The organism is Alphaproteobacteria bacterium LSUCC0396, from assembly GCA_041228345.1.
In the GTDB taxonomy this organism is placed as follows: domain Bacteria; phylum Pseudomonadota; class Alphaproteobacteria; order Puniceispirillales; family Puniceispirillaceae; genus UBA3439.
Map to the genome: position 1 here is coordinate 747,645 of CP166131.1, position 57,671 is coordinate 805,315.

The 57,671-nt window shown below is 52.3% G+C and carries 60 protein-coding genes and 1 pseudogene (2 of these 61 cut by a window edge); 18 read left to right on the top strand and 43 right to left on the bottom strand.

Going from position 1 to position 57,671, the window contains the following annotated elements:
- From AB8881_03790 to AB8881_03825, 8 genes are all read right to left on the bottom strand, one after another.
- Window positions 1-297 carry the 5' portion of a cytochrome c1 gene (locus tag AB8881_03790; protein ID XDZ64015.1) on the bottom strand. The gene continues 459 nt to the left of window position 1, outside the view, so only the first 297 of its 756 coding nucleotides appear in the window; it begins with the start codon at window positions 295-297; its stop codon lies off the left edge, out of view.
- Window positions 297-1,523 (bottom strand): cytochrome bc complex cytochrome b subunit, encoded by a 1,227-nt coding sequence (locus AB8881_03795; protein XDZ64016.1) that lies wholly within the window; start codon window positions 1,521-1,523, stop codon window positions 297-299. The genes AB8881_03790 and AB8881_03795 overlap by 1 nt, the downstream gene beginning before the upstream one ends.
- A 32-nt stretch (window positions 1,524-1,555) precedes the next feature.
- Window positions 1,556-2,116, bottom strand: a complete 561-nt coding sequence (gene petA / locus AB8881_03800; protein ID XDZ64017.1) for a ubiquinol-cytochrome c reductase iron-sulfur subunit — start codon at window positions 2,114-2,116, stop codon at window positions 1,556-1,558.
- A 208-nt stretch (window positions 2,117-2,324) separates the two neighbouring features.
- A complete protein-coding gene (hemF, locus tag AB8881_03805) occupies window positions 2,325-3,191 on the bottom strand; it encodes an oxygen-dependent coproporphyrinogen oxidase (protein XDZ64018.1) in 867 nt (288 codons plus the stop codon).
- A 12-nt stretch (window positions 3,192-3,203) separates the two neighbouring features.
- Window positions 3,204-4,487: a CCA tRNA nucleotidyltransferase gene (locus AB8881_03810; GenBank protein ID XDZ64019.1), complete on the bottom strand. Its 1,284-nt coding sequence runs from the start codon at window positions 4,485-4,487 to the stop codon at window positions 3,204-3,206.
- The gene (locus AB8881_03815) at window positions 4,462-4,746 is read right to left on the bottom strand and encodes a hypothetical protein (GenBank protein XDZ64020.1); all 285 of its coding nucleotides are present in this window, start codon (window positions 4,744-4,746) and stop codon (window positions 4,462-4,464) included. The genes AB8881_03810 and AB8881_03815 overlap by 26 nt, the downstream gene beginning before the upstream one ends.
- A gap of 101 nt (window positions 4,747-4,847) precedes the next feature.
- Window positions 4,848-5,567 (bottom strand): CoA pyrophosphatase, encoded by a 720-nt coding sequence (locus AB8881_03820; GenBank protein XDZ64021.1) that lies wholly within the window; start codon window positions 5,565-5,567, stop codon window positions 4,848-4,850.
- Window positions 5,567-6,082 (bottom strand): DUF1285 domain-containing protein, encoded by a 516-nt coding sequence (locus tag AB8881_03825; GenBank protein ID XDZ64022.1) that lies wholly within the window; start codon window positions 6,080-6,082, stop codon window positions 5,567-5,569. The genes AB8881_03820 and AB8881_03825 overlap by 1 nt, the downstream gene beginning before the upstream one ends.
- A 241-nt stretch (window positions 6,083-6,323) precedes the next feature.
- Between AB8881_03825 and AB8881_03830 the strand changes: the two genes are divergently transcribed.
- The 6 genes from AB8881_03830 (at window position 6,324) to AB8881_03855 (ending at window position 10,562) form a co-directional block, all read left to right on the top strand.
- A complete protein-coding gene (locus AB8881_03830) occupies window positions 6,324-7,100 on the top strand; it encodes a hypothetical protein (GenBank protein XDZ64023.1) in 777 nt (258 codons plus the stop codon).
- 175 nt (window positions 7,101-7,275) lie between these two features.
- Window positions 7,276-7,605: an ArsR/SmtB family transcription factor gene (locus AB8881_03835; GenBank protein ID XDZ64024.1), complete on the top strand. Its 330-nt coding sequence runs from the start codon at window positions 7,276-7,278 to the stop codon at window positions 7,603-7,605.
- 208 nt (window positions 7,606-7,813) lie between these two features.
- A complete protein-coding gene (locus AB8881_03840; protein XDZ64025.1) occupies window positions 7,814-8,728 on the top strand; it encodes a sulfite exporter TauE/SafE family protein in 915 nt (304 codons plus the stop codon).
- Window positions 8,725-9,495, top strand: a complete 771-nt coding sequence (locus tag AB8881_03845) for a TIGR02186 family protein (protein ID XDZ64026.1) — start codon at window positions 8,725-8,727, stop codon at window positions 9,493-9,495. Before AB8881_03840 ends, AB8881_03845 begins: the two co-directional genes overlap by 4 nt.
- A 37-nt stretch (window positions 9,496-9,532) precedes the next feature.
- Window positions 9,533-10,018 (top strand): universal stress protein, encoded by a 486-nt coding sequence (locus AB8881_03850; GenBank protein ID XDZ64027.1) that lies wholly within the window; start codon window positions 9,533-9,535, stop codon window positions 10,016-10,018.
- Between the two features lie 73 nt (window positions 10,019-10,091).
- Window positions 10,092-10,562, top strand: coding sequence for a peptidylprolyl isomerase (locus AB8881_03855; GenBank protein ID XDZ64028.1), 471 nt, complete (start codon window positions 10,092-10,094; stop codon window positions 10,560-10,562).
- 133 nt (window positions 10,563-10,695) lie between these two features.
- Here the strand turns inward: AB8881_03855 and rarD are convergent, their stop codons facing one another.
- Window positions 10,696-11,598, bottom strand: coding sequence for an EamA family transporter RarD (gene rarD, locus AB8881_03860; GenBank protein XDZ64029.1), 903 nt, complete (start codon window positions 11,596-11,598; stop codon window positions 10,696-10,698).
- Window positions 11,599-11,899: 301 nt separating this feature from the next.
- Between rarD and AB8881_03865 the strand changes: the two genes are divergently transcribed.
- Window positions 11,900-12,109 carry a cold-shock protein gene (locus tag AB8881_03865; protein ID XDZ64030.1) on the top strand — a complete coding sequence of 70 codons (210 nt, stop codon included), beginning with the start codon at window positions 11,900-11,902 and terminating at the stop codon, window positions 12,107-12,109.
- A gap of 146 nt (window positions 12,110-12,255) precedes the next feature.
- Here the strand turns inward: AB8881_03865 and AB8881_03870 are convergent, their stop codons facing one another.
- The 12 genes from AB8881_03870 to AB8881_03925 all read right to left on the bottom strand — a co-directional run bounded on the left by AB8881_03870 (window position 12,256) and on the right by AB8881_03925 (window position 27,877).
- Window positions 12,256-13,416, bottom strand: a complete 1,161-nt coding sequence (locus AB8881_03870; protein ID XDZ64031.1) for a cation:proton antiporter — start codon at window positions 13,414-13,416, stop codon at window positions 12,256-12,258.
- An 88-nt stretch (window positions 13,417-13,504) separates the two neighbouring features.
- The gene (locus AB8881_03875) at window positions 13,505-14,614 is read right to left on the bottom strand and encodes a glycine cleavage T C-terminal barrel domain-containing protein (GenBank protein ID XDZ64032.1); all 1,110 of its coding nucleotides are present in this window, start codon (window positions 14,612-14,614) and stop codon (window positions 13,505-13,507) included.
- Window positions 14,615-14,734: 120 nt separating this feature from the next.
- Window positions 14,735-15,787, bottom strand: coding sequence for a low-specificity L-threonine aldolase (gene ltaE, locus AB8881_03880; protein XDZ64033.1), 1,053 nt, complete (start codon window positions 15,785-15,787; stop codon window positions 14,735-14,737).
- A complete protein-coding gene (locus tag AB8881_03885) occupies window positions 15,784-17,016 on the bottom strand; it encodes an NAD(P)/FAD-dependent oxidoreductase (GenBank protein ID XDZ64034.1) in 1,233 nt (410 codons plus the stop codon). The genes ltaE and AB8881_03885 overlap by 4 nt, the downstream gene beginning before the upstream one ends.
- Before the next feature lie 26 nt (window positions 17,017-17,042).
- The gene (locus AB8881_03890; GenBank protein XDZ64035.1) at window positions 17,043-17,786 is read right to left on the bottom strand and encodes an HAD family hydrolase; all 744 of its coding nucleotides are present in this window, start codon (window positions 17,784-17,786) and stop codon (window positions 17,043-17,045) included.
- A 110-nt stretch (window positions 17,787-17,896) separates the two neighbouring features.
- Entirely contained in the window at window positions 17,897-18,787 is an 891-nt protein-coding gene (locus tag AB8881_03895) for a UPF0280 family protein (protein XDZ64504.1), read from the bottom strand.
- A gap of 120 nt (window positions 18,788-18,907) precedes the next feature.
- Window positions 18,908-20,407 carry a 6-hydroxynicotinate reductase gene (locus AB8881_03900; protein XDZ64036.1) on the bottom strand — a complete coding sequence of 500 codons (1,500 nt, stop codon included), beginning with the start codon at window positions 20,405-20,407 and terminating at the stop codon, window positions 18,908-18,910.
- The gene (locus tag AB8881_03905; protein ID XDZ64037.1) at window positions 20,404-23,163 is read right to left on the bottom strand and encodes a molybdopterin-dependent oxidoreductase; all 2,760 of its coding nucleotides are present in this window, start codon (window positions 23,161-23,163) and stop codon (window positions 20,404-20,406) included. The genes AB8881_03900 and AB8881_03905 overlap by 4 nt, the downstream gene beginning before the upstream one ends.
- Window positions 23,160-24,047 (bottom strand): xanthine dehydrogenase family protein subunit M, encoded by an 888-nt coding sequence (locus AB8881_03910; protein ID XDZ64038.1) that lies wholly within the window; start codon window positions 24,045-24,047, stop codon window positions 23,160-23,162. Before AB8881_03910 ends, AB8881_03905 begins: the two co-directional genes overlap by 4 nt.
- 59 nt (window positions 24,048-24,106) lie before the next feature.
- Entirely contained in the window at window positions 24,107-25,828 is a 1,722-nt protein-coding gene (locus AB8881_03915) for an aldehyde ferredoxin oxidoreductase C-terminal domain-containing protein (GenBank protein ID XDZ64039.1), read from the bottom strand.
- Window positions 25,829-26,048: 220 nt separating this feature from the next.
- Window positions 26,049-27,218, bottom strand: coding sequence for an amidohydrolase family protein (locus AB8881_03920; protein XDZ64040.1), 1,170 nt, complete (start codon window positions 27,216-27,218; stop codon window positions 26,049-26,051).
- A 203-nt stretch (window positions 27,219-27,421) separates the two neighbouring features.
- The gene (locus tag AB8881_03925; protein ID XDZ64041.1) at window positions 27,422-27,877 is read right to left on the bottom strand and encodes a MarR family winged helix-turn-helix transcriptional regulator; all 456 of its coding nucleotides are present in this window, start codon (window positions 27,875-27,877) and stop codon (window positions 27,422-27,424) included.
- 303 nt (window positions 27,878-28,180) lie between these two features.
- Here AB8881_03925 and AB8881_03930 point away from each other — a divergent pair, with 303 nt between their 5' ends.
- Entirely contained in the window at window positions 28,181-28,768 is a 588-nt protein-coding gene (locus AB8881_03930) for an amino acid synthesis family protein (GenBank protein XDZ64042.1), read from the top strand.
- A gap of 28 nt (window positions 28,769-28,796) precedes the next feature.
- Here the strand turns inward: AB8881_03930 and AB8881_03935 are convergent, their stop codons facing one another.
- From AB8881_03935 to AB8881_03970, 8 genes are all read right to left on the bottom strand, one after another.
- Window positions 28,797-29,258, bottom strand: a complete 462-nt coding sequence (locus AB8881_03935) for a DMT family transporter (protein XDZ64043.1) — start codon at window positions 29,256-29,258, stop codon at window positions 28,797-28,799.
- Window positions 29,259-29,311: 53 nt separating this feature from the next.
- Window positions 29,312-29,635 (bottom strand): NIPSNAP family protein, encoded by a 324-nt coding sequence (locus AB8881_03940; GenBank protein XDZ64044.1) that lies wholly within the window; start codon window positions 29,633-29,635, stop codon window positions 29,312-29,314.
- A gap of 75 nt (window positions 29,636-29,710) precedes the next feature.
- Entirely contained in the window at window positions 29,711-30,637 is a 927-nt protein-coding gene (locus tag AB8881_03945; protein ID XDZ64045.1) for a dihydrodipicolinate synthase family protein, read from the bottom strand.
- 16 nt (window positions 30,638-30,653) lie between these two features.
- Entirely contained in the window at window positions 30,654-31,298 is a 645-nt protein-coding gene (locus AB8881_03950; protein XDZ64046.1) for an ABC transporter ATP-binding protein, read from the bottom strand.
- A gap of 20 nt (window positions 31,299-31,318) precedes the next feature.
- Window positions 31,319-32,077, bottom strand: a complete 759-nt coding sequence (locus AB8881_03955) for an ABC transporter ATP-binding protein (GenBank protein XDZ64047.1) — start codon at window positions 32,075-32,077, stop codon at window positions 31,319-31,321.
- Window positions 32,074-33,009, bottom strand: a complete 936-nt coding sequence (locus tag AB8881_03960; protein ID XDZ64048.1) for a branched-chain amino acid ABC transporter permease — start codon at window positions 33,007-33,009, stop codon at window positions 32,074-32,076. Before AB8881_03960 ends, AB8881_03955 begins: the two co-directional genes overlap by 4 nt.
- A 1-nt stretch (window position 33,010) precedes the next feature.
- Complete coding sequence (locus tag AB8881_03965) at window positions 33,011-33,907, bottom strand: branched-chain amino acid ABC transporter permease (protein XDZ64049.1); 897 nt, start codon at window positions 33,905-33,907, stop codon at window positions 33,011-33,013.
- A 93-nt stretch (window positions 33,908-34,000) separates the two neighbouring features.
- Window positions 34,001-35,293, bottom strand: a complete 1,293-nt coding sequence (locus tag AB8881_03970; GenBank protein XDZ64050.1) for an ABC transporter substrate-binding protein — start codon at window positions 35,291-35,293, stop codon at window positions 34,001-34,003.
- Window positions 35,294-35,757: 464 nt separating this feature from the next.
- Here AB8881_03970 and AB8881_03975 point away from each other — a divergent pair, with 464 nt between their 5' ends.
- Complete coding sequence (locus tag AB8881_03975) at window positions 35,758-37,491, top strand: flavin-containing monooxygenase (protein ID XDZ64505.1); 1,734 nt, start codon at window positions 35,758-35,760, stop codon at window positions 37,489-37,491.
- A 43-nt stretch (window positions 37,492-37,534) separates the two neighbouring features.
- A complete protein-coding gene (gene pcaD, locus AB8881_03980) occupies window positions 37,535-38,323 on the top strand; it encodes a 3-oxoadipate enol-lactonase (protein XDZ64051.1) in 789 nt (262 codons plus the stop codon).
- An 84-nt stretch (window positions 38,324-38,407) separates the two neighbouring features.
- Here the strand turns inward: pcaD and AB8881_03985 are convergent, their stop codons facing one another.
- Window positions 38,408-39,031, bottom strand: coding sequence for a glutathione S-transferase family protein (locus tag AB8881_03985; GenBank protein XDZ64052.1), 624 nt, complete (start codon window positions 39,029-39,031; stop codon window positions 38,408-38,410).
- Window positions 39,032-39,177: 146 nt separating this feature from the next.
- Between AB8881_03985 and AB8881_03990 the strand changes: the two genes are divergently transcribed.
- Window positions 39,178-40,344, top strand: coding sequence for an aminotransferase (locus tag AB8881_03990; GenBank protein XDZ64053.1), 1,167 nt, complete (start codon window positions 39,178-39,180; stop codon window positions 40,342-40,344).
- Between the two features lie 17 nt (window positions 40,345-40,361).
- Here the strand turns inward: AB8881_03990 and AB8881_03995 are convergent, their stop codons facing one another.
- A complete protein-coding gene (locus AB8881_03995; GenBank protein XDZ64054.1) occupies window positions 40,362-41,543 on the bottom strand; it encodes a beta-N-acetylglucosaminidase domain-containing protein in 1,182 nt (393 codons plus the stop codon).
- Between the two features lie 247 nt (window positions 41,544-41,790).
- Between AB8881_03995 and AB8881_04000 the strand changes: the two genes are divergently transcribed.
- Window positions 41,791-42,480 (top strand): PIG-L deacetylase family protein, encoded by a 690-nt coding sequence (locus tag AB8881_04000; GenBank protein ID XDZ64055.1) that lies wholly within the window; start codon window positions 41,791-41,793, stop codon window positions 42,478-42,480.
- 24 nt (window positions 42,481-42,504) lie between these two features.
- Here the strand turns inward: AB8881_04000 and AB8881_04005 are convergent, their stop codons facing one another.
- On the bottom strand, window positions 42,505-43,656 hold the full coding sequence (locus AB8881_04005) for an anhydro-N-acetylmuramic acid kinase (protein XDZ64056.1): 1,152 nt from the start codon (window positions 43,654-43,656) through the stop codon (window positions 42,505-42,507).
- A gap of 42 nt (window positions 43,657-43,698) precedes the next feature.
- On the opposite strand from AB8881_04005, the gene AB8881_04010 reads away from it, so the two are divergent.
- Entirely contained in the window at window positions 43,699-44,463 is a 765-nt protein-coding gene (locus AB8881_04010) for an N-acetylmuramic acid 6-phosphate etherase (GenBank protein ID XDZ64057.1), read from the top strand.
- Here the strand turns inward: AB8881_04010 and AB8881_04015 are convergent.
- Complete coding sequence (locus tag AB8881_04015; GenBank protein ID XDZ64058.1) at window positions 44,452-44,985, bottom strand: L,D-transpeptidase; 534 nt, start codon at window positions 44,983-44,985, stop codon at window positions 44,452-44,454. The two genes, AB8881_04010 and AB8881_04015, sit on opposite strands and share 12 nt — an antisense overlap.
- Before the next feature lie 114 nt (window positions 44,986-45,099).
- Between AB8881_04015 and AB8881_04020 the strand changes: the two genes are divergently transcribed.
- Complete coding sequence (locus tag AB8881_04020; protein XDZ64059.1) at window positions 45,100-46,461, top strand: MFS transporter; 1,362 nt, start codon at window positions 45,100-45,102, stop codon at window positions 46,459-46,461.
- Between the two features lie 67 nt (window positions 46,462-46,528).
- On the opposite strand, the gene AB8881_04025 is transcribed toward AB8881_04020, so the two are convergent.
- Entirely contained in the window at window positions 46,529-47,326 is a 798-nt protein-coding gene (locus AB8881_04025) for an NlpC/P60 family protein (protein ID XDZ64060.1), read from the bottom strand.
- Between the two features lie 5 nt (window positions 47,327-47,331).
- Window positions 47,332-47,736, bottom strand: coding sequence for an N-acetylmuramoyl-L-alanine amidase (locus tag AB8881_04030; GenBank protein XDZ64061.1), 405 nt, complete (start codon window positions 47,734-47,736; stop codon window positions 47,332-47,334).
- 206 nt (window positions 47,737-47,942) lie between these two features.
- On the opposite strand from AB8881_04030, the gene AB8881_04035 reads away from it, so the two are divergent.
- The 3 genes from AB8881_04035 to gloB all read left to right on the top strand — a co-directional run bounded on the left by AB8881_04035 (window position 47,943) and on the right by gloB (window position 50,058).
- A complete protein-coding gene (locus AB8881_04035; GenBank protein ID XDZ64062.1) occupies window positions 47,943-48,638 on the top strand; it encodes an HAD family hydrolase in 696 nt (231 codons plus the stop codon).
- A gap of 178 nt (window positions 48,639-48,816) precedes the next feature.
- Window positions 48,817-49,257 carry a VOC family protein gene (locus AB8881_04040; protein XDZ64506.1) on the top strand — a complete coding sequence of 147 codons (441 nt, stop codon included), beginning with the start codon at window positions 48,817-48,819 and terminating at the stop codon, window positions 49,255-49,257.
- Between the two features lie 33 nt (window positions 49,258-49,290).
- On the top strand, window positions 49,291-50,058 hold the full coding sequence (gene gloB, locus AB8881_04045; protein ID XDZ64063.1) for a hydroxyacylglutathione hydrolase: 768 nt from the start codon (window positions 49,291-49,293) through the stop codon (window positions 50,056-50,058).
- Window positions 50,059-50,164: 106 nt separating this feature from the next.
- Here gloB and AB8881_04050 read toward each other — a convergent pair.
- From AB8881_04050 to AB8881_04080, 7 genes and pseudogenes are all read right to left on the bottom strand, one after another.
- Window positions 50,165-50,398 (bottom strand): annotated as a pseudogene (locus tag AB8881_04050) (Rap1a/Tai family immunity protein).
- Between the two features lie 15 nt (window positions 50,399-50,413).
- Window positions 50,414-50,551, bottom strand: coding sequence for a hypothetical protein (locus tag AB8881_04055; GenBank protein XDZ64064.1), 138 nt, complete (start codon window positions 50,549-50,551; stop codon window positions 50,414-50,416).
- Window positions 50,548-51,564, bottom strand: coding sequence for an alcohol dehydrogenase catalytic domain-containing protein (locus tag AB8881_04060; protein ID XDZ64065.1), 1,017 nt, complete (start codon window positions 51,562-51,564; stop codon window positions 50,548-50,550). The genes AB8881_04055 and AB8881_04060 overlap by 4 nt, the downstream gene beginning before the upstream one ends.
- On the bottom strand, window positions 51,561-52,319 hold the full coding sequence (locus AB8881_04065; GenBank protein ID XDZ64066.1) for an SDR family NAD(P)-dependent oxidoreductase: 759 nt from the start codon (window positions 52,317-52,319) through the stop codon (window positions 51,561-51,563). Before AB8881_04065 ends, AB8881_04060 begins: the two co-directional genes overlap by 4 nt.
- Window positions 52,312-53,604, bottom strand: a complete 1,293-nt coding sequence (gene hisD, locus AB8881_04070; GenBank protein XDZ64067.1) for a histidinol dehydrogenase — start codon at window positions 53,602-53,604, stop codon at window positions 52,312-52,314. Before hisD ends, AB8881_04065 begins: the two co-directional genes overlap by 8 nt.
- Before the next feature lie 276 nt (window positions 53,605-53,880).
- Window positions 53,881-54,540: a YjbE family putative metal transport protein gene (locus AB8881_04075; GenBank protein XDZ64068.1), complete on the bottom strand. Its 660-nt coding sequence runs from the start codon at window positions 54,538-54,540 to the stop codon at window positions 53,881-53,883.
- Window positions 54,537-56,132, bottom strand: coding sequence for a GMC family oxidoreductase (locus AB8881_04080; GenBank protein ID XDZ64069.1), 1,596 nt, complete (start codon window positions 56,130-56,132; stop codon window positions 54,537-54,539). Before AB8881_04080 ends, AB8881_04075 begins: the two co-directional genes overlap by 4 nt.
- Before the next feature lie 153 nt (window positions 56,133-56,285).
- Here AB8881_04080 and AB8881_04085 point away from each other — a divergent pair, with 153 nt between their 5' ends.
- Complete coding sequence (locus AB8881_04085) at window positions 56,286-57,035, top strand: IclR family transcriptional regulator (GenBank protein XDZ64070.1); 750 nt, start codon at window positions 56,286-56,288, stop codon at window positions 57,033-57,035.
- Window positions 57,036-57,089: 54 nt separating this feature from the next.
- Here AB8881_04085 and tcuB read toward each other — a convergent pair whose 3' ends face one another.
- On the bottom strand, window positions 57,090-57,671 hold the 3' portion of the coding sequence (gene tcuB / locus AB8881_04090; protein XDZ64507.1) for a tricarballylate utilization 4Fe-4S protein TcuB. The gene runs 528 nt beyond the window's last position; the window shows 582 of its 1,110 coding nt (coding positions 529-1,110); the start codon falls outside the window, past its right edge; its stop codon occupies window positions 57,090-57,092.

The window sequence follows — 57,671 nt, forward strand, 5'->3', positions numbered from 1 at the left end:
CTCGCCATCGTCGTTCGGGCCATCCTGCACCTCATATTGTGCGGCAATCGCCTTGATCTCGGCATCATTATAGCCAAGGTCGGCAAAATTGCGGAACGCAATCAGCTCGAGTGAATGGCACCCAGCACACACTTCACGATAGGCCTGAAACCCACGCTGCATAGCGGCTTTGTCAAAGGTTCCAAACGGCCCTGAAAAGCTCCAATCGCGTTGCTGAAGCTCAACATTACCACCGGCTGCCATTGCTGGGCCTGCCAATGTGCAGGCAAGGATTGCTGCAAAGATACGTTTCAACATTACGCTGACCTCCCCGATGATCCAAGTACCGGTTCCGAAATGGATTTTGGCAAAGGTTTCGTTGTTTCGAACATGCTCAACAACGGCAGGATGACGAGGAAATGCAGGAAGTACCACGCCGTCGCAATCCGTGACAATGTGACATAAATTCCCTCAGCCGGCTTGCCACCAAGATAGCCCAGCAAAATAGCATCAATCAGGAACAGCCAGAAGAAGATACGGAATAACGGACGGAACCGCGCCGAGCGAACTGGTGATTTATCCAGCCACGGCAGGATGAACAGCACCGCAATCGCACCAAACATCAACAACACGCCGCCCAGCTTGTCAGGCACTGCCCGCAAGATCGCATAGAAAGGCAGGAAGTACCATTCAGGCACGATGTGCGCTGGTGTCTGCATCGCATTGGCTGGAATGTAATTATCCGGGTGACCCATTGCGTTCGGGAAGAAGAACACGGTCATTGCAAGCAGCAGCAAGAAAACCGCAATACCGACCATATCCTTCATTGTATAGTAAGGATGGAACGAGATTGTATCTTGCGGGCCGCTGGCATCAATACCAATCGGGTTGTTCGATCCAAACCGGTGCAGCGCCACAATATGCAGAACGACCACGCCAGAAATCACGAATGGCAGCAGATAATGCAGCGAGAAGAACCGGTTCAAGGTTGCGTTATCAACCGAAAACCCGCCCCAAAGCAGCGTCACAATGCTGTCACCAACAACCGGAATTGCCGAGAATAGGTTGGTAATCACTGTCGCACCCCAAAAGCTCATCTGGCCCCAAGGCAGCACATAGCCCATGAAGGCAGTCGCCATCATCAGCAAGAAAATCACCACGCCCAAAATCCACAGCAATTCACGCGGGGCTTTGTACGACCCATAGTAGAGGCCGCGTAGAATGTGGATATAGACAACGATAAAGAAGAAGCTCGCTGTATTCATGTGAATATAACGGATCAGCCAGCCATGGTTCACGTCACGCATGATCCGCTCGACTGATTCAAACGCATAATCAACATGCGCAGTATAGCTCATCGCCAACACAATGCCGGTGACGATCATGATGGCCAGCGCCATACCGGCCAGCACACCAAAATTCCACATATAGTTCAGGTTCTTTGGAACCGGATAATCATACTTTTCATGATCAAGCATGGAAAAGACCGGCAACCGATGGTCAATCCATCGCACAACCGGATTTTGAAACTTCTCAGCAGACATAGCTTTTCATATCCTCCAGAAGGGAAAACGGATTAGCCGATACGGATAACCGAGTCGGACAGGAAATTATAAGGCGGGACTTCTAGGTTAGTCGGGGCTGGCCCTTTACGGATCCGGCCTGACGTATCGTAATGTGAGCCATGACATGGGCAGAACCAGCCGTCATAGTCACCGCGTACCTCACCAGTTTTCTGGCCAAGCGGCACACAACCAAGATGCGTGCAAACACCAACGAGAACCAGATATTCAGGCTTTTCAGCGCGCGTCACATCGTCTTGAGGATCACGAAGATCGGCAATGTCAGTCGTATTGGCCCTGGCAATCTCATCAGCTGTACGATGCCGGATGAAAACCGGCTTGCCGCGCCATTTCACGGTGATTGACTGTCCAACGGCAATTTTCGAGACATCGACCTCGATATTCGCCAGCGCCAATGTATCGGCGGCAGGGTTCAACTGATCAATCAGTGGCCATGCAACCGCAGCAGCACCAAGACCTGCCATCGCATAGGTCGCCACAACAAAAAAATCGCGACGTCCGGGTTCCTGAACATCACCTTTGGCGGGGTTTTGGTTTTTATCCGATTTAGCCATATTGTCCTCTTTAACGCTGTTTTCCGCACATGATTTTCGACATGATATAAAGTCGCTTCGGTCTTGGCAGACCGACCATGACGGCCGGCAAAATTTATCGTTGATTTCCTAGCATGGTCAAAGCCTGTTTTCCTACCCTAATTTTGCATGATTTTGCCAAAAATTTACCAAAAGCGGCTCGACAGATTGTTTCGACATGGCAAAACCACTAAGGCCAACGAACTTCGGGCGGTAGGCTCATCAGAATTGCCTCGATATTACCGCCTGTTTTCAGGCCGAATAACGTACCCCGATCATAAAGCAGGTTAAATTCAACATACCGGCCGCGCCGAACCAGCTGGGCGTGGCGGTCGTCATCGGTCCATGGCAAACCCATCCTCGCCTTGACGATTTCGGCATAGCCATTTTTGAATGCAGTGCCAACATCGCGGGTAAAGGCAAAATCCTTTTCCCAGTCACCGCTGTTCAGATTATCATAGAAGATCCCGCCCGCACCCCGTGGTTCGTCGCGATGCGGCAAATAGAAATATTCATCACACCATTTTTTATATTTCGGGTAATAGTCAGTGTCATGGCTGTCACAGGCCGCCTTTAGCGCCGCATGAAATTCTTCGCCAGCCGCCGCATCCGGCAATAGCGGGGTCAGATCACCGCCGCCGCCAAACCAGTTCTTCGAGGTCACGATAAAACGGGTGTTCATGTGCGCGGCGGGCACATGGGGATTGCGCATATGGGCAACCAGCGAGATTCCCGACGCCCAAAACTGGCCATCATCCTCAGCACCACTGATCTGGCCCTTGAAATCATCAGAAAAAGTGCCGAAAACAGTCGAGATATTCACCCCTACCTTTTCAAACACACGGCCATGCATAAGGCTAATTTCGCCGCCACCGCCACCATCACGCTGCCAGGGTTTGCGATTGAAACGGCCGGCGGCACCATCGCGGTCGTCGCCAGCATCCTCGATGACTTCAAAAACACCACAAATCTCGTCACGAAGGGCTTTGAACCAGTCGCTTGCAGCATTCTTTTTTTGCTCAATTGACGACATGGTCTGGCGCGCCGTATCGGCCATGATTACCCTCACCTAATTTCCAAATAGCCATTCCAGTAATGCCGGTTTCGCAAGCGTGAAATTTGATCTGACCCACCGCGCCTCTGCATCCTTCAACATCTGACCCAGACCCGGGCCATTGTCAACGCCGTGCGACAATAAGTCTGCACCGCAAAGTGGGTTTTCCGGCGCCTGCCAACGACCAATTTCGGCAAGCCGTGCGCCCGACACTGGCGTTTTGTTGCGCCATGATTGCACCGCATAAAGCATCGCTGCCATATCGCCAAGATAATAAGCCGCCTGCCGCCACCTGGCCCCAGCCAGCATCGTCATATTTTCGTCATCAAGACCCTGATCCAGTCGGGCCAGCCATCTAGTTTCAGCCCGGCTTAACCGCAACCGATCAGATAATGCCGCCGCTGACCCGGCTGGCATCACCGCTGCCAGACCACCAAGCCACCCATGACCAACGGCCCTGTCCAATTCAGCAATAGCCACCTCGGCCGCCGCATCGAAAGCCAGCCCCGCCGCATCAAGAGGGACGCCAAGCGCGGCCTGATCAATCGCCGTGTCATTCATCATCGCGATCCCAAGGGCAAAGCTGTTGCCACGCAAGATGCGCCGCAGCTCATGACCAACACGCTCGCCCGACAGCGCCGCGCAAAGATGCGCGTTTTGGCGCAATGCGTCCCGCGCGTCAGGGTCAATGCCAGCAATGCCAAAGCGCGGCAAAAACCGGCAATAGCGCATCATCCGCAACGCATCTTCCTGCACCCGCTGACCGGCATCACCGGCAAAGCGCAAGCGGCCGGCTTGTAAATCTGCCTGCCCCCCAAGCGGATCAAAAATTGCACCATCAGCATCCAGATAAATCGCATTAATGGTGAAATCGCGCCGCGCCGCATCACGCGTCCAGTCGCGATCATGCGCAACAATTGCATGACGGCCGTCGGTTTCAAGATCTACGCGCGTTTGGGTCAGCTCGATTTGATCATCACCATCAAACAGCGTAATCGTGCCATGCTTTAGGCCGGTTTCAACCACCCGTATCTGGTGCGCGCGCATATGGCTTGCAACGGTTTCAATGGGCAGGTTAATCGCCATATCAATATCGCCAACCGGATAGCCAGCCAGCCAATCACGCACGGCGCCACCAACAATGCGCGCCTCACCGCCAAGCGCACGCGCCCCATCAAATATCTGCCGGACAAGAGGACGTTGCGCCCAATCGGGAAGACCGTCTTTGGCCAGACTGATTTGATTTGATCTATTTTGCGCATGATCAAGGTGATCAGGGTTTTTCTGATTGTCGTTCAAAACTGCCCCCGGTTACGTTTCCGTTTTCAATCCTTGCCGGAGAATAGGTCGAATCCGGAGGCACGCTGTTAGACTCCAGCCACCACGCACCGCCCGCAAAGACCAGCCCAGCGACAACCAGACCAACGAAATAATTATTGTGAACTGCCTCTGGCGGCTGACCCGTTTTAAGGGCTTTGCGAGACTGCCAGCTGCGGACAAGCCCCATCACCAGAACCGCCGCACCTAGGGCAGACAAAATTACCAATAAGGCTCGCATCTCTTATCCACTCCATTGTTGTTTGCGATTTCCATGACCTGAACATCTCGTCAAAAAATACAAATCCTATCATCATTATATGGGGTCAATCTGCGTCAAGATCAAACGGCAGCACCAATCCGGCGATGCAGATCATTTAGCACCCGCGCCGACAGGCCCCAGATCAAATGATCATCATGTTCGACAATCCAATAATCATTGCGGCGGCCATTCGTCTCACGCGGCACCAGCCGAAACTTATTCGGATTAACAATATGCGATAATGGCAGGGTGAAAATAAGATCAACCTCACCCGGGTCAGCGATCAGCCCTGCCAGCCCGTTATCCCCACCAACAATGCCGACAACAGGCTGCACGACAAAGCCTGCCGGACTGCGCACCGGATCAAGCCCGCCAACAATCCGTACCGATTGCGGCACAAGGCGCACCTCTTCAAAGGCTTCGCGCAATGCCGCTGCCACCGGCCCGTCATCCTCCGGCTCGACCTTGCCCCCGGGAAAGCTGATTTGTCCGGCGTGATGCGCCAGATGTGCCGCCCGTTTCGTCATCAGCACATGCCAGTCTCCAGCATCGCGCAGCAATGGCACCAAAATAGCCGCCGGCCGATCCGGCGCTGTTCCAGCGCCCGGCCCAGACGATAGTTTTTGCTCACCCGATCCGCCCGATCCGCCTGATCCGCCCGATCCGCCTAACCCGTCCGATTTTCCTGACCCGTCCGGCAGGCGGTTCAGACAGGCGTCAAGGCGTTGGTGCAAATCAATATAACTGATTTGCCGCGCATCTGTTTGCGATAAGAGTGACCAATCAACAGAGCGGGACATCACGCCTCTAACGGGAAAAACTGGTGATGGCTCCAGACACCAAACCGGCCGTCAGGCCCGGTCTCGGCATATTCGGCCAATTGGTAATAGACCGGCCGCGATAATTTTGCCAACAGCCCGTCACGAACCTCAATATAGGGCCGCATATAATCTGACGCCGCTGCCTTTTGCAATTGCAGGGGATGCGCCTCATCAAGCGGGACGATGTCATCAAGACTTGTTTGAAAGCTGATTTTTTGAGGCGCCATGCCAGCGCCCGCTTCGACGCTCATCTCGCGAATGATAAAGGGGGCGTCATCAACGGCAATCCGGCCCTTTTCAGCTGGCGTCGCCAACCAGTATACCCCGTCGTCATCGCGCAGCAAGATGGAGGCAAATAATTTCACCAATTCAATGCGCCGGATTTCGCCCCCATCATGGTACCACCGGCCATCACTGGCGATCCGAATGTCAAATTGCTGTTCGGCAATAAGACGCAGGCGCTCAAGACTGATTTTTGCTAATTTTGACTTCATTATAATGCCGTTCAGTGTTTTCTTGACCGCCTACCAACCGAGATTTTAACAATCCTATCGGCATTGCAAACTCATCCGCCTCGACGCCATGAATGCTTCCGCCGAAATAACGCCGCCTGTAAACCCTTTGTAAATCTTTTCATGTCATACTAGTGCGCAAAGGCAAAGACAGGACAATTTACTTTACCATAGTCCACATCGTTTTACCTATGACCAACTGGATTTAGGCACTGATAACGATATGCGTGCGAATATTGCGATAAATGACCTGGGCATTGTATTCGCATCATCAAATGCCGCGCCGTCGACCGGCGGTGCTGTTGCTGTACGCGTTAATCAAAGGGTCGCAATCACGCTTGGCAGCGACCCAACGTTTGCGGCATTATTATCATTGATCCGCACCTTGCGCGCTGTCAAAGCCCCGATCACCTTGATTGACGCCAACGATATTGACAGCTCCAGCTACACCCAAAGCAAATTATGTATTCTTCTCGCGCGGATGGCACTTGCGAAACTGGAAAGTGAAAATCAAAAATGCTTTCAAAGTAAAATTGCCCTTGTTACGCCGGATCTCCTGACTTTAGACAACCTTCCCGATGATCTGCTGCGGCTGGCACAAATGTCCTTTGATGCGCCAGATGTGCCAACATCCCTGATCAAGGTCTATGACGCAAAAATCAGGAACCTCACACTTGTGGGCCAGTCACTTTCAATGAAACTATGTTTTGTTGTCGTTCCAAAAGATCTGGTATGGCCAGACCCCGCGCCGCTGCTGGCACAATCCTTTGACCATTGCCTTGATGCGCCATTCAATCAATGGCTTGCTATTATTTATGAAACGGCAATGGCTATTAGCAGCCCATTATATCAGCATGGGACAATCTGCCTGAACGATAATTTGACTTATCAGTTTAAACGCATCATCTACCCCATCATGCCGGCCAATGAACGTGCGAGCAATCACCGCATCTTGTCAGCAGCCCGCCTTTTGGATGATCTAGAAGCACCTATTATCTAGGGCTGACCTTGCTGCAAATTAGCAAATGAGATCGTTGGAAAATTAATAAATCCTTAAAAAGACTGATCTAATGATGAAAAAAGCAATTTAGTAAAAAATATTCCGCATTATTAAAGGTTTTATAACTTTTCTCACATAACCTCTTTTAAAGGCTAAAAGATTCAGGAGAAGCGACATGGCAAGATCACCCGAATTTGGAGGTGAGCCGTCAAAAGTCACCACGGTATTGCGTGCAATTGGCAATACCAAGCGACTGCGCATTCTAAACGAGTTATCGGACGGTCAGGAACGATCTGTATCCGAGTTGGAGAGTATAATTGCAACCCTTAGCCAGTCTGCATTATCGCAGCATCTAGGACGTTTGCGCCGCGCCAACATCGTCCGCACTCAGCGTGCGTCACAAACGATCTATTATTCAATTGATGATCATGACGTGCTGCGTATTCTGCGCTTATTATCGCATATTTATGAAGATGATCCGGTAATGCGTCGCACGCGCCATTAGGCATTTACAAAAACTTTACCAAATACCCGTGACGCGCACGGCTGTTCCTGACCGCTTGTCAAACACCGGCCGCCAAAAGGGTACATTGTCCGAATTGCCCTTGCATCCAATAACGCACTATGCCAAACCAAATTAGGGAAGGGTTTTCCGCAACCGCGCTTGACGTCAAACCCGTTTTCCTCAAATCAAATTCCTGATGCCGGCATCAATGTATATTTACCTACCTATTGCTGAAATTTCGATGCACATCGCCATCATCATCGGCCTTGGTGGGGGTGTTGGCTTTTTATCAGGATTATTCGGCGTTGGCGGCGGCTTTTTGATGACCCCGTTACTGATTTTTCTTGGCGTGCCACCGGCGGTTGCCGTTGCCACCGAGGCTAACCAAATTGTGGCGTCATCCGTATCGGGCGTTTTGGCGCATATGCGGCGCGGCAATGTCGACTTTAAAATGGGTGGCATCCTGCTGATCGGCGGTGTCATCGGATCCTCGCTTGGGGTTATGCTTTTCACCTTTTTGCGTGACGTTGGACAGATCGATCTGGTTATCAAGCTGTCTTATGTTGTGTTTCTTGGCATCATTGGATTTTTGATGCTGCTGGAAAGTGTGCGTGCGATTATGCGCACACGCCAACCAGGCGCGCGTCGGCGCAAATTACACCAGCATAACTGGCTTCACGGTCTGCCCCTAAAAATGCGGTTCCGCCGCTCAAAACTTTACATCAGCGCTTTATTACCGCTGGGCATCGGGGCATTTGTGGGGGTTTTGGCGGCGATCATGGGTGTTGGTGGCGGCTTTATTATGGTGCCCGCGATGATCTATCTTCTTGGCATGCCAACATCGGTTGTCGTTGGCACATCACTTTTCCAGATCATTTTCGTGACGGCAAACGTGACGTTCCTGCAATCGGTGCAAACCCAGACAGTCGATTTTATGCTAGCGGGCTTGTTGCTGTTTGGGGCGGTTATCGGGGCGCAGTTTGGAACACGCGCCAGCGCGCTTCTTCGCGGCGAGCAATTGCGTGGCCTTTTGGCGCTGATGGTTTTGGCGGTCTGTATCAAGCTTGGTTTTGACCTTGTCATTCGCCCTGATGATTTATTTAGTGTGGAATTGTTAAAATGATCCACGCGCATCGTTTCATTCTTGGCCTGATTCTGCTCATTGGCATGACTGGTTTTGCCACTGCCAATTCGGGCCGGATCGTTGCCGATCTTTCCAAATCGAACGTCGCGATCACCAGCGGCTTTCACGGCACTGACCTCCTGTTGTTCGGCGCTGTTGATGGCAATATTGGCGATGATATTCTGGTTGTTGTTAGCGGCCCGCCAACTGATGTTGCCCAACGCCGCAAGGCCAATCGGGCCGGCATATGGATCAATGTCGAAACGAATATCTGGCAGCAAATTCCCAGCCTCTACACGGTGCTTGCCACCAACCCGATTGAAAAGATTGCCAGCCCCGACGTGCTGGCTGAACTTGGCATTGGCACGCAGAATATTGGGCTGAAAATTGTTCCAGAAACCCCGATACCGGGTCAGGCCCCGCCGCTGGCCGCTGACTTTATCGCGGCGCTTCAGGCGAATATGGCTAGCATTGATTTATGGTCGGATGAAACTGGCAAGGTTAAGCTGACCGAAAATGCGCTTTTCCGTGCCGAAGTCTCATTACCGGCAAATATCGTCTCTGGTACTTATGATGTTCGGGTTCTTCAGTTTCGTGATGGTGTTGCAATCAGCGAGGATCGGACTAACCTGTTCATTAAACGGGGCGGCTTGAGTGCCGGCATCTATAATTTCGCGCATGATTATTCGGCGTTATATGGCATTTTTGCAATCCTGTTCGCGGTTGCCTCGGGCTGGCTTGCCGCTGCTGTATTCCGCCGCAAATAATCATTCATTCCCCCGATGAAAGTGGAGTTTTAATATTATGGCAAAAGCAAAGGCACACCAAAAACAGCCAGTCTTTCTTGTTGTCGTTGACGATAGCGAAGAAATGCATCAGGCATTGCAATTTGCCTGTGGGCGCGCACGCTCGGTAAATGGCCGTGTTGCGCTGATGTATTGCATCGTTCCAGCGGAATTTGAATATTGGGCAGGCGTCGGTGAATTAATGCGTGAGGAAGCGCGCGAAGAGGCCGAAGCCAAAATGGCCACGCACGCCGAATATGTAAAAACATTGACCAACGACACACCAATCCTGTATGTGCGTGAAGGCGATATTCGCGACGAGTTGCTTGACCTGATTGACACCGAACATGATATCAGCCTGCTGGTACTTGGTGCCGATACAAAATCGGAAACTGCTGGCCCGCTGATTACCTTTCTGATGGCAAAAGGGGCGTCACGTTGCCGGGTTCCAATTACCGTTGTTCCCGGAAACTTGACCGACGAGCATCTTGACGCATTGTTCTAGTCTCATCGTGTTTTTTAGGGTCTTTCAGATGAAAACTATTTTATTACGCTTATTAGGAGTTGGATTTTTAATTATGAGTGAAGCAAGTGCAGCCGCCACCGGCAAAAGCCTTCTGCTTGAAACCAGTCAGGGACAAGTAGAGATCAAATTACTGCCAGACATTGCCCCAAACCATGTTGCCCGCATTTCCGAGCTGGCAGCTTCGGGCTTTTATGATGGCATCGTCTTTCACCGTGTTATCCCCGGATTTATGGCACAAACTGGCGATCCGACAGGCACCGGCATGGGCGGATCAGGCACCAAGCTAAAGGCCGAATTTAGTGATTATAAATACCGTAATGGTACTGTTGGTATGGCCCGCTCGGTGAGCCCTGACAGTGGCGACAGCCAGTTCTTCATCTGCTTTGATGGTTGCGGCCATCTAACCGGACAATACACTGTCTGGGGACAGGTCGAAAACGGTATGGACGCGGTTGAAAAGCTGGCAGCCGGCGAGCCACCAGCGACGCCTGATCAGATTATCTCGGCAAAGCTAATCGACTAGACTAGTGGCAAATGCTGCCTAGAGGCGATTGAGACTAATAACTATATTGACACCAAAGAATATAAAGCCGGAGATTTCCGGCTTTTTTTCATTACAGGCGGATTTAATAAAGATCGGCATGACGCCATCACCCCTATGGAGCAGGGATTGCGAGGCGAGCCACCCTGGCCCGAGTCGTGAAATAGACTGTTATACCAAGCCAGATCAATCCAAAGACAATTAAATCCTGCGGTAAAAACGCCTCAGAAAACACCACAACCCCAAACAAAAGCTGCATTGTCGGATTGCTGTAAAATAACAAACTGGCCATGGTCATGCTAAGCGCCCGATTGCCTTTTAAAAACAGCACTAGCGGCAACACTGTAATCCCGCCAGCCAGCAATGCCAGCGCAACATTCGCAGCCCCACCGCCAAAAAACGGCACTTGCCCGTTGGCCTGCATCCAGAACAGGAACCCCGCTGCAAATGGCAGCAAAAACAGCGTCTCGATGAACAGACCCTGCAACGGATCAACATCCATGCGTTTGCGCAGCACCGCATAAAGCGAGAAACTACCCGCCAGCGCCAGCGAAATCCACGGCACGCCCATGATCATGATCGCCTTGGCAATTACCCCAAGACATACCAGCCCGATCGCCAGCCACGCCCATTTATCAAGTCGTTCCCCAAGCACAATAATACCCAGAAAAACCGTACAGAGCGGATAGACGAAATAGCCAAGTGCCGCGGCGACCACTTGTTCACTCTGAACCGCATAGACATAAAACCCCCAATTCAGTGACAAAAGGCAAGTTGTGACAAAAAAATTAAATAAATTACGCCGCACCCTTATCAACCGCCAAATATCGCCAAGCTGGCCCACAACCCAGCAAATCATGAATAACAGCACCGCCGACCATAATGACCGATGTGCAATGATCTCATAGGGGTCGTCAGCATCAATATACTTGATATAAAGCGGGACAATTGCCCATAAAAAACCGGCACTTAACGAAAAGCATATGCCGGCTAGACTATTTTGTTTTGGAGTTTCCATCGACCGTGGCTCACCATTAAACTTTTACCGAAAATTGACCTTTTGGCCGGTTAGAAAAGGTAGATTTGATCGCTGTTACCACCCCGCAGAGGCAGTAAATTGACCAGTGAGCGCTCAGGTAAGACCCGGTAAGATTCATTTATCATTTGACATTAACTATTGCTGTTCCCATATGTATTTAGCCGAAAGGGCTTTATGAGACTAGAATCCAACGAAGGTTCGATGCCGCATAGAAGTCGTATTAAGAGACATTGGGCCTTGATCACCGGCAGATCAAGGCTGAAGTTGGAGACTAGAAAATATGGCACAGGGTACTGTGAAATGGTTTAACACCCAAAAAGGGTATGGCTTTATCAATCCAGACGATGATGGCAATGATGTATTTGTACATATCACCGCTGTACAGAATTCAGGCCTGAACGGTTTGAATGAAGGTCAGAAGGTATCTTACGATCTTGAAGAACAGCGCAACGGCAAAATGGCCGCTGTCGGACTGTCTATCGTAGAGTAAGCAATCGCCGTTTGCGATAAAACAAATTGTACTTTGGCCATGCTGACCATGGACTAAATGCAGCTGGGTCGCCCGATCATTTGGGGCGGCCTTTTTTATTCATTATCGGGCACGACAGATGGTTGCGGGTCAGGATCACGGATCCGTTACCGCACCACCAGATAATGCAGCACGCCACTCCAGATCGGTGATATAAACAGGCTTGCAACGATCACTGCCAACAGGAAATCTGCTTCAAATCCGGTAAAGATGCCTGACGCAACGCCGCTCGTTGTCAGCACAAAACTGAACTCGCCAATCTGCGGCGTTACAAGTGATGATACCAGCGCGCGACCAACTGGTTCGCCGCCCAGTGATAAAAGCGCCCACCCAAAAAGCGTCTTGATAAACAGCACGCCGAGCGTAACTGCAGCAATAACCCCCCAATGGCTTTTCACATAATCCAGATCAACTAGCAGGCCGATTGAAACAAAAAACACCACCAGCAATAATGATTGTAACGGCAAAATAGCGTCAAGTACGGCTTTGCGTAAATTGGTATGGCTGAGGGCAAGTCCGGCGCAAAAGGCACCAAAAACTGCCGATAGCCCCATGGTACCGGTCAGGCTGGCCGTCAGCATGCAAGCACCCAGGCTGAACAATATTATTGCCAGCGCGACATTCCCCTCAAGCAGTGTCGCCAGCGGCAGCCTTTGGCGCGCCGTTTTGCCAATCCAAACCAGTAATCCGGCTAGCACCAGCAAGGCGATCACAATCCTGATCAGCAATAACTGCCATTGCTGAAACACATCAGCCCCCGATTGCGCAAAAACCAACATCGGCGCCACCGCAATATCCTGTGCCACCAGCACACCAACCGTCAGCTGGCCTGCATGAGTGCGAAGCTGGCCAAGCCCCTGCAACACCATTAATGCCACCGCAGTCGAGGATAGGGTTAACACAAAACCGATCAACAGAATTTGCGGCAGCGTCCAGCCGAAATAGCTTTTCACCGATATCGCCAAAAGAATACAGCAGGCAATCTGGCCCAGCGTGGCAACGACCGCCGGTTGCAACACGCGCAAAAACGCTTCGACTGATAATTCGATACCGATGATGAACAGCAGCAGGATTACACCAAATTCGGCAAGCGATGAAATTTCATCCGAGTAATCGACAAGCCCGAGGCCAGCTGGCCCCAGGGCCAATCCGGCTAGAATATATCCCACCAGAGGCGGCTGCTTCAGCCAGCGTAGTATCAGACCAAAGCTAACCGCGCTTAGCATCAAAAATGGTGTTGTCAGTAACTCGCTCTCATGCCCGTGCATTTGGTAACGCTAGCGAAATTCAAATTTAAGCGAAATTGGTTTTAAAGATTAGCCACAAGAGGTAATGGCCCGCTAGATGGATGCCCCCCTAGATAAATGGTAACGAAACAATGCGGCCTGATCGCGGCCCCTCTTCCATCATGATTTCTACCGGCTCCAGCGCATCAATCGCCGCTGTTGCAACCATGCCAACGCCAATATTCTCACCAACCCTCGGTGAGTATACACACGCACTGACATAGCCCGCATCGGCGCCATTAAAGGTGATGGTCTGACGATCTTCACTCGTCTGCATGATCCGCGGGCTATCAATAATCAACCCCATAAAGCGGCGCGTGACACCCGCCCTCTTTAGCGCGATCAGCGCGTCTTTGCCAATGAAATCATGTGGCTGATCAAGCGCGATGAATTTATCCATGCCCAGCTCAAACGGGTTGGTCTTTGCGTCAGTATCGGCGCCATAGGAAATCAGGCCGCTTTCAATCCGCTCAATGTAATTGGGCGTGCCCGGCCCGATATTATAGGGCTTGCCAGCCTTGGCAACACGCGCCCACAACTCATCACCGCGATTGCCGTCACGCAGATACAGCTCATAGCCGCCCTGCTTTGACCAGCCCGACCGCGCAACCACTAGCGGAATCCCATCGAGTTCAGTAACACGAAAACCGAAATATTTCAGCTCACGAACCCAGTCACCGAACAGATCTGAGACAACATCAATCGCCTTTGGCCCCTGAATCGCAAGTGGTGAGACATCGGGTTCGAACACATCGACATCCAGCTTTAACGTACCTGCCACCGCACTGGCCCATAATTGAATGTCACTATCGGCGATTGACAGCCAGATTTCATCCTCGGCCACCTGCAGCAGAACCGGATCATTGATAATCACGCCATTGTGATTGCACAGCGGTACATATTTGCCCTGCCCAATGACCAGACCGTCAAGGTTGCGCGGCGTCAATAACCGCGCCAACGCCAGCGCATCCGGCCCCTTTAACGCCACCTGCCGTTCAACTGCAACATCCCACATGGCAACGCCATTAATCAGCCGGTCATATTCGGCCGCCGGATCACCATAGCTGGTTGGCATATACATATGGTTGTAAACACTTGCAGCCACCAGACCTGCGTCACGGCTTGCTTTAAAGAACGGGCTTTTGCGAACCCGCGCACCAATGGATAGATGAACCGCCATAACAGCCCCTATGGAGAAATTATCTAAACGCCAAATTGCGGCCAGATACTGCCATAGTTAAAGCCCCATCGAATGTTCCCTTTGCGTCATCTTATCGGCTGTTTCTTGTGCAAAAACGCCCTATTCAAAAAAATCAGCCAGCTCAGCGGTAAATTGGTCGATCGACGAGACATCAATATCAAGATGCGTGACAAGCCGAATTATCCGGTCGCCGCCGCCAAGCAGTATGCCGCGGCCGGCAAGATGCGCCCGAAGCGGGTCTGCCGCTCCCTCTGGCAACTGCATAAATACCATGTTCGTTTCAACCAGATCGGCATTAACGCTAACCTTGGCAATGCGGCCAAGCTGATCCGCAAGCCGAAGTGCCGCCGCATGGTCATCGGCTAGCCGGTCAATGTGATGCTCCAGCGCATAAAGCCCTGCTGCGGCCAGAATTCCGACCTGCCGCATACCGCCGCCAACCAGCTTTCGCATCCGGCGGGCGCGCGCAATAAATTCAGTTGATCCGACCAGCACTGACCCTGCTGGCGTTCCCAATCCTTTTGACAGGCATAAAGACACGCTATCGACCGGTTCGACTAGCTGGCGTGCAGGCACACCCAGCTTGACCGCTGCATTCATCAGCCTTGCCCCATCAAGATGTACCGCAAGCCCACTATCCCTGCCAGCACTGGCAAGGCCGGTGATGCTTGCCACATCATGCACATGACCCGAGACAGTATTTTCCAGACATAAAAGACGGCTGATCGGGCAATGCGGGTCATCCGGCTTTACCGCCTCAGTAATAGCATCAGGCTGCATCATGCCGCGATGATCAGTGGCAAGCGCCTCCATCATTACCCCACCAAGCACGGACACGCCGCCAGCCTCATAGCGGTGGACATGATAGCAATCACCAACCAGCAATTCATCACCGCGCTGACAATGCGCCAGCAATGCGCATAGGTTGGACTGCGTTCCACTGGCAACAAACAGACCCGCTTCCTTGCCAAGAAGCGCGGCCACCTGCGCCTGCAGTGCGTTAACCGTTGGATCATCGCCATAAACATCATCCCCAACTTCGGCAATTGCCATGGCTGCACGCATCTCTGCAGTTGGTCTGGTTACTGTGTCGCTGCGAAGGTCAATCCGCACCTTTTGATTGGCCTGTGCCGCATCCTGATAATTCATCATTGGGATGCCTCCGCAATAAAGGTTTTCAGGTCAAAATCGGCATTGACGATTTCGTTAGGATCGGGTGACAAGCCTAAATCAAGGCATTTCTTGCCAAGCATATAGCCTGCTGGATCACGAACCGCCTCAACCGCAGCAAGAACGCCCGCCCCATCATAACTCCAGACCGAGAATCCGCCCTCGCGCTTGCCCGGGCGCACCCGATATTGTACCCCGGGCACGGCCAAGGGCACAATCCCGGCAGATTGCAATCGCACATCAAATTGTTCTGACCAGAACCATGGTGCCGCAATTGCCGGTTGCGCCGTGTCGCAAATCGCGGCGGCGGCACGCGCTGCTGTTACTTGTGCATTATCAACAGACTCGATTCGCAACGCCGCCCCATCAATTAACGCCACATCACCAATGGCAAAAATATCATCGATTGAGCTTTGCATCATGGCATTGACAAGAATGCCATTACCGCAAGCAATCCCTGCATCGGCCGCCAGATCAAGGTCTGGCGATACGCCAATACCAACAAGCAATAAGTCAGCCTCAAGCACACCCCCGCTATCAAGCCGCACGCCGGTAAAGCTGCCATCCTTTTGCAAAATTTCATCGCTGCTGGCACCAAGGTGAAGCTGCACATCGTGGCTTTGATGTAACGCGGCAAAAAAATCTGAAATGGGCGGACTTGCTACCCGTGCCAGTAATCTGTCGGCCATTTCGATCACATCAACCTTAACACCAATTTTGGTCAGGCTGGCGGCAACCTCCAGCCCAATGTAACCGCCGCCAATCACCACTGCACGGCGCCGACCACCGATCGCCATGCGCAAACGATGCGCGTCATCTGGATGACGCAGCACAAACACTCCATCAAGCCCACTTGCCGTGGCTAGCTGGCGCGGCACCGCACCAGTGGCAAGCACCAGCTTGTCATAATGGTGCTGGCTGCCATCATCGAGGCTTATTTGCTTTTGCAGCGGGTCGATTGCCGTTGCGATCCGGCTATCAACAAGGTCAATCTGATGCGCGGTAAACCAGTCAGATCGCCGCAATAGAAATTTTGCATCGTCGCTGCCATCGGCCTGCAAAAACGCCTTCGACAATGGTGGGCGTTCAAGCGGCGGGCCCTCAAGCCGGTCGATCATCGTAATTTGGCCGGCGAACCCGTTCATGCGTAATTGTTCGGCGCAGGCAATCCCCGCATGACTGGCTCCGATAATAATGACGTTATCTGACATGATTTTCCTGCTGATTATTCTCTTGGCTAACCGGCCAGCCGCGCCGCCATCAAGGCTGGCAACTGATCGATCCTGCCAATGACCTTAGCATGATCAATATCATGATGCGGCCGATCGTCAACATGATCGGCGACACAGATAAAATCAGCTGCCTTTGCCGCAGTGGCGGTACCATAATCGGCCATTGTATCCCCAACCATAATGCTGGCGGCCGGCGTCACACCGGCAATCTCACAACAGCGAAAAAACCCGTGCGGCCCTGGTTTTGGCCCATAGCCACTATCCGCACCAATGATCGCACAAAAATAATCAAGGACGCCGATATCTTGCATATTCTTTCGCGCACTGTTTTCGGTATCGTTGGTCAGGATCGCCAGCGCATAGCCAGCATCATAGAGCTGGCGAAGCGGTGTCACCACGTCACCTTTCGGCACAGTTTTATTGCGGCCGTGCAGGTTAACCAATTCCCCAACATCATGCGCATAGCCCTTGTCACTATCCAGCCTGATCATATGAGGTGGCAGCATTTTCTGCCACCGATCTCGGATATCGGCAAAAGAACCAGCCGCAAAAATCCCCCGCGGGTCAATGATACCAGCCTCCTCGTTAATACCAATAGAGGCGAGCAATTCTGGCGCACCCACCGATCCATCCCAATCATCGGGGATACGACTTGCAGTATAATGCGCCACCGCCAGCGCCACCGGCAACCAAGTTGCCTCAAGGTCAAGGATCACTCCATCCTTATCAAACACAATTAAATCTATCATGATCTTATCGGAGAGCCTAAATTGGTGAGGTAATTTACGTGCGTTAGCCTGACCGATTTTCGCGCCGTGACCAAGGGGCTTTTGCAAAAAACATTCAGCCTTTCGCCTGATCAGACATTCACCACAATCGAATGCCCCTGCAACCATGCGTGCATACCAGCGATCAGCCCATCATCACACATCTGACGGGCAAGCGCAGAACCATGGCCTAGCGCGCTGTTAATTTCATCTGCCGTCAACACGCCAACTTCAACCGTAACCAGTCGTTCTTTTAAATCACTATCTGGATATAGATCAGTTGCCGGCACCCGCAATATCGCTGGCGACGATATTGTTATCGCATTCGCAATCAGCGTTGCCGCCACATCAGCCGCCGCCGCCGTTTGGGCCAGAACTGTCACCGAATCCGCGATTCCCAATGACTGGCTGCGCCCGCGCCAACCACTTGTTGCAACCCCGCCTATGCGGTCATGCTGATGCAGCCTGATGCGACCATGAAGAGGTAATTTGCCGCGGCCACCCGCCGTTGCAGCCACCGCAAAATCGCTTAGATGCGCATCGCGCTCATCACCGATCCCAATGTCAAAATGCGCCGTCTTGCCAAGATAAAGCGCGATATCACCGCCATTATTTACCGATGCGCGATCAAGGTTACTCCCCATCGCTTGCAAAATCTCATCAGCAACACTTCCGGCAACTGCCGCCATTGGGGTGATAAAATCTGCGTTACTATAACGGGGTAGATGAGGCTGGATAGCCGCCGCCATACGCTGTGCAACCGGCCCGTCAAAAGTGGCAAGCCTGTCTTTTTCTGCAGGCAATCGCAGCATTGACAATTCGCCAACAAGTTCATCCAGCAAGCCGCAAAACCTGTCAGCCGCTCGCGCGTAAGCCAGTGCTGCCGCTGCCGGATCACCCTCTGCCGTCACGATAAGGTCGATGGGCCCATGCTGAAGATGCAGCCGGTGATCAAGCCAGTTTACCATTGCCCCGCTTGGCATTTGCAATGGCTGTCCACCCCTTTTGGGCAGTTTTACTGATATGGCTCGGGGGGTTAGCGCCTTTACAGGCTGGAGCGGCTTTGATAGCTGGGGCGGTTGGGACCGTGAGCCGGACATAGGCTAGCGCCTTATCGGCCACGGGTTTTGCGGCTGTTGAGCAAAGTGTTTTTTGCCACTCAGCTTGTGATCATTCTGCCGCCCAATTTTGCCAGCCAGCACATCGTCAATCGACATCACATGATCGAGATGCCCACCAAGCGCGATATAATCTTCCCTACGCATGGTAAATTCGATTGGTGCAACCAATGCGGGAGTCGGCACATAACCAAACGCATTTTCCGGCAGGCTAGTTACATCAACCATTAGCGTGATGCCGCCACCCGGCCAAATATAAACCGGCGCCCCGCCACACGTAACACGGGTAAGCGCATCCTTTACCGAGCGTGTCAGCATCACCGGATTTTCCGTAACACCCGCTCGCAACGAGCCACCGGCACCGCCCATAAAGCTGACCGAAGTTAGGGCCGGTTCACAATTTTCTTCAATACGCCGGATTGATGGCTGTAATCTTTCTGGCATTTCGGTTTCTATTGGCAGCAGATTTTCATCCAGCTCGTAATAAGCAAACTGCTCGCCGGTCGTCGAGATCATCAGCAATGACTGACCCGGCTTGGCAATTTTGGCGTCAAACGGCCCCAAAATCGTCAACGGATCGGTCAGGTTTGTACCGCCCCATCCGGTGCCCGGTTCGGCAACCTGAAAATAGCGCCCGGGCGTTGATCTGCGGCCGATAATCTTAATCCCACTTGACGGCCAGCCAATAACTTTGCCGGCCTGATGCTCGGACATGACGCCGGTGATGTGATCATCAACAATGACCACTTCGTCAACCAGCCCTTGCCATTGCGCCGCAAACATACCGACCGTCGCCGAGCCGCACCCGACCCGCATCCGCGCCTCGACAACGCCATTAATGACTGGCGGCTTGCCAGCCTGCAACAAAAGGCTTGAGCCGTCATCAATCTGCATATCAACCGCCTCGCCATTGCACAGCGCCAGCAAAGTGGCACAGGTAACACGGCCTTCCTTTTTACCGCCGCCGGTAAGGTGATGCACCCCACCCAAAGACAGCATTTGCGACCCATATTCACCGGTTGTTACATGGCCAACCGGTTCACCATCAACCCGAACCAGCGCGGTTTCAGGGCCAATATGCCGGTCGGTGTCGATTTTAACCTTGGCGCCGCAATAGCTGAAAATCCCTTCAGACACCACCGTGACCATATCCACGCCGTCAACAACACTGCTGACGATAAACGGCGCCGGCTTGTAATCGGGATAGGTCGTCCCCGCACCAACCGCGGTTACAAAGGCGTCCTGTGGGGCGATCAGATCACCATTCCAATCATCCGCATTATCCAGAAACGGCACCAACTGGCCGCCATCATCAATCCGGCGTTGCATCACCAGCAACGGATCAAGCCTTACAAGCTGGCCGCCATCATTTGCATAGCGATCACACGCCCCCGATTTACCATCGGCGATGTAACACATCACCGGACAGGCATCACAGCGGATCTTTTCTTCAACGCGCTTGTCACGGCTGGTTTTCATTGTCATGCCTGATCGCCTCCGGCTGCAGTCAGCGCCGCGATTGCCGCGCGCACCTTATCCGGCGTTGCGGGCAAATCATAGATGGCCGCACCGGTTGCATGGCGGATCGCATTCAAGATTGCCGGCGCGGTCGGGATCAGCACATGCTCGCCCAGCCCCTTGGCACCATAAGGGCCTTCTTCGTCAGCCACCTCGACAATGATATGCTCAAATTCGGGCATATCGCCAATTGTCGGGATCAAATAATCATGCAAATTCTCGGTTCGTCCGGGCTGATAATCTTCCATTAACGCCATGCCAATCCCCTGACCAACGCCGCCCTCTATCTGGCCCTCGACCAAAAGGGGGTTGATCGCACGCCCGACATCATGGGCGGTTGTGATTTTATCCAGCCGCACCCGACCCAGTGCCATATCAACCGACAATTCAACAATCTGTGCACCGTAACCAAACACCGCATAGGGAATGCCCTGCCCCTTTTCATCAAGCGGACTGGTCGGCGGATCATAGGTTTCCTCGGCCATAAAGACATAGCCATATTCATTTACCGGCAGCCCTGCCAATTCAACCCGAACCGCCCCACCAGCGGCATCCTCTAGCCGCAAAGTTGCGCCATCAAGACTGATCTTGGCGTCAGCATCAACATTGCCATGCCGCAGCAATTTCCAGCGCAACGCCATACCCGACAGCATGGCTGCCTTGCCTGACACAAATGTCTGGCGCGACGCCGAGGTTTTGCCGCAATCAGGCGTTAAATCGGTATCGCCCCCAACAATCTTTAGATCATGAACAGCAACACCAAGCGCATCCGCAGCAATTTGGCTAATCACCGTATTCGCGCCCTGCCCGATATCCATTGCCCCTTGATGCAGGACAACCTGTCCATCGCTGGTGATGCCCATGCGCATCGTCGACGGGTTTGGCAATGATGTGTTGCCGCATCCATACCAGCAGCTGGCGATACCGACACCTTTGCGCCATGGGCTGGCATCCTCTAGCGCTGCCGCATTAAATTGATCTGCCGCGCCCAGCGCGTGCTGCCAGCTGTCTTCAAGGGCGGCAAAGCAATCGTCGATACCAACACCGCTGTTAAAGACTTGACCCGTGACGGTTGGCACACCATTTTTCAGCGCGTTCAGCCGCCGAAATGCCAGCCGGTCCATGCCAATTTTTTCCGCCAGCAAATCATAGGCGCATTCCTGTGCCACGGCTGATTGCGGGACACCAAATCCGCGAAACGCACCGGCTGGCGGGGCATTGGTATGAACGGCAACAGAATTGGCGCGGTAATCCTTTGTTTGATAGGGCCCGCTTGCATGAATGGGAACACGGTTCGCCACCGTCGGCCCCCAGCTGGCATAGGCACCCGTGTTAAAGACACCATCAAAAACAAAGCCGCTGATCCGGCCAGTTTCATCACAGCCAACTTGCAACCGGATATCCGACGGATGCCGCTTGGTCGACGCACGCATCGACTCGCCGCGGCTGTAGCAAATTCGCACCGGTCGCCCCAGAACCCACGCTGCCAGCGCGATATAAGGCTGAAACGATATATCCAGTTTTGATCCAAAGCCGCCACCACAGGCTGATGGCACCACCCGAATAGCCTCACGCTCCATCGCCATAATCTCGGCTAGGCTGTCGCGATCCATCTGCGCGGCTTGCGTGCAACCACGAATAACCAGACGATTGCCCTCACGCATCGCATAACCGGCCTCAGGCTCGATATAGGCATGTTCGATAAACGGCGTTGTTGTATGAATTTCTGCAAGATGCGCCGCCGCCCGCAACGCCGCATCTGCGTCGCCAGTTTCGACATAGCCGCGCACCAGAATATTGCCATCACGGCTTTCATGCAGTTTTGGCGCCCCGTCAGCCATCGCCTGTGCCGGTGATAACATGGTGTCATGCGGCGTCCATGTAATCGGGAAATCAGCGTCATCAAAATGCGTAATCACCGCCGCATCACCAACAATGGCTGCCACCGCATCGCCGCGGTAAAGCGCGGTCTTTTCCGCAAACACCGGCTGGTCGGCGAATGGCGGGATCACACCAAAACAATTGCGACCCGGAACATCACTGGCATCAAGAACGGCATGAATACCCGGATGGCGCGCAAGAAATGCGGCCTTATCGCCAATTTCAAAACTACTATAATGATAGGGGCTGCGGATGACCCGCACCAGCAGCGCATCTGACGGCACCGCATCATCACCATAACGCAGGCTGCCATCAACCTTTGGCTGGCCATCAAGATGCCTGATAGCACTGCCAACATTTTGTCCAGCCTGCGGACAAACTGGGGCGACCACATCATGGCCAACCGCCACGATCGCATCAATGATCTTGCTATAGCCCGTACATCGACATAAAACCCCGCCCAGCGCATCCTCGACCGCACGCCTATCTGGTGCCTGATTATCCGCCAGCAACGCCGCCGCAGACACCATCATACCCGGGGTGCAAATACCGCATTGCGCCGCACCATGCGCCAGAAAACTATCCTGCAATTTTGCGATAATACCGGCATCATGCAGGCCTTCAATACTAGTCACGTTGGCGCCGTCAACCTGTGCAACCGCGGTCAGGCAACTGCAAATTGGCGCGCCATCAAGAAGCACACTACACGCCCCGCAATCACCAGCATTACAGCCTACCTTGGTGCCATAAAGCCCCATTTCATCACGAAGAACCTCGCTAAGGCGCGTTCCCGCCGGTAATTCGCTGGCAACAGCGCGGCCATTCAAGGTAAATCGCGTCATGCCTGCGCCTCATTCGCAACAAAGGCCAGCTGATCACGAACCAGCCGCTGTACAATTTCGCATGACGCCTCCAGCCGGTAAGCCGCTGTTGCGCGCACATCATCAATTGGCGAAAGACCAGTGAAAAGATCCGGGATAATCTTGCTGGCGGCCGCGGTTAATGCTGTTCCGCGCAATGCCGCTTCAACACCGCCCATACGCTGGGCGACCTCACTGCAGGCACCGATCGCCAGCGCGACATCTTCAATAACACCAGCATCATCAACCACCAGTCGTAACGCTGCCATACTGATCGAAATCACCAGATAGGAACGTGCGCCAAGCTTTCGAAACCCCGACCGGCCAGCAGCTGACGCGCCGGGAATCCGCAAGGCACTTACCATCTCGCCAGCCCCAAGCGCGGTTTTCCGATTACCCAATATAAACGCCGATAAAGGCAGGTGGCGCATTCCAGCTGCACCGACAATTTCCACCTCTGCATCTAGCGTCAGTAACGGCGGCACACCATCAGCCGCAGGCGACGCGTTACAAAGATTGCCAATAATCGTTGCGCGGTTCTGGATTTGCACCGAGCCGACTTCGCGCGCCGCCGCCTTTAACCCATCAAAGGCCGCTGGCACATCAGCCTTTAGCAATTTGCTCCAGCTTGCCGCCGCACCAATGCGCCAATAGCTGCCGTCAAAGGCAATTGCGCCAAGTGCGGGAATCCCCGATATATCAAGAACAGGGCCGCTTAGCGGGCGATCTTGCAAGCGTGGAAACACATCGGTTCCGCCGGCAAGAATGGTTTTCGGGCCGGTGGACAATGCGGCAATCGCGCTCTCTAGGCTATCTGCCCGCACATAATCACCGATCCCGCCATCAGCAGCTAGCCTATCTTGCATTGATTTCTCCGCACCACAGCCCCAGTTCGTACCCCAGCCTCGACTTGAAAAACCTAACCTTAGTGGCTATGCGCATCCATCAAATTCTGCATCGCAATATTCACTTCACGGCTGTAAAGACGCGCCATTTTACCGGTTGGTGGCAGCGGCTCGTCGCGGAAAAATGATGGCAATTCATCATCGTCCTGATCAAACCCTGCGGCCTTGTTGAACGCCGCCTCAAGCCGCAATGTCTCAAAGCCGATATTACGGATAAAGTCAGGGGTCACACCAGCGTCAAACGAGTCATTAATCGCATCGGCAATCAGCGTCAGATTATCGTCGGTAACCGACCGGCCGAACACGCAAAGACCGAACGAGTCAGCGACCGCGCTGTTAATCTGCATTCGCAAGCTTTCGGCAACCAATTCTTCAATCGTCTTATCATCACATTTGAACGATGGTGCGTTACCAACCGTATGATCAGCACCTTGCGCGGTCAGCATCATTGAAATGCCGGTAACCTCGATGATCCGCGGATCATAGGCGCTGATCGCCTGCTGTTTGATAACCGGCACCCGCGCAACCTTCAGCGCCTTGCCAACCCGCGCCGTACCCGACGCATAAAGCCGCCCACGCTCATTGCCAACCCGAATATCCTCAAGGCAGGATTGCATAAATGCCACATCGCCAAATGCGCCTTCGCCAGCCTCCATTAAAACACCGATTGTCGCGCCAAGCTCGATACTGTCGACGCCAAGATCATTTGCCGTCTCGTTCAACCTTGCCACATCATCCGGATCATCAAGTCCGCAATTGGTACCCAGCAAGCCAATGGTTTCATATTCCAGCGGCGAGACAAGTTCACGCCCAGTATCATCGACATAGACATTGCTGCATTTAATCAGGCATCCAGGCATACAAGCGTGCGATGTCTCACCGCCGCGACCACCATTCAGGTCGCGTATAAAGTCACCACCCATTCGAAGCGGCCCATCATCAGCACCGGTTAATTGCCCAGATGAGAAATTACGCACCGGCAAGGCGCCTAGATGGTTGGTAAGGTCAGCAACCATCGCTGTTCCCGTGGTTTTCAGGCTTTGTACCGCAACAGACTCGCCAAGCTTCTTGCCATAATCCTTGATCGCGCCCATTAATTTTTTACGGTTATTCACCGGCGGCATACGGTCCTTGTCAATAACGACAGCCTTGATTTTCTTGGCACCCATTACCGCGCCAACACCGCCGCGCGCGGCCAAACGTGACGGCCGGTTATCGGTATCGGAAAAGGCCACCCCAGCCATCAGCCCAAGATATTCACCAACCGGCCCACACAGCGCCAACGACGTTTTGTCTCCATAAGCCTCATGCAGCTTTCGCGCACAATCGAAATTACCCAACCCCATATAGGGCGTCGCATCATCAAAGCTAATCACGCCATCCTTGGTGATACGGATCACAACCCATGTATCACTGGCGCCTTGAAACGTAATGCCGGCAATCAGCAACTGCCCCATCGCAAAGCCAAATGTCCCACCACTATTGGCCTCTTTGACGCCGCCAGTTAACGGGCTTTTGCAGCCAACACTGAGCCGGTTTGCATTGGAAAAATTTGTTCCAGCAAATGGCCCAACCGAAAAAATTAACGGGTTTTCCGGTGCCATCGGATCGACTGTAGCTATATTTTGATCGAGCAGCATCCGCGCGATCAGATATCGTCCGGACTTGGCAATCTCACGCCCAGACAAATCACGGCTGGCAGTGGTTTTCTTACCAAGATCTATTGTGATAAATTTGCGCATCTTCATTCCTGTTCGGCAATATCATGCCTCAAAACAATGCCGGATACCCAGCGTTAATTCGTTTGTATACTAACAAAAATACTTCGTCTTGTAAAGACAATCCGGTAGAGCATTTTCATATGAACAGATTTCCGCCAGCGCCATTGTCTGCTGCGCGTCATATACCAATCGGTTTATATTCTGGTTCATCACGAATCGCCGCGAGATGATTATTCGATGATCATTCAAGAACTTCCGGCAAATTAGTCGCTGGCGGGGTATTACGGCTGCGATTGGTGCGCACAATACCGTCGATAATCGTCATTCCAACACCGGGCAAATTACCCTGATGGATACTTTCTAGCATATTACGGCCCGGCGCGTGCTGGGCGGTGTCCATAAGCACAAAATCGGCGCTGCGACCAATTTCGACAATGCCACAATCAAGGTCACGCATCCGCGCAGTATTGCCGGTGGCAAAACAAAAGGCGATTTCCGGCGGGATATCACCGAGGCTCGACAGCATCGCGATCATCCGCAAGATGCCCAGCGGCTGTACACCAGAACCGGCCGGCGCATCAGTGCCAAGGATAACACGTTCCGACTGCTTAATTTCAAAGGCAGTTCGCATCGCCAGCAAACCAGCGCGCTCATTCCCATTATGCACAATCTCGATCCCGCGACTGCAACTTTCGCAAAGGCAGGTGATCTGATCATCGGGGAGCGCGGTATGGCCGCCATTGATATGACCGATGATGTCAGCATCAGCCTCCAGCACAACATCCTTGTCAATCAGACCCGACCCAGGAATCGACGGCCCACCGGTATGAATGGTCGACTGAATACCATATTTACGCGCCCATTTGACCATCTGTGCAGCGGTTTCGCCAGCCTTGACCGAACCAAGCCCAACCTCACCGAGCAGCTTGACGCCAGCATCCGCCAGCTCTTTAAAATCAGACTCAACCATGCCATCCTCGATCACCGGCGCTCCTGCCAGCATCTTAACACCCGAAGGACGGAAATTTTCGTACCAGCGCTGCGAGGCAATCGCCATCGCCTTTAATCCGACAATATCTTTCGGCCGCCCAGGGGCGTGAACCTCACCGGCTGAAATCATCGTTGTGACACCGCCATGCAGGCAGGAGTCAATCCAGTTCAATTGCTGTTGCCGCGGCGTATAATCGCCAATCACCGGATGCACATGGCTGTCGATTAGGCCCGGCGTCAGCGTCACACCATGTGCATGAACCCGCACCGTGGCATTGTCCAAATCCATATCCTTGGCATAGCCGATATCGGTAATCCGGCCATCAACCGCAACCACGCAATCACCATCAAGAATGGGCGCCTCCAGCTTACCCGACAGGATCTGGCCGATATTGGTAATAACAAGCTTTTCTGATGCCATGATTTTGTCCCTCAATATTTTTGCCGAAACCGCTTAACAGTCTGTTCACCCAGATTTATGACCTTTTATTGCTAGCATAAACACCAGTCTTTTAGGCCGCATTGATAACACGCACTCACCTTATTATTAGTCAGCAATCCTGTGGCGCCGGTCAAGATCGTTATTTAACCCTCTTCATCTCAAAAACGTGCTCAGACATCCCGTCATTGCTGAAGCTTATCCAGCAGCGTTAAGAGCTGTGCAACTTCACGCGAGGTCAGTCTTTCGGTGGTTTCTTTGGTGATATCTTTTGCCGTGATTATGGCTGCCTCTACCGCCGCCTGACCGACATCGGTCAGTGAAATCTGGAGGCGGCGCATATCATCCGTATCCTGGCGCGCCCTCAGCAATCCGCGATCCATCAGGCGGGCAATCACCCCCTTGGTCGTTGCTGCATCCATCGCAACAAGGCGGCCAAGCTGATTTTGTGATACTTCCCCAACTTCCCGAAGTCGCACCAAAACAGAGAATTGCGTTGGTGTTATATCCGGCAGCTGCCGCGAAAAAATCTCCAGATGACGCTGGCTAGCCAGCCGCAGCTTGTAACCTACCTGATCATCAAGCTGATAATCATCGGCCAGAGATTTTGCCGAAACACCGCGAGAATCACCAACAGTCATAACAAAACCAGATCCAGTTCAGCCCCGAAAAAACGCCACGATACCGCAACACATTCAAGGTGTAACATTGGCACATCAAAAAAGCCAGACTTGAAAATATAAGTTAATTTCAACAATTAACCGCATCGTAACGGCGCGTTTTCATGCCGCAGATCCACTAAAATATCCTTTGACAGCAAACGATATTTATCTTTTGATCAGGAAAGATAAAATCAAAGATCACCGCAAATGCCCCTAAATAGTCATCGCTAGCTATCAATGGGCATGAGTGGTGGCGACTGGCGAAAATTGGGGATGCAGCTTATGGTATTAGCCAAAATTCGGAAAATTGTGACGATTGTCGAGGACACACACCAAGAGGCAGGACAGGACATCACCCCGCCTACCCGCCGTGCGGCGGCAATTGCCGTGATCGAAAACCCTTATGCGGGCATCTATGAAGAAGACCTTGAGACACTAATGGCCATCGGCGAAGAGCTTGGCGGATTACTTGGCGAGCGGTGCGTTGCCGCGCTTGGCATTGAACCACAGGCGGCAGAGAGCTATGGCAAGGCGGCGATTGTCGGCGAAAATGGCGAGCTTGAGCATGCCGCGGCGATCCTGCATCCACGCCTTGGCAAACCGTTACGCGCGGCAGTGGAAAAAGGTGCTGCACTCGTGCCATCAAATAAAAAACGCGGTGGCATGGGGCATCCGATTGATGTGCCCCTTGGCCATAAGGATGCCGCCTATGTACGGTCACATTTTGACGGTATGGAAGTCAGTGTGAATGATGCGCCGCGCGCCAATGAAATTCTGGTCGCTGTGGCGGTGACAGATTCGGGACGGCCACTACCGCGTGTTGGCGGCCTGACGCATGATCAGGCAGACGGCAAGGATGGCCTGCGCTAGGGCACGGCTTACCAATGATTGCCGCGCTTCATGTCCATTTACCGTTGGCAATCTGAGTGATGACCAGACCGGTCAGCAATAGACTGGCCCCGCCAAGCTGTAGCAAATTCACGGGCCGGATTGGTGCGCCAAACAGGCCAAAATGATCAATCAGCAGCGAAAAGATAATCTGCCCCGATACCGCCATAACAATGAAATTGGCGACGCCAATCTTGCCAGCGAGAACCGTCGCACTAATTACGTAAAAAGCCACAACAAATCCGGCCAGATATTCAACTGGCTGCAAATGCCTGAACTGGCCAATGTCGGGCAGACCGCGGCCAGCCAAAAGCGCCACCATTATGGCAAGAAGGATTGCCACACCAAATAACAAAACACTGGCATGAAGCGGCTCACCAAACGCCCGGGCAACCCGGCCGTTCAAAATTCCAACAACCGGAATGAATGATCCGGCGAGAAGCGCCCAGACAAGATATTTGATATTGATCATTTTGGCATCTCCTCGTTCACCATGCCGTTACCGCATGCGCAATGACTCTAAAATCACGGATGCGGCCCCCAAGGGGCTGCATTCAAAAGCTGGTTTTGCTGACTTATTAGGAGCGGGCGAAGATCACCGGCAAAATTCATGAAGTCATCATTCGCAAACAGGCTATTCCAATGATTGCGGCGATCGGCATCATCATCAAATTTCCACAGATGCACAATCTGATGCAACGGGCCGGTATCAGAGATGAAATAGCCCACCAGCTTTTTATCAAAGCCCCCCTTTTGCAAGGCAGGCCAGCCCTTGTTGGTATAGGCCTCAACCGCATCTTTCATCTTGCCGACAGTTACCTGATAGGTTCGTAATTCGTAAATAGCCATGATCTTTTTCTCACTCAACAGTCTTAAGATTAGTCAAATTAAAACCTGGGCGGGCGCCATAGCGCGTAACCGCCGCTAATTTAGCAAGCCAGCCGCTATCAGCGCCCCTTTAAGACGGGCAATTTCCGCCGCTTCTAGCTTGATCAATGGCGGCCTTACAATTGCTTGATCTAACCTGCCAAGCAGCACCAGACATTCCTTCATCCGGTTGTGCATATCAAGAAACGGTGCGCTATAGAATGCTTGTGCTAGCGGGAAAATCCGGTCATTTACCGCACGCGCTGCCGCCAGATCATCGCGCTGCATCGCAGTAAATAATTCAACCTGCAAATCGGCGATGACGCTTCCTGCCCCCGATAATAATCCGGCAGGCTTCATCGAAAGTGACGCCATCAACCATGATGAATGGGTCGATAGCACATTCACCTTACGCGACAATGACTGAAAAGTGCGGATATGGCGCTCATGCAACATCGGATCGTTACACCAATCCTTGATTGCAACCACGCTTGGCACTTCATCAAAGATGCGCAGCATCGTCTCAACCGAATAGCCAAGGCCGGTACCAGCAGGATATTGGAACAAGATCAGCGGCAGGTCAGTGGCATCGGCAATTGTCTTGAAATGAGCAAGTGCCATATCGGGGCGCAACTGTCCGCCCATGCTCATGCTGTTTGGCGGGAACACCAATAGCGCGCTTGCGCCTTCGCGGGCGGCCATTTTAGCAATTTCAACGGCGGCGTGACTGCCATCGGCATAAACACCATTTACCAGTGGCAGCGCGCCGCCAACCTCATCCAATGATGCAGCCAAGAGACGGCATTGTTCATCACGGCTAAAGGCGTGTATTTCCGATGCGTGACCATTTACCGTGATCGCACTTAGCCCGGCGATATCAGCAACATCTCTTAAATGTTTACGCGACGCCTCAATATCAATTTCAAAATCTTGGTCAAATGCAACAAGAGTTGCCGGAATCACGCCCTGTGCTTGGAATTTCATCTTATAAACAACCTCATTAAGCAGTGACGATAGACCCCCGCTCAATCGTATATGTACGATCTATAACGTCCGACACATGTGCATCGTTTGACTCAGCGATGATAATTGACACACCCTCTCGCTTTAGAGACGCAAGAATTTCACCCATTCTAAGCGCTAGAACTGGCGCTATGCCCTCTGTAGGCTCATCAAGAAGCAAAAGTTTTTGTCCAACCATCAATGCCCGAGCGAGTGCTACCAACTTCTGTTGACCGCCGGATAATGATGTAGCCGCCATCTCTCTAAATCCTTTACACTCAGGAATGATTTCATAAATCCACGACAGCCGCCCCTCATATCCTTGTATATTGGTTGACCATACCGGCACTAAAATATTTTCTTCAGCCGTCATCTCAGGAACCAGACGTCTATCCTCAGGCATGTAACCTATCCCCATATGAGCGCGGCGATATCCAGGAGTGGACTCTAAAGCTTCAGCCTCAAACACAAACTTTCCACCGCGGATCGGCAAAAGACCCATCAGAGACCTAAGAAAAGTTGTCTTACCAGCCCCATTTCGGCCGATTAAACCCACTATCTCACCAGATTCAATTTCTAAACCAATGTCTCGTAATATTGGCGTTCCATTTATATCAACATCAAGACCATCCACTTTCAACATAACTAAATCTGCCTCTTGCTCTAGTGCCGCGTACCAATGACAAACTCTTGAACCTTAGCGTCTGCCAAAGCTTTCTTAGGAGACATGTCAGCTATGATCTCTCCCTGATAGAATGCAAGAACCCGGCTAACGTATCGCTCGACAATTTCCATATCATGTTCAACAAACAAAACCGTCACTTCGTCCTCACGTAGTGCTTCCATAACCACATCCATGAAGCCAAATTTTTCTTCCACTGATATTCCGCTCGTGGGTTCGTCAAGGAGAAGAATACGCGGTTCGCTCACCACAGCCATTGCAATGTCCAGTAACTTTCTAACGCCCTGAGAAAGAACATTAACCGTCATGTCTTTGTAGCTCTCTAGATGATATCGGGTTAAAACATCATCTCTACGCGCGAGCAGGTCGGGACTCTCCATTTCACGGAGCGCGGCAAAACCACGATTCTTAGCAATTGCAAGCGCAATCATCAAATTTTCTGCGACAGTCATCGTATGAAACACTTGAGATACTTGAAATGACCGAGAAATACCCGCGTGCGTTACCTCGCGGGGGCCTTTGCCAACAAGCTGGACTCCATCAAAGGCGATGCTACCACTGGTTGGCTTCAAGTAACCAGTGACCATATTTACAAAACATGTCTTGCCCGCACCATTTGCTCCAATTATTCCAACAATCTCACCTTTATGCACATCAACGTTAATGTCTTTGGCTGCCACAACAGCACCAAAAGTCTTTAGAAGATCACGCACTTCCAAAATCGGTTTTGACTCTGTCATGACTTGTTCCTTCCCAACTTCGAGATAAGGCTCCAAATCCCTCCTGGCAGGAAGAAAATAATTGTTAAGAAAGTTCCACCGACAATCAGCTGCCAAAGATGCGGAGCTAATTCAAAAGCATATGTTCTCAGCACTTCGAATACCAATGACCCAATAAATGGTGCAATCACATTACCCGGACCAGATAATATCGTGATAAAGACCAACTCCCCTGATACGGTCCAGTTGATCATTGAGTCGGGATCCACCTGTCCAAGAGACATAGCCATCAAAGCACCAGCACCACCGGCTAAGATCGCCGACATAGTGTATTTGAGGTGAATTGCATGTGCGACCGAAAAACCTAAATATTCAACCCTAATCTCATTATCTCGTATTGGAGTAGTGAGGCGTCCAATCGTAGTCTTGAGATAAAAGTTGATCAACAATGCACTAACTATTGCCACAGTAGTGATTACAACAAAGAGTGGGTATTTGGTTTCTGGCGCCACCCCAAAAATTGTAGGCAACGAAATGGCAAAGCCGTCAGTTGAGCCAAGAGACTCAGTTTTTACAATTATACCGTAGAGAACCATTGATATTGCTGTATTGAGCATCGCGAAAAAAATGTCGCGATAATTTCTCATTATGAAGCCAACCAAAAATCCAGCCAACCCAGCCAAGCATGCTCCACCCAGCAACCTCACAAACACATCAGTGACGCCTAACTGGATATCCAAGATTGCAACGGTATACGCTCCAAGGCCGAAATAAAATGCATGCCCGAAGGAAACCAACCCTGTCCGCCATAAAACCAAAAGCCCAAGAATAGCCAGAGCCCTAGAAAAGCCAAACATAAGTTGATTAACAATCCAGTTTGGGGCAACGGCGCCGAACAGAATGATTAAAATACCACCAATCAATACAACTTTTGAAGTGTTATCTCTAAGCATATTAGATCTTCCTTGGCTTGGCTGGCGCAAAGAGGCCCTCTGGCCGGAAAACCAAAACCACAGCCATAACAGCGAACACCACAAACAACTCAACTTGCGGTAACTCATGTACTGCAAGGGCCCTCAAGAGTCCAATTATCACAGAGCCAATTGCAGCACCCATTATCGAGCCCATACCACCAACGACGACAACCGCGAATGACAATACAATTACCTCTGTGCCAAGGCCGGGAGCAACGGATATTGTGGGAGCGATGTATGCACCGCCAAGGCCACCAAGGATCGCACCACCAATAAACGTTAACGTGTAAACGAACGGAACATTGATTCCCATGGAAATCCCCATTTCCCGATCAAAGATCACGGCTTTTAGGATCGTCCCCCACTTGGTTTTATTTAAGAGCAACCAACATCCTGCCGCCACTAGGGCCGCAACACCAATAAGGGTGAGTCCATATACGTCTCTGACAATCCCGCCCATTTCGACGGAGTCCAAAAGCGCCATTGGTTGATATGCAAAATAGGGATCAGTTCCAAAGGCAATTAAGATCACGTCTTCCAGAACCAAAAACAACCCAAAGGTCGCCAAGACTATTAGCACTTCATCGCGGTGGTACATATGCTTCAAGATAAGCTGCTCGATTAAAAAACCTAGCACCAACCCCACAATAATTGCTGAAGCCACAATTACGACGAAACCCAAACCGTCAGGCAAGCCCATTTCAGAGAACTTCCCAATAAAAAAGGCTGAGGTGTAAGCGCCCCAAGCGTAAAAACTTCCATGACATACATTAAGTATTTTCATCACGCCAAAGATGATGGTAAGACCGGCGGATACTATGAAGAGATAGGACGAAAACTGAAGCCCGTCCAACAGAATTGTTAGGAAGGTTTCCATATTAGTCGCCCCCAAAAGAAATAAATCAAAGTTCGAGAAAATCTAAAATCGCCAGGGCACAAAGTGGCCCTAGCGATTGCCCTTATTTACGGTTTAGCACTTCGCGCCCTTCATGCCACCATTAATCCATTCAACACTGTCAACACCGTCGGGGGGCAGAACACATGATGCAGGATAAAATTTAACGTCGGTAACTACGTTTTCTCCTGCTTCGCTATCATATTTGGTGATACCATAGCCATTTTCTGTTGCCGCTTGATGCCCACCACCAAGCTTCATTTCAACGGTAGTTGAGAATGACTCGAAGGTTATACCGCGTAAAGCATCAGCAAGCTGCTCGTCGGAGGCATCGCTGCCAGCCTTATCATAAGCAATCTTAGCTGCAAGAATTGCCTGACCGTATTGGTAAGCTGGGCCTGATGGATAAATACCGTATATGTCTTTGTAGGTATTGACGAACCACTGGTTTAGAACCGTGTCACGGTCCTTGACAAGGATCCCATAGGGACCACGGGCTCCAAGAACCAGTCCATCTGGCAGCTTTTTGCCTAATCGATAAGCCGCTGTGCCACCAACAGTTACCACACCAAGTTTCTTTTTAAACAATCCACGAGCCGCACCCTGGAAGATAAAGGCTTCCAAGTCGCCACCCCAGAAACTGCTGTGAACCAAGTCAGCCTTATCGAGTGACATCGCCGAAATTTCTGAGCCGTACTGCCCAGCAAAGATCTTCGGGAATTGAGTTTTATCTGATGCCATTGTGTTTGGCATAATTTGTTTCATGGTCAGATCAAAATCACGCCAAGAGTCTTGTCCCCACGCGTAGTTTTGGTTGATCCCTGTATAACCCTTTACATTCGGGAATTTTTCTTTGACATACATCGCCGCAGCAACATTATCTGAAGTTGCATGTCCCATAGTTCTAAAAACATATTTTCTCGGAGCCTCTTCAAAAATTCGAGGCGTGCCACATGTTGCAAAGATTGTGAACTGTTTCAGTTCTTCAGCTATTGGCGCCAAAGCCTGACAATTACCGGAGGAAATATAACCAACAATTGCGTCAACATTACGCTTTTCTACTAGGTTACGGTACTCAGCAACCTGTTTTGTTGCGCCGCCACCTTCATCGAGCTCGATGAGGCTGGCTGACGCACCGCCAAATCCTTTTGTATTATAAGGCGCAGGAAGCTTTCCGTTGTTTATTGCGTCAGTTACCATTTTAGCACCATTCATAGCGGGGATGCCGAATGGACCAGCCGCACCGCCTGTTAGGAACGACGGCACCGCAATCGTGATAGAGTCTTTCGCTTGAGCAAATCCACCCGTCAATGCTACAGATGAAACGGCCGCGATGCCCAAAGCACGCGTTAAAAATCTTCTATTCATAATGACCCTCCCAGTCTTTAGATTTTTACTTTTTGGCGTCGCCGCCGATAAAGACGGAATTATTAAGCGATACTGATTGAGGCTTCGTCAAGCTTTGTATGCAAAACTGCCTTGAAAATTATTTACCAAAAACACCTGCGGCGCCCGTGCGCCGCCAAAACATTTCACCGGCACCTATTCTGCCTGATCGGAAATAGCCCAGCCCAATGGCATGATCCGTTGCCGGCGCGGCGACTTGTATCACCAAAATTGCAACATCGATATTGCCACGGCGGTCGTAATGATTAGGATATTGATAGCATGTTGGCCGTGCCAGCTTTGAACATGATTCAGAGTAAATGGCGATAACGCTACCCTGTTAAAATGACGGCTTTGATAAAGGTTTGGGATAATTGAACGAGCATAAATCCATCACCACGATTGAAACGTTGGTTACTGACTGGCTTGGCCGTTTTAACGCGGTAATGACATCAAGAGCTGCGGCGTCGAGCGATGCGCCAGCTGGTCTTGCTGACCTCTTTCATGATGACAGCTACTGGCGCGACGCGCTGGCGTTGAGCTGGCACCTAAAAACCGTTACTGGCGCTGCGTCAATTCTAGATTTGCTTCCCAGTGTGGCGGCAAATTCGGGGCTTGGGCCGTTAACGCTCGACCTTAACGCCACCGCGCCGCGCCTCGTCAATCGGGCTGGCACCGAAACAGTTGAAGCCTTCTTCACCTTTAACACTGATCATGCACATTGCCGTGGTATTTTACGGCTGTGTCCGGATAGCCAGAACCCAGACCACTACCGCGCATGGACATTCTTTACCGCGATTGATGCGCTGATCGGCTTTGAGGAAAAAACCGACCGTAACCGGCCAACCGGACAATCCTATTCGCGCGATTTTCGTGGCCCCAACTGGCTGGACAAGCGCGTCACTGCCTCCAGCTATGACGACCGCGATCCCAGCGTGCTGGTTATTGGTGGCGGACAGGCCGGCCTCTCCATCGCCGCACGGCTGACCCAGCTTGGCATTGACACATTAATTGTCGATAAGAACAGCCGCATCGGCGATAATTGGCGCAACCGCTATCATGCGCTGACCTTGCATAATCAGCTTCATGTGAACCACCTCCCCTATATGCCGTTTCCACCGACATGGCCGACCTATATTCCAAAGGATATGCTGGCCTTGTGGTTTGAGTCCTATGCCGCAGCGATGGAGTTGAATTTTTGGGTCAGTTGCGAAGTGACCTCGGCAATCTATGATGATGATAAAGCGCGCTGGCAAGTGGATATAAAACGCGCCGATGGCACCCTAAGGCAAATGACACCGCGTCATGTTATCATGGCAACCGGCGTCAGCGGCATTCCCAATTTACCAGATATCGACAGCCTTTCAGCCTTCAAAGGGCCGACGCTTCATTCCAGTCAATATCATGATGGCGATGATTGGTCAGGCAAACACGCCATTGTTCTTGGATGCGGCAATAGCGGCCATGATATCTCACAAGACCTCTATTCAAGCGGCGCCAAGGTCACGATGATCCAGCGTAGCCCAAGCCTTGTGGTCAATATCGAACCCAGCGCGCAATTTCCCTATAAACTATATGAAGAAGATCGGAGCACCGATGAGTGTGATTTCATCACCACATCAATGCCGACCCCGCTGGTCAAAGCAGCGCATCGTCATTTCACCAGATCCGCGCGTGAAACCGATAAACCGCTGCTAGATGCGTTAGAAAAAATCGGCTTTAAGCTTGATTTTGGAGAGGATGACACTGGCTGGCAATTCAAATATCTGACCCGTGGTGGCGGCTATTATTTCAATGTCGGTTGTTCAAACCTGCTGGCCGAAGGTGCAATTGATCTTGTGCAATTTGATCAGATTGAACAATTTACCGAGCGCGGTATGCAGATGAAAGATGGCCGCGCCATTAATGCCGATATTGTGATTTTGGCGACCGGCTACAAGCCGCAGGAACACCTTGTTGAGAAGATGTTTGGCGAGATGGTTGCGGCACGCGTTGGCCCAATTTGGGGCTTTGGCGATGGGGTGGAACTGCGCAACATGTATTGTCAGACTGGTCAGCCCGGCCTATGGTTTATCGCTGGCAGTTTTGCGCAATGTCGGATTTATTCGAAATATCTGGCCTTCCAGATCAAAGCATTAGAAGAAGGGCTTGTGCCGCCCCAGCGACCAGCATCACAATAAACGGTTCTCCCCCCTTGTTCCCCATAAATAACGAGACATGAAAATGAAATTTGCAGCGATTAACGGCATCTCTATCCACTATCAATTTGATGATGCGGGCGCAGGAAAACCGCTGATTGTGTTTTCCAACTCGCTCGCCACCGATTTTCGCATCTGGCAAGATTGTGTGGATGACCTATCGGCTGATTATTCCATCCTACGTTATGACAAACGCGGTCATGGTCTCTCGGGCATGGGAACGCCGCCCTATCAGATTGATGATCATATCAATGATCTGGTCGCCCTGATGGATCATCTTGGGCTTTCTGGTGGGGTTGTTGTCGGGCTTTCGGTTGGCGGCCTGATTGCACAAGGCGTTTATCACGCTCGTCCTGACCTTGTACGGGCGCTGATCCTTTGTGACACGGCAGCCAAAATTGGCAATGCCGATATGTGGAATGACCGGATTGGGATTGCCCGCGAGGGCGGCTTGGCAGCGCTTGTTGACGCCAATATGCAACGCTGGTTCTCACCCGCCTTCCATACCGAGCGCGCAACCGATCTAGCCGGTTTTATTGCCATGTTTACCCGTACACCGCTTGAGGGCTACATCGGCACTGGCATGGCGATCCGCGATGCTGATTTCCGTGATCAGGCGCCATCGATTGCGGTGCCGACGACCTGTGTTGTTGGGGATCAGGACGGCGCAACCCCGCCAGATCTGGTGCGCGGTACTGCTGATATGATCCCCGGCGCTAAATTTGAGCTGGTCAAAGACGCTGGACATATTCCGTGTGCTGAACAGCCTGCCGCAATTATCAAGATCATCCGCGATATGATGGCGGGGCTGTAACGCGCCAGCTTTATTAAACAAGCCCTGATTGCCAGCCCGTATCATCGCAGTGAATTATGCTGAAAGCTGGTGATGACAGCATAATCAGGCTGGCTTTGTGCGGCGTGGCTGTGCTGCAATCGTTTCCGCCACGGATGGCCGCGCCCGCATTTCATCAAGCAATGCGTTCAATCGCGGCCTGCCTGCGCGCATCGCCGCTTTATCAAGATCCCAGCGACTAAGCATATAGAGGTAAAAATCGGCAGCGGTGATTGTTTGACCACATATATATGGGTCAAGATTAGCCTCAAGATAATCAAAAATAACCCGTTGTTCGGCACGCGCCCGATCTCGGATCGCCTCGGCGGCAGCGTCATCCCCATAATAGCGGGTGTGATGCTGGCGGTGATAAGCCGGATAGACTGACGTTGCCAAAAGCGCCAGAAACTGGTGATAACGATCACAAAGCGGCGTTCCCGGCGGCGGTGCCAAATCGCCAAAGCGGCAGGTTATATGATTGATGATGGCAAGGGTCTCAAAGACTTTGGTGCCGTCCGGGCAGATCAGCACAGGAATTCGCCCCAGCGGATTGGCCGCATAAAAGGTGGGGCTTTTCACGTCAGCCGGATCAGGAAACGAAATATCATAGTCAATTCCGGCTTCACGAAACAAAAATTCGACAATCAGTGATCCAGCGCCAGCCCTGCCGATAATGTGATATTTTTCCATTATAAAAATCCCCGTTTTCATGTCTGACCGCCCAGCAAATCATGCTTTATATCCGGCTTGTCTGACCTGTGATCTATAGTTACTCTGGTGTCCGATCATTTTTCAGGCTGTATTCTCGCCCCACATTACGAAGATAGGCAAGTCACATGTTTAATTCTGCTGTTGCCACCTTGAATGCACCACCTGTTTCTGTCGTGCTGAACTGGAAATCATCTTATGACGGCGCGAACGGGCCGTTGATTGATATGAGCCAAGCTGTTCCGGGCTATGCGTCACATCCTGATATTCTAGCCGCATTGGCCGCCGCCGCCGCTGATCCGGTACTTGCCCGCTATGGGCCGGTCGAGGGTGATCCAGATTTCCGCCGCGCCTATGCAGATCATGTCAGCCATATATATAATGCTCCTATTGACCAAAGCGAGGTGCAGGTCACTTCGGGGTGCAATCAGGCCTTTGTCGCAACTGTGCTGGCGATTGCCGGCCATGGCGACCGCGTCCTGATGATGCGCCCCTGTTATTTCAATCATGAATCGACCCTTGGCATGCTTGGGGTTGGCATTGATTATGTCGATTGCGATGCCGATGCCGGTTTATTACCCGATTGCGCGGCGATTGATGCCGCAATTGGAGACAAGACCCGCGCCGTCGCACTGGTCAGCCCGAATAATCCGGCGGGCAGCATTTATCCAGCACCACTTCTTGCCGAAATTCTGGCATTATGTCGGCGCCGCGGTATCTGGCTCATTCTTGACGAAACCTACCGTGATTTCTTGCCGCTTGATCAAGATTTGCCGCACCAGCTTTTTACCGAGGATGACTGGCAATCAACATTGATCCAGCTTTATAGCTTTTCCAAATCCTATTGCCTGCCGGGGCACCGGCTAGGTGCAATCATCGCTGGCCGTGACGTGGTTTTCCAATTGGCAAAGGTAATCGACAATATTCAGATTTGCGCACCGCGTGTGGTGCAAAACGCCCTTGCCCCCATGCTGGCATCAATGGGTGCATGGCGGCAGGAAAACCGTCAACGGATTGCCGCACGCGTTGCCGTTTTCCGGTCAGCAATGGATGGTTTGCCCGGATGGGATTTGCTCAGCAGCGGTGCCTATTTTGGATATGTGCGTCACCCTTTTATTGGCGTTGACTCGCGCCAGATTGCCGAGGCGATGGCAAGCAAAGCCGGCGTTCTGGTGATCCCGGGCGCATTTTTTGGCGCAGGTCAAGATGGGGCGCTTCGCTTTGCCTTTGCGAACGCGGGGCGTGATGTCATTGCCCAGCTTGGCAGCAGGCTTTCACCCTTCAGCCCATATTAGCATGCCTAATTTGGTGCTTATAATCCGCCCTCTATGATCTTTGTGGCGAGCGGTGCCAGCTGTGTCTTTTCGATCCGGTCCTGCGGCAATTGCCCATCGGCGAGCATAATATCCTGCTTCAGCCCCATCAGATACGGATACCATTCGCGTTGAAGTGGCGATTTCCATTGCCATAGCAGAATTTCCAGTGCCGCCAATGCCCGTTCGGTGGATGGCAGGTCAAACGCTGCCACAAATCCGTAAGGCGCATCAAAATATGCGGCGATATCAAAAAATGCGTCTGGCACACCGTTATCGGTCATAATCCGGCGCCAGCTCTCAATGCTGGCGTTTGCGCAGCGATTTTGATCGCCGTGATCACGCCCCACCGCCATCATCGTCAAAAGCAGCAGATCGGTCTCGATCATGCCGGTCGGGTTCGTCAATATATGAGCCGCCTCAGCCGCGCGCCATGGCCCAACAAAAAGGCGGCGCGGACAATAATCATTGGCATAGAAATTATCCCAGATGATTGACGACGCGGGATCCAACCGCCCGCCAGCATCGGCCGCCGGATGCGGTGCCACAATATCATCGCCGCAATAAACCACCAGATGTTGTGGATCGAGCGCGCTGACCAGATCATCAAGATAGACCAATGATTGCGGATCATTGGGGGTAATCAGGCTGTCGGCATAGATGCGCGGCACAACAATCACCGCCGCGCCAAGCGCCGCCCCAAGCCGGTTGGCAAGCAATCCATGCGCATTGCCCTCGCTGGTCAGACTGCCGCATCGCGCCTCAAAATCAGCCGCAATATCATCCATCAGTAATGCAATCATATGCGCCCCGCTGGCAACAAGGCTGCGTGCCTTTTCCAGCAGGATCACAAAGTCATTAAGTTCATTTTTGGCACGATCATTTGAGCCAGTATTGGCGTCATCAATCGCCGCAAAATCAAAATCTAATCCGGGCGCAATACCGGCAATGATATGGATATTTCTGGCCTCGGCATTAGCGGTAAATTTGGCAAAGCTTGCTTGCCATGCCGCGTCATAGGGCTGACGCCACAAATAGCGATGGTACGCATCTTCCTTTGGCGCATAAAAATAGCTTGTCATTCCCGCAATCTTCAGACCGTCAAGCAACCGGTCGCGGTCATGCCAGCTAAGCAGCTGGCCGTAATAGCCCTCAATATAGCCGGTAAAATTCAGCGCCATTTATGTCCTATCCTTACGCATATACTATCTGCTGCCGATTTATCACGCATCTTACGACGGATTGATCACAAATCGTACGATTGTTATTTGTCACCAGCTTTGCATCCGTTATCATCGCATCGGCAAAGCCTTGTTATGAAGGCCTCTTCACTAAAACCTATTTCTGGGCAAAAGCAAAATCTTTGTGAGACCAAGCGGGCATATTGCGAAACAATTGCCAGAAGCGCCAGATGATGGAGGGCAAAAGATGAACATTCTCGCGATTGGCGCACACCCTGATGATCTGGAAATTTTTGCCTATGGCTTTCTGGCGGCAGCGGCGGCACGCGGCGATAATCTGGTGCTTGGCGTTGCCACTGATGGGGCGGCTGGTGGACCAAATCCGGGGCTAGAGCTTGCCCGCCAACGCGCCGATGAAGCGCGCAACGGCCTTGCCGCGCTTGGCAAGCCAGTGCTTCTTGATCTTCCCGACGGACAGCTTGCCACTGCGCCTGATGCGCGCGAAGCGGTCACCGATTTTATCCGCAGCACCGCATCCGATCTGGTAATCACCCACGCCCCCGAAGACTATCATCCCGATCATCGCGCCCTGTCCGCCTTTGTCAGCGATGCGGCGGGGTTTATCTGTCCAGTATTATTTTGCGACACATTGATGGGGGTCGGGTTTACGCCTGATTTTTACGTTGATATCAGCCCGCATTTCACCGCCAAGCAAAATGCCATCATGGCGCATCACAGTCAGGATCCGGCAAGATTTGCCAGTGCCAGCGCAATCATGAACAGGTTCCGTGCGGCGCAGTGCAATGCACCCGATGGTCATTATGCCGAGGCCTACCGCATGGCGCGCCGGTTCCCTTTTACGGATATCCGCGATCTTTTGCCACCGCCACCGCCCTATCGGCCGTTTTATGTGCCGGGGTCTGACGCGCTGATTTAGGCGGGGCTTCACTTTAATCAGGTATTATTGTGAAACCGGCGTCACCAGAACACCGCCGCAAACCGGATGATGACACCCCGTTGTTTCGGGAAAGGACGTCGGCAATCCGGCCATATGCCGCGCCGCCAGAAACGCCATTAACTCGGCCTCCAGCATATCGGGGAAAAACTGGCCCTTTGCCGTGCTGAAATCAGGCTCAAGCAAGGCGCGCCCATACCAGCCGCGTAAATGCGCTAAAACACAGCGATTATGACGCCCCCCACCAGCAATCAGAATGCTTGATGGTGGCAGCGGCAACCGATCAATCGCGGCACCAATGCTGCCAGCAGTCAGCAATGCCAGACTGGCCATCGCATCTGCCGGGGTTTTTGCAAGCAGGTTTTTATCATCAAGACAATGGCGAAACGCCTGACGGTCCAGTGATTTAGGCCAGCCCTCGGCAAAAAACGGAAGGTCCAGCCACTGCCGGACAAGCGAATGATCAGCCCGGCCATTTTCCGCTAAGGCGCCGCCCTTATCGAAATCGGCATCGCAATAAAGCCGCATATAATCATCCATCAGCGCATTACCGGGGCCGGTATCAAACCCGATCATGCTGCCAGAACCATCGGCCCATGTCAGATTGGCCACGCCGCCAATATTCACCATAACCGCAGGCAACGCGACGCCAAGACGGGCCAGCATCGCCGCATGAAACACTGGTGCCAGCGGTGCGCCCTGCCCGCCAGCCATCATATCTGCGCGGCGCACATCATGCACAACCGGAATTCCGCAGCGCCGAGCCAGTAACGCCGCATCGCCGAGCTGGATTGTGGTGCGGCCAAGCGGATGACCTTCGTCACCCGATGGATTGTGATAGATTGTCTGGCCGTGGAACCCGATCAAGCTGGGGCTAAGCCCGCTATCTTTGATAAGTCCTGATACGGCATTGGCATGATCTTCGGCAATCAGCCGGTCAAGATGCAGGCGCGCAGCATCATCGCGCATATGCTGCTGGGCATCGGCAACAGCTTTCCAGATACCAGCTCTGGTTTCCGGCCGATACTCAAACGAGCCATAACAATTGACGCCCTCGAAATGCTGACCGTCAGTCCGCAGCACCGCCGCATCAATACCATCGGCGCTGGTGCCCGACATCAGGCCAATAACAAGTATTTCTGCCATTACCCCCGACATGCGCCCCTTCTCTTTTACCCGACTGCCGCCTATAGTGACCCGATGAGCAGCAGAAATCGATACCCAAATTACGGCAGCACTGAAGATGTGCCACAAGCGGCCCAGCATATAGATAAGCTGGCGCCCCTTGCAGCCTTATCCTTGATGCTTGACAGCCAAGCTGGCGCAATCCCAGCCATAGAGGCCGCCCTGCCAGCCATCGAAACTGCCGCAATTGCGGCTTATGACCGGCTGGTGAGCGATCCAGCAGGACGATTAATTTATGCCGGCGCCGGTACATCGGCACGCATCGGCGTTCAAGATGGTGCCGAATTGCCACCAACCTTTAACTGGCCTCGGGACCGGCTTGGGTTTTTGATTGCAGGCGGGCCGTCAGCATTGTTGGGCGCGATTGAAAATGCCGAAGATGATGCCAGCGCCGGTGCGACTGGCTTTACCGCGATGAATGGTGGCGCACATGATGTCGTTATTGGCATCGCGGCAAGTGGGAAAACACCCTTCACGATTGGCGCCATCACCGCAGCGCGAAAGGCAGGTGCCGTCACCATCGGCATCGCCAATAATCCGGACACACCGCTTTTAGCCGCCGCCCATTATCCAATTTTATTGGCAACCGGCGGTGAAATCATTGCCGGTTCAACGCGGCTGACCGCAGGCACTGCACAGAAAATCTGCATGAATCTGATCTCGAATATGATCATGGTCAAGATGGGGTTTGTTGCTAATGGAATGATGGTGGCGATGGTTCCAACCAATGAAAAACTGCGCCAGCGGCGGGCGCAGATTGACGCCGCGCTAGGGCAATAGCCCCGCATCAATCGACAGATATTGATCGGCATCCAGCTTTGCCATTAGCTGCAATAGCGCCGCGCGCTCAATCGCAACGCAGCCCGCGGTACTGGTTTTACCCTCGGCGATGCAATGCAGAAATATGGCACTACCGCGTCCGGCGACCGGCGGTGCATCATTAAACCCCAGCATCACCACCAGATCATAGGCACCATCATTACGCCACATCACCTCGTGGCTAGCGGTAAATGGCAGCGGCACATAGCGGTTATAATCCTTATGATCCGGATCATCGCACCAGCCACAATGCGGCGTGATCACGCTTTTCGGCAAGTCAGCATTCAATGGACCCAGCAAATCCTGCCGGTAATAGAGGTGGCGCAATGCCCAACGTCCAACCGGCGTTGCCATATCGCCCTCGCGCTTGGCCGCACCGGCAATAAGACCAGCCTTGCCAATAATGGCGCGCATCGGTGCCATACCCGCGGCCTCTAACCAATAGCCGCCCGCCCTATCACGCAGCAAACACAAGTCCGGCATCGCATCGTTCCCCTATCAAATCAGGTCAAATTCGGTCAGCATTGCGATTATGCCTTTTCCCGCCGCCATCGCCCAGTCTATCATAGCAAATGCAATCTGATGGAGCCACGGGGAATGGGTGATTTCAAAGCGGGTTTGGCGGCCTATCGTGACCGGCGAATGCTTCGGATATTATTGCTTGGCGCGATGAGCGGTTTTCCATGGGTGTTGATCGGCTCATCACTATCATTATGGTTGAACGAAGATGGCCTAAGCCGGTCTGCCATTGGCTGGGCTGGATTGATCTTTAGCGTCTATGCGGTAAATTTTTTGTGGGCGCCGCTGATCGACCGTATTCGTATTCCCCAACTTGCCAGTAAAATCGGCCAACGCAAGGCTTGGATTCTTTGCTTTCAGATCATCATCCTTGTGGCTCTTCTGATCTGGAGCTTGCTGCGACCAGCCGAGGATATCTGGTTAGTTATGGCAGTTGGCTTGGTCATTGCCACCGCATCCGCATCACAAGACATCACCATTGACGCCTTGCGCATCGAACAGATTGACGCTTCGGAAAAAAGCGCGATGGCAGCAGGTGCCGCAATCCATGTCACCGGATGGTGGAGCGGGTATAAAATTGGCGGCATCGTTGCGTTATTTACCGCTGATTTATTGCAGAATGCTGGCTATGAAAATTACTGGCAATTGACCTTTGTCGGGTTAGGCGGGCTCGTTGTTCTGGCAAATATCGGGCTGTTATTCATCCCCGAGGCTAGTGCCAACGCCCGCATCAAAGCACAAAATAAAGCCCAGCAAGACATCGCTGACAAACTACGCAGCGACAGCCGCGCAGCAAAAATCATCGGCTTTCTTGGCAGTACAGTCTGGGCACCACTTGCCAGCTTTTTCCGGCATAACGGCGTTGCCATTGGGCTTGGGATACTTGGTTTTGTTCTGCTGTTCAAAATTGGCGAAGCCTTTATGGGCAAAATGTCATTAATCTTCTATTCCGAAATTGGCTTTTCAAAATCGGATATCGCCCTTTATTCCAAAGGTATTGGCTGGGTGACCACAGTTGTCTTTACATTGCTTGGCGGATTTTTTGCCATCCGGTCAGGTGCTTTGCGCGCCCTGTTTATCGCTGGCATTGCCATGGCTGCCACCAATGTCATGTTCAGTATTCTGGCATGGACCGGCAAATCCGAATGGGTGTTTGCAGTGGCGGTTCTTTTAGATGACATCGCCGCCGCCTTTGCGACAGTTGCCTTTGTGACTTTTATTTCGCTGCTTGTTGATCGCACCTATACCGCCACGCAATATGCGTTACTGGCGTCAATTGGCACGATTGGGCGGACCACGCTTGCCGCATCATCCGGGGCAATGATTGATTGGCTTGGCGGTGATTGGGGGCTGTTTTTTGTAATTACCGCGTTAATGGTATTGCCATCGCTTTGCCTGCTTTGGATGCTGCGCGATAAAATCCAGCTGAATGGAGGTTAGGGCTAAACCGGCTAGCCAGCCATGCCAGCGAAATGATCTCGCCGCTTAATATCGTATTATTGATAGATCATATGACCGGCCGCCGAAGCGCTGTTACCGGCCCGGCAATAGTGGCGATACGCTCGACCGCATGATCTAGTGGCTCGCTTGCCACTGCCATATGATGCGCGTTGGCGTGCAGCAATCTCGCGTCATCCTGCATGATGCCAACATGGCCATGCCAAAACACCAGATCACCGCGGCAAAGTGCCGTCAGATCACTGATCGGGGATCCAATCTTATGCTGCGGGCCGGAATCACGCGGCACATCTAATCCAGCTGCTGCCAAGGTCAGCTGCACTAACGCCGAGCAATCCAGCCCCCATGCGGTGCGCCCACCCCATTTATAGGGGCTGCCGATCAACCGCTCGCCAAGCCCGACCCAATCATCAATTTTGGTATCTGCGGCGGGCAGGTGATTATCATCTGCCGCCAGTGGCAACAGATGCCGGCATGGCAAAAATCCATCACCATTAGCTGTGACGATCTTGGCACGATCACCGGTAATCTCCCTCACCGTCACCAAGGCACCAAGCGACAGCCCAAAACGCCCCGGGCTTTTAATATCGGCGGCACTGGTGACATCACTCATCGGCACCATAATTTGCGCGGTTGGTGGCGGCATGTCGCCAAGACATTCACGCGGCACCCAGCCCTGATACCTATCAGTGCCAAGCGTTCCAAAAACAAATCCGTCAATCGGCATCACTCCGCCATCGGCAATGTCAAACCGCTCGCCAAAAAGACATTCACTATCAAGGGGGGCATCTGCCTTTGGGCCGGATAGCAGCGGTGCCGATGGTGTAATAATGCGCGTCGCCAACATCAGATTTACAGCCCAACCCTTTCGCACCATTGTGCGACATCAAAATTTGGACAGGTCTTTGGCGTATATTCAAAATCACGATGGCCGCAGATTTCAGCAGCCGGATAGGTTTTGCGCCACTCACGAAGCACGGTCTCCAGAGCGGCAAATTGCGCATCGGTAAAATCATTCCGCCCGATCAGACAAACGCCAAGGCTTATCTCATTAAAGCCTTTGACATGGGCACCAACCCAGTAATCAGGACGGCCATGTTCGATCCGCCCATCACGGCAAATCACCCGATGATAGCCCACCCCATGCCAGCCAAACGCAAGATGCATCTGGTGAATATCACGCGCACCAAGGTTTTGGTCATCCGGCGTATCAGCACAATGCACCACTAAGTAACGGATGTTTTCAGCTTTCAACATTGCGCAATCGTCCAGTCCTTTTGACTATTTATAACAGTACCACCGGCACAGCGGCGGTTTGGCACCCGCTTGATACCCACATGCCACCCGCTGGGCAAAGCAGATCGTTGGCATTTTCATTTGACAGCGAAACGTGCCATAGTCGCCCAGCGTGCTAAGAGCCAAATCATCGCACAGGTAAAAGCCGCATTCATAGGGAAATATTCATGCCATTATCACCGGTAAAATCACCAATTGAAATTAGCCGGATCAAGGCTGTCATTTTTGATATGGACGGGCTTTTGCTTGATACAGAAACCCTTTCATTCCAGTCATTTGTTACCACAGCATCGCGCTATGATCTGAACGTTGGCATTGATGATTATCGCGGCATGATCGGGCTGAACGCGGCTACCGGCATTGATATTCTTCGGGCGATGCTGCCGCCTCATATGGATGCCGTTGCCTTTAAAAATGAATGGCTCGATGTTTATCGCCAATTGCTGGTTGGTGATGTGCCGGTAAAGGCCAGAGCATATGCAGTTCTGAGAGGTTTTCAGCAGATGGATATGCCGCTTGCGGTTGCCACCTCATCATCTGGCAGCAAAGCGCGTGACATTCTAACAAGAACCGGCCTGATGCCCTATCTTCGGCATGTGACCGGCGGCGATGAGGTGCCTGCTGGAAAACCTGCACCAGATGTGTATCTGGACGTTGCGCAAAAACTAGGCATTGCACCTGATGATTGTCTTGCGTTTGAAGATTCGAACAACGGAACGACGGCGGCTATCGCTGCTGGCATGAAGGTTATTCAGATACCCGATTTGGCACCGCCAAACCGGACCCCCAATCCACCAGATTTTCAGATTTGTTCCAGCCTGACCGAGGCCGCCGCAATGATCGGTTTACAGCTTGACGAATAACCCAGCTTGAAATCAAATTTCAGGATAAAACCTATGAGCGATGCCGCCGGGGCGCGCCGACAATTGGCTAGACATGGCTCTGGCATGGCGCCTATCATGGGCTTTGGTTATAATGGCGAGGCAGCCGCCGTTAAATAAGGCAGCAAAACTGGCCAGCAAGATAGGAGCGATGGTAGCTATGCGGTTTCTTCACACAATGGTTCGGGTTCGTGATGTCGAGCAATCACTTGATTTTTATTGTAAAAAACTTGGGCTTGTTGAGATGCGCCGCAAAGACGTTCCCCAAGGGCGGTTTACCTTGATCTTTCTTGCCGCACCAAAGGACAAGGACAGCAGCCTCGCCGCCATGGCACCGGAATTGGAATTGACCTTTAACTGGGATCCTGAAGATTATGATTACGGCCGGAATTTTGGACACCTCGCCTATAAGGTCGATAATATCTATGATACCTGCCAGCGGCTGATGGATGCTGGCGTTGTGATTAATCGCCCGCCGCGTGATGGGCGTATGGCCTTTATCAAGTCACCGGATAATATTTCGATCGAACTGCTGCAAGAGGGCGATTCATTGCCGCCAGCCGAACCATGGCTGTCGATGGAAAATACCGGAAGCTGGTAGATAAACACACCGCTGGTTTAATCGGAGAGATCAATGGCCTTTCAAACACATCAATTCCCCTATGGTGACGATAATTACGGACTTTTGCTGCATTGCACTGACAGCAATCTAACCGCCTGTATTGATGCCGGCGACGCCGACGCCACCGCGGCCGCATTGGCCGAAACTGGCTGGCAATTAAGCCATATATTTATCACTCATCATCATGGCGATCATACTGCCGGCCTTGCCGATTTGAAACAGCGCCATAACGCCACCGTAATGGGTCCAGTTATTGATAGTGCTGCCAGCGCGCTTTATGATGTCAGACTTGGCGACGGTGATCATTTTGACTTTGCTGGACGGCGGGTTGATGTGATTGCAACGCCGGGTCACACCCTAGATATGCTGAATTTCCACATTGCATCCGAAGATATGGTTTGCACCGGTGATACCCTATTTGTTATGGGATGCGGCCGTATTTTTGAGGGTGATGCCGATATGATGTGGGCGTCACTGGAAAAGCTGTTGGCGCTTCCTGATCACACAATCATCTATTGCAGCCATGAATACACCATTGCCAATGCTTCATTTGCGCGCGCCGTTGACCCTGATAATGCGGCGCTTGCCGCGCGTCAGGAGGCGATCGCCGAATTGCGCAACGGCGGCCTGCCGACCGTGCCAACAAGGCTGGATCTTGAGAAAGCGACAAACCCTTTTTTACGGGTAGATAACGCGGCAATCCGCGCGCATCTGGGCATGGAACAGGCAAGCAATGCGGCGGTTTTTGCCGAAATCCGGAAACGCAAAGATAACTTTTAAGGACAAGACGGTTTTACCCCTTAAAGATTTTACCCAAAAAGATGTTCATCTAATGCGGGGCTGTTTAGGGCTTGGCCTTTCCTAAGATCGTGATATCAGCGGCCGCCTATCGACAGCCATAAGCGTCCTTGATTGCACCCCAAATGAGTAACGTTGCCGCAAGGTCAAGATTAGCCTCTGGCCGCGCCAGCCATGTCATCGTTGTGTCCTTTAACTGATCTGGCGATATGCCGTCGGGAAGGCAGAAATGCCGTTTTGTTCCGCTAGCTTTCTCGCCCATCAAATCAATCGTGGTAAACGCATCAACAGCGCCGGCGATATAGACAAAACAGACAGCCTCGTCATTTGGGTTTTTTTATGTGCAGTAAAGCCGCAATTGATCACCATTGATAAAATCAGCACGTGCCGTTACCGCCTGCAAAAAAGACATACCGATCAGCACGGTAAGCGCCAGTTTTGCAACGCCTGAAAATAGTGAAGATTGCATCATCATATCTCGCTTGTTTGTAAAATAATCTTTGGTGGCGCCTTGCCTTCATGGATATCAATGAAAGAGCGCGCACCATCATCAAGCGGTCGGATTTCTGCCCAGCCCTTGCCCCTAATCTTGCCACTTGTGAGCAGCGCCAAGGCTTCGGCAAAATCATCTGTGCGATAGCAGTAGGTGCCCTGAAATTTAATTTCCTGCAACGTGATCCGGCGCGTATCAAGACCAGCTTCATTATCCTGCAGGCCGATATGCACAATCACCCCGCCTGGCCGCACCATCATGCTGGCCGCACGGCGCGTCGCGCCCGAGCCAACCGCGTCAACAACAATATCAATCTGGCGCGCACCCGGCGCCTCATGCAGCGGATCATAGGCCCGCATCGCGCCACTATTTTCCAGAACTTTGCGGCGATGCGGATTGGTTTCCGCAATCCAGATGTCCTTATATCCATAGGCCTCAAACACCAGCGCGGTCAAAAGTCCGATTGCACCACCACCAAGCACAATGACGCCAGCATCGAGATTATTCCCGCCAAGCTGGCAGGCAAGGCGCACCGCATGAACCGAACAGGCCAGCGGCTCGGCAAGGGCTGCCTCGGCAAATGACAAGCCATCATCAATCACGGTTAAATTGCCAGCATCAATCACCAGTTTTTCGGCAAAGGCACCAGGAACCCGCATACCAATCAATTCACGCTTGGCGCATAGATGCTCATCGCCGCTGGTGCAGACATCACAAATCCCGCAGGTCATCAACGGATTGATCGCGACCCGTTTACCAGCAAGGTTACTGGCAGGATTATTGGCAAAATTATTGACCTGCACAATGCCAACAGCCTCATGCCCAAGCACAAGCGGCGGTACACGGCGTTCATCATGCCCATGCCATGCGTGCATATCCGATCCGCAGATACCGCAAAAGGCCAGATCAACCAAAACCTGACCCGGGCCAGCAACCGGTAATTCAACGTCACGGATCTCGGACAATTGGGTGCCGGTATAAACAAGCGCTTTCATTTTGCTGTAAACCCTCCATCTACCGCAATTGATTGGCCGGTGACATAGCCGCTGGCATCTGACGCCAGAAACAGCAATGGCCCCCGCATATCCTCAAGCACCCCATTCCGCCCAATCGCGGTTGCATTTGCCAGCCTTTGCGCCGCCGCCTGATCGGCAAAAACCGGCGCGGTCAATTCCGTCGGGAAAAACCCGGGCGCCAGCGCATTAGCGGTAATACCGTGGGGCGACCATGCCTGTGCCATCGCACGAGTAAGCTGCAAGATACCGCCTTTGGCTGCACCATAGGCAATGCCATTTTCAAAAGCACGGGTGGATTGCAAAGAGGCGATATTGATAATTCGTCCCCACCCCGCCTGTTTCATAGAGGGGACAAATTTCTGGCTAACCAGAAACGGAACATTCAAATTCAGATCGACCGTGTAATGCCATTCGGACTCGGAAATTTCATCTGCCGGCCGACGCGGGTTAATACCGGCAGCATTGACGATGATGTCAGGCTGCCTGCCTTGTGCCGTGACCATCTCAAACAAACGATCCGTCGCATCGCGTTCAACCAGATCAAGCGGAAATACCGCCCCGTCGTGACTGCCAAGACTTGCTTTTAATCTGTCTTCACGCCGCCCAACGAGGTAGATGTTCGCCCCAGCTTCGGCCAGCGCCTTTGCCATAAACTGGCCAAGGCCACTGCCGCCACCGGTTATCAGGGCCGTTTTGCCAGCGATATCAAATAGGCTCAAGCCAGCATTAGCCAAGATTTTCTCCGGGGAAATATTTGCGCAACCGCACATCAGCCGCACGGGCATGGCCTTCCATACCTTCCAGCCGCGAAATTCGCGCGGCCGCCTGTCCAACCTCGCGATTAGCCTCTTTGGTCATGCGCTGCGTTGTAACAATTTTCAGATATTTATGAACCGAAAGACCGCCAGTGTAATGCGCTGCACCCTTGGTTGGCAGGATATGGTTTGTGCCTGAACATTTATCGCCGTAAGTCACCGTGGTTTCTTCACCAATAAACAGCGATCCGTAATTTTTTAGACGTGCGGTATACCATTCATCCTTGCTTGTATGAATTTCGAGATGTTCGGCGGCATATTCATCCGACACTTGTGCCGCTTCTTCGTCAGTATCACACAAAATCACCTCGCCGTAATCGCGCCATGCCACGGTTGCAGCATTACGCGCAGTTTCTGGCAAGGCATTAATGTGACGATCCATTTGCGCCATCACATCATCAGCCAGCTGGCGCGATGTTGTAATCAGCCATGCAGGCGAGTCTGGGCCATGTTCGGCCTGACTGACAAGGTCTTCAGCAACCACCGCCGCATCAGCGCTATCATCAGCAATCACCGCAATTTCGGTTGGGCCCGCAAACATATCAATACCGACACGGCCATAGAGCATCCGTTTTGCCTCGGCAACAAACCGGTTGCCCGGCCCGACCAGAATGCGCGCCGGTTTGCCGGTAAATAATCCAAAGGCCATCGAGGCAATGCCCTGAACGCCGCCAAGCGACAGAATGGTATCGGCTCCACATAGGTTCATCGCATAAATGATCGCCGGATTTGGGCCTTCCTTGCCATGCGGCGCGGTACAGGCGACCACATGATTAACCCCCGCCACCTTGGCCGTGGCAATTGACATAATCGCCGAGGCCACATGGGCATAGCGTCCGCCCGGCACATAACAGCCAGCCGTTTCAATCGGAATTAATTTTTGTCCCGCCCATAATCCGGGCGATAATTCGGTTTCAAATTCACTGATCGACGCCAGCTGCGCCTTGGCAAATTTCGTCACCCTGTCATAGGCAAATTGAATATCGTCCTTTAACTGCGGCGATACTGTTGCCGCCGCCGCCGAAATCACCTCATCACTTACAATCGCATCACCGCCATAGCCATCAAGATCCCGCCCAAAGGCAAGCGCGGCCGCTTCGCCGCCAGCCTCAATTTTAGCAAGCATATCAGCAACAATATTACGAGTTTCATCACTGCCAGTTTGCGGGGTTTTTGCCGCCTTCTTCAAATAAGTTACCGTCATTTAAATACCTATTGCCCATAAATGTAAGTCGGAAGCCATAATGCAATTTACGGGAACAGAAAGATTAATGCGAGACCAATCAACTGAATCACCATAAATCGTATCATACCAAAATAGATGTCTTTCAAGTCCCATTCAGCTACTCCCTATAGCCGCACCATGTTGATGAAGGTCTTTAAACATAGTTTTGCCCGGCTACAGTCATTTCAGACAATCGAACCAAACATCATTTCCACTTGCCTGATAAGCCAATTCACATCGCCCTTGGCGGCAGGGCTAAAAGATTGCCGTGATCACCCCAAGATCGATTAATCCGTCATAGATCATTGTGACTGTTAGATAGATCAGAAACCATAATCCCAGATAAGACAGCCACCGATACCTGATCATCACCCGCATAATTAGTGAGGCGCTGAACGCCATAAAGGCGATCGCCAGCCCAAGGCCAAAGATCAAAAGCGCTGTGTTATCGCGGGCAATCGCCGCCACCGCGACAATATTATCAATCGACATTGACACATCAGCGACCAAAATGGTCACCAAGGCACGGCCAAACGTTTTTTCCGCGGGCTTGTCTGTTCCAGCTTCCCCCGGCGCGGCCCCGTCCGCCCCGTTTGTGGCGGTGCTGTTGAATTCTTTCAAGTCGTAATAAAACCGGTAACAGACCCACGCAAGCAACCCGCCACCGATCAAGAGAATGCCCTTGATTGCCAGCAATTGTGCGGCAACAACAGCAAACACAATGCGCAATATCGCCGCCACTGCCATGCCAATCGCAATCGCACGTTTGCGTTGCTTGGCGGCCAACCCCGCCGCCGCCATACCGATCACCAGCGCATTATCGCCCGACAAGATGATGTCGGCGAAAATGATCTGCGCAATATCGGTTACTTCGGCGATACCATATTGGGTAAAATCAAGCCCGCTGATATTCATCTCGCCCCCTCCAAGATCAAATCTGAGAGTTTTTCACCAATCATAATGGTCGGCGCATTTGTATTACCCGAGGTGATGGTTGGCATAATCGACGCATCTGCAACGCGCAATCCGCGAACGCCAAAAACCCGCAGCTTTTCATCAACAACCGCCATTTTATCCTGACCCATTTTACAGGTTCCAGTTGGATGATAGATGGTTGTTGACGTGTTGCGCGCCCATTCAAGGATCGCCGCATCATCGTTATCTGCGACCGCTGGCCCCGGCGCATATTCTTCGGTGATCAGCGATTTTACCGGATCGGTGCGGCATACCGCGCGGGCAATCTTGATGCCGGCAACAATAGTGTCGCAATCGGTTTTGGTTCCCAGATAATTCGGATAGATCGCCGGATAATCCTCGGGCTTTGATGACTTGAGTTCGATGTGCCCTCTGCTTTCTGGCCGCAATTGCAAAACCGAGGCGGTAAAGGCCGAAAAATTATGGCTGCCATCGGCGATATTATCGGCGCTGAACGGCTGTAGGTGAAACTGGATATCAGGGGTTTCTAACGCCGGATGGGTTTTTAAAAACGCTGTACCAAGGCTGGCCGCCATTGCCATTGGGCCAGATCGGTTCACCGCATATTCCAGTGCAATTTTTACAAGCTGTAACGGGTTTTTGGTTTCCGTATTGATCGTGCTGGCGTTGCATTTAAAAACCGGGCGAGCTTGCAGATGGTCTTGCAGATTACGCCCCACCCCCGGTAAATGATGCGTTACGGCGATACCATGCTTGCCAAGATCATGCTGATCGCCAATGCCGGACAGCATCAGAATCTGGGGCGATCCAATCGCACCTGCCGACAAAATGATTTCACGGCGCGCGCTGATCCGCTGGCTCTTTCCTTGGATCCGAACCAACGCCGCCGTGGCGCGCTTGTCCTCAAACTCGATCCGGTCAGTATGCGTATGGGTGAAGATATGCAAATTCTTGCGCGCTAGAACCGGCTTCAGATAGGCCGCAGCCGTACTGCAACGCCGACCATTTTTCATCGTCATCTGAAAAAAGCCAACACCCTCTTGATCTTCACGGTTATAGTCGCCCGTGCGCCGGTAACCGGCTTTTGCCGCCGCCTCAATCCACGCGTCGATAATGTCCCAATCGACCTTATTTTCAGATACATTTAACGGGCCATCAACACCGCGTTCAGGCGACGGCGTACCTTCCCAATTTTCGGCTCGCCGGAACAACGGCAGCACATCATTCCAACTCCAACCCGCATTGCCAAGCTGTCGCCAATGATCATAATCCTGCGGTTGCCCACGAACATATAAAAGTCCGTTGATCGAGCTGCTGCCGCCAAGCACCTTGCCGCGCGGCCAATTGATCGCCCGCCCGTTCAACCCGGGGTCAGGCTGGGTACGATAGCACCAGTCAGTTTTTGGATTACCCATGGTTTTGAAGTAACCAACCGGAATGTGAATCCACGGATAGCTATCCTTGCCGCCCGCCTCGACAAGCGCCACGGAAACAGACGGATCAGCGGACAGACGGTTGGCAATCACACAACCAGCCGACCCGGCGCCAATGATGACGTAATCAAACTTCAACCATTCCCCCAAAAAATCATTTACTTTTTGAGACTTTTAGTCTCTATTATTGAATGGAGACTAAAATCATGCACGAATCCACGGCTTGTTCAAGGAATTTTTGCCGTCACTTTTTGTTTCGTGCGGGAATTGCGCGTGAAAAAAGGCACCATAATGACCGACTCAACTCCACCAAATTTGCGGATTTTGAAGATATTTGAAGTGATTGCAGATGCCGGAGGCCCTCTGACACCGAGCGAGATCAATGAACAGCTCGACTGGCCCAAACAAAGTCTACACCGACTTTGCCAGACCTTGATTGCCGAAGGGTATCTGGTCAAACAGGCGCGCCGCCTTCACCCGACCAAACGCCTTTTGTCTCTTGCTGCGGGGTTGGCCCAGCACGCCACCGGTCAGACCACGCGCCACCAGATTTTGCAGAATATTGCGCGCGAGGCTGGTGAGACGGTGAATTTCGTCAGGCCAGAAATCAAGGGGATGATCTATGCTGATCGCGTCGAGACGAATTGGCCTTTTCGGGTTCTGCTGCCAGTTGGAACGCATGTGCCGTTTCACTGCACAGCAAGCGGTAAAACCTATCTTGCCAGTCTGCCGCCAAAAAAACGGCGCGTTTTGCTAGATAGCTTGGACCTGCGCGCCTATACAAAACACACCCATACCAGCACCGAAACGCTGGAGGACGAGCTGCAACGGATCAGCAAAGATGGCTTTGCGCTTGATTTGGAGGAATTCCATGATGGCATGGTTGCGATTGCCGTGCCAGTGCTGGACTCGCGCCGGCGTTATGTCGCTGCGCTTGCGATTCATGGGCCAAAACAGCGCTTTGATTTTGACGAAGCGATGGCACGGCGCGGTTTGCTGGCCGAGTCAGCCAAAATCATCTCGCAGACATTTGGCTATTAACCCCAAGGTCAATTCGGCATTTGCGATCGCGATATTCGTGGCAATGCAATTGGCCTAACCGCGACGCGCCTCACCTGCACTGGCGATCAGCGCCGCAAACCGATACAGCCCATGCACAAATTTTGAAAATGGCAGGATCAGGAAAAACCCGTAAACAACGCCTAGATGCACCGCCAAAGTCACGCCCATATAGCTGGTCTCGCGGACTGCAAGCAGCAGCAATCCGGTAAAGCTGACGAAAAACAGCGACACGATAAAAGCGTAATCCATGCCAAGCCCTTCATCATGGCGAACCGAAGGATGCATTCGCCGCTTTTCGACAAAAAGGCCAGCCGTTCCGATACACAAAATAATGCCGCCAACTGTGCCAAGTACCACCGGCAATTCCAGATAGCCGTAGGGGGCCTCACGGCCAAGCACGTAATGATAGATTGTGCCAACCGAGGTTGCGGCAAAACACAGCAAAAAACCGTACATCGTCAATTGATGATAGATGCGCCGCGCATTGCTTGACCGGTCATCACCGGTCGGGCAGCCCGGCCCCGATAACACACCGCTGGACGAGTCGCCGCCAAGATGGCGCAAACTCGCCGCAGCCTTGATGGCGTCAAACAGATCGACAAAGCCGCCCCATTT

Coding starts and splice junctions, on each gene's coding strand:
- AB8881_03795 (XDZ64016.1), bottom strand. CDS start 1,523: ATGTCTGCTGAGAAGTTTCAAAATCCGGTTGTGCGATGGATTGACCAT.
- petA (XDZ64017.1), bottom strand. CDS start 2,116: ATGGCTAAATCGGATAAAAACCAAAACCCCGCCAAAGGTGATGTTCAG.
- hemF (XDZ64018.1), bottom strand. CDS start 3,191: ATGGCCGATACGGCGCGCCAGACCATGTCGTCAATTGAGCAAAAAAAG.
- AB8881_03815 (XDZ64020.1), bottom strand. CDS start 4,746: ATGCGAGCCTTATTGGTAATTTTGTCTGCCCTAGGTGCGGCGGTTCTG.
- AB8881_03820 (XDZ64021.1), bottom strand. CDS start 5,567: ATGTCCCGCTCTGTTGATTGGTCACTCTTATCGCAAACAGATGCGCGG.
- AB8881_03825 (XDZ64022.1), bottom strand. CDS start 6,082: ATGAAGTCAAAATTAGCAAAAATCAGTCTTGAGCGCCTGCGTCTTATT.
- AB8881_03830 (XDZ64023.1), top strand. CDS start 6,324: ATGCGTGCGAATATTGCGATAAATGACCTGGGCATTGTATTCGCATCA.
- AB8881_03835 (XDZ64024.1), top strand. CDS start 7,276: ATGGCAAGATCACCCGAATTTGGAGGTGAGCCGTCAAAAGTCACCACG.
- AB8881_03840 (XDZ64025.1), top strand. CDS start 7,814: ATGTATATTTACCTACCTATTGCTGAAATTTCGATGCACATCGCCATC.
- AB8881_03845 (XDZ64026.1), top strand. CDS start 8,725: ATGATCCACGCGCATCGTTTCATTCTTGGCCTGATTCTGCTCATTGGC.
- AB8881_03850 (XDZ64027.1), top strand. CDS start 9,533: ATGGCAAAAGCAAAGGCACACCAAAAACAGCCAGTCTTTCTTGTTGTC.
- AB8881_03855 (XDZ64028.1), top strand. CDS start 10,092: ATGAGTGAAGCAAGTGCAGCCGCCACCGGCAAAAGCCTTCTGCTTGAA.
- rarD (XDZ64029.1), bottom strand. CDS start 11,598: ATGGAAACTCCAAAACAAAATAGTCTAGCCGGCATATGCTTTTCGTTA.
- AB8881_03865 (XDZ64030.1), top strand. CDS start 11,900: ATGGCACAGGGTACTGTGAAATGGTTTAACACCCAAAAAGGGTATGGC.
- AB8881_03870 (XDZ64031.1), bottom strand. CDS start 13,416: ATGCACGGGCATGAGAGCGAGTTACTGACAACACCATTTTTGATGCTA.
- AB8881_03875 (XDZ64032.1), bottom strand. CDS start 14,614: ATGGCGGTTCATCTATCCATTGGTGCGCGGGTTCGCAAAAGCCCGTTC.
- ltaE (XDZ64033.1), bottom strand. CDS start 15,787: ATGATGAATTATCAGGATGCGGCACAGGCCAATCAAAAGGTGCGGATT.
- AB8881_03885 (XDZ64034.1), bottom strand. CDS start 17,016: ATGTCAGATAACGTCATTATTATCGGAGCCAGTCATGCGGGGATTGCC.
- AB8881_03890 (XDZ64035.1), bottom strand. CDS start 17,786: ATGATAGATTTAATTGTGTTTGATAAGGATGGAGTGATCCTTGACCTT.
- AB8881_03895 (XDZ64504.1), bottom strand. CDS start 18,787: ATGCCAAGCGGGGCAATGGTAAACTGGCTTGATCACCGGCTGCATCTT.
- AB8881_03900 (XDZ64036.1), bottom strand. CDS start 20,407: ATGACAATGAAAACCAGCCGTGACAAGCGCGTTGAAGAAAAGATCCGC.
- AB8881_03905 (XDZ64037.1), bottom strand. CDS start 23,163: ATGACGCGATTTACCTTGAATGGCCGCGCTGTTGCCAGCGAATTACCG.
- AB8881_03910 (XDZ64038.1), bottom strand. CDS start 24,047: ATGCAAGATAGGCTAGCTGCTGATGGCGGGATCGGTGATTATGTGCGG.
- AB8881_03915 (XDZ64039.1), bottom strand. CDS start 25,828: ATGCGCAAATTTATCACAATAGATCTTGGTAAGAAAACCACTGCCAGC.
- AB8881_03920 (XDZ64040.1), bottom strand. CDS start 27,218: ATGGCATCAGAAAAGCTTGTTATTACCAATATCGGCCAGATCCTGTCG.
- AB8881_03925 (XDZ64041.1), bottom strand. CDS start 27,877: ATGACTGTTGGTGATTCTCGCGGTGTTTCGGCAAAATCTCTGGCCGAT.
- AB8881_03930 (XDZ64042.1), top strand. CDS start 28,181: ATGGTATTAGCCAAAATTCGGAAAATTGTGACGATTGTCGAGGACACA.
- AB8881_03935 (XDZ64043.1), bottom strand. CDS start 29,258: ATGATCAATATCAAATATCTTGTCTGGGCGCTTCTCGCCGGATCATTC.
- AB8881_03940 (XDZ64044.1), bottom strand. CDS start 29,635: ATGGCTATTTACGAATTACGAACCTATCAGGTAACTGTCGGCAAGATG.
- AB8881_03945 (XDZ64045.1), bottom strand. CDS start 30,637: ATGAAATTCCAAGCACAGGGCGTGATTCCGGCAACTCTTGTTGCATTT.
- AB8881_03950 (XDZ64046.1), bottom strand. CDS start 31,298: ATGTTGAAAGTGGATGGTCTTGATGTTGATATAAATGGAACGCCAATA.
- AB8881_03955 (XDZ64047.1), bottom strand. CDS start 32,077: ATGACAGAGTCAAAACCGATTTTGGAAGTGCGTGATCTTCTAAAGACT.
- AB8881_03960 (XDZ64048.1), bottom strand. CDS start 33,009: ATGCTTAGAGATAACACTTCAAAAGTTGTATTGATTGGTGGTATTTTA.
- AB8881_03965 (XDZ64049.1), bottom strand. CDS start 33,907: ATGGAAACCTTCCTAACAATTCTGTTGGACGGGCTTCAGTTTTCGTCC.
- AB8881_03970 (XDZ64050.1), bottom strand. CDS start 35,293: ATGAATAGAAGATTTTTAACGCGTGCTTTGGGCATCGCGGCCGTTTCA.
- AB8881_03975 (XDZ64505.1), top strand. CDS start 35,758: ATGACATCAAGAGCTGCGGCGTCGAGCGATGCGCCAGCTGGTCTTGCT.
- pcaD (XDZ64051.1), top strand. CDS start 37,535: ATGAAATTTGCAGCGATTAACGGCATCTCTATCCACTATCAATTTGAT.
- AB8881_03985 (XDZ64052.1), bottom strand. CDS start 39,031: ATGGAAAAATATCACATTATCGGCAGGGCTGGCGCTGGATCACTGATT.
- AB8881_03990 (XDZ64053.1), top strand. CDS start 39,178: ATGTTTAATTCTGCTGTTGCCACCTTGAATGCACCACCTGTTTCTGTC.
- AB8881_03995 (XDZ64054.1), bottom strand. CDS start 41,543: ATGGCGCTGAATTTTACCGGCTATATTGAGGGCTATTACGGCCAGCTG.
- AB8881_04000 (XDZ64055.1), top strand. CDS start 41,791: ATGAACATTCTCGCGATTGGCGCACACCCTGATGATCTGGAAATTTTT.
- AB8881_04005 (XDZ64056.1), bottom strand. CDS start 43,656: ATGTCGGGGGTAATGGCAGAAATACTTGTTATTGGCCTGATGTCGGGC.
- AB8881_04010 (XDZ64057.1), top strand. CDS start 43,699: ATGAGCAGCAGAAATCGATACCCAAATTACGGCAGCACTGAAGATGTG.
- AB8881_04015 (XDZ64058.1), bottom strand. CDS start 44,985: ATGCCGGACTTGTGTTTGCTGCGTGATAGGGCGGGCGGCTATTGGTTA.
- AB8881_04020 (XDZ64059.1), top strand. CDS start 45,100: ATGGGTGATTTCAAAGCGGGTTTGGCGGCCTATCGTGACCGGCGAATG.
- AB8881_04025 (XDZ64060.1), bottom strand. CDS start 47,326: ATGTTGGCGACGCGCATTATTACACCATCGGCACCGCTGCTATCCGGC.
- AB8881_04030 (XDZ64061.1), bottom strand. CDS start 47,736: ATGTTGAAAGCTGAAAACATCCGTTACTTAGTGGTGCATTGTGCTGAT.
- AB8881_04035 (XDZ64062.1), top strand. CDS start 47,943: ATGCCATTATCACCGGTAAAATCACCAATTGAAATTAGCCGGATCAAG.
- AB8881_04040 (XDZ64506.1), top strand. CDS start 48,817: ATGCGGTTTCTTCACACAATGGTTCGGGTTCGTGATGTCGAGCAATCA.
- gloB (XDZ64063.1), top strand. CDS start 49,291: ATGGCCTTTCAAACACATCAATTCCCCTATGGTGACGATAATTACGGA.
- AB8881_04055 (XDZ64064.1), bottom strand. CDS start 50,551: ATGATGATGCAATCTTCACTATTTTCAGGCGTTGCAAAACTGGCGCTT.
- AB8881_04060 (XDZ64065.1), bottom strand. CDS start 51,564: ATGAAAGCGCTTGTTTATACCGGCACCCAATTGTCCGAGATCCGTGAC.
- hisD (XDZ64067.1), bottom strand. CDS start 53,604: ATGACGGTAACTTATTTGAAGAAGGCGGCAAAAACCCCGCAAACTGGC.
- AB8881_04075 (XDZ64068.1), bottom strand. CDS start 54,540: ATGAATATCAGCGGGCTTGATTTTACCCAATATGGTATCGCCGAAGTA.
- AB8881_04085 (XDZ64070.1), top strand. CDS start 56,286: ATGACCGACTCAACTCCACCAAATTTGCGGATTTTGAAGATATTTGAA.